At 74.1% G+C, this 54,121-nt stretch carries 57 protein-coding genes (1 of these 57 only partly in view); 24 read left to right on the top strand and 33 right to left on the bottom strand.

What is annotated here, in order from left to right; all coding sequences use genetic code 11:
* Positions 1–373: the 3' portion of a DUF6069 family protein gene (locus ACA361_RS25305; RefSeq protein WP_375015702.1), read on the top strand. Its footprint begins 20 nt before the window's first position; only the last 373 of its 393 coding nucleotides appear in the window; its start codon lies beyond the left edge, outside the window; the stop codon is at positions 371–373.
* Between the two features lie 3 nt (positions 374–376).
* Here ACA361_RS25305 and ACA361_RS25300 read toward each other — a convergent pair whose 3' ends face one another.
* Together ACA361_RS25300 and ACA361_RS25295 are read right to left on the bottom strand one after the other, a co-directional pair.
* Complete coding sequence (locus ACA361_RS25300) at positions 377–1,468, bottom strand: suppressor of fused domain protein (protein WP_375015700.1); 1,092 nt, start codon at positions 1,466–1,468, stop codon at positions 377–379.
* Between the two features lie 138 nt (positions 1,469–1,606).
* Positions 1,607–2,077 carry a MarR family winged helix-turn-helix transcriptional regulator gene (locus ACA361_RS25295; protein WP_375015698.1) on the bottom strand — a complete coding sequence of 157 codons (471 nt, stop codon included), beginning with the start codon at positions 2,075–2,077 and terminating at the stop codon, positions 1,607–1,609.
* Positions 2,078–2,185: 108 nt separating this feature from the next.
* Here ACA361_RS25295 and ACA361_RS25290 point away from each other — a divergent pair, with 108 nt between their 5' ends.
* Positions 2,186–3,325, top strand: a complete 1,140-nt coding sequence (locus ACA361_RS25290) for a GDSL-type esterase/lipase family protein (RefSeq protein ID WP_375015696.1) — start codon at positions 2,186–2,188, stop codon at positions 3,323–3,325.
* Between the two features lie 72 nt (positions 3,326–3,397).
* Here the strand turns inward: ACA361_RS25290 and ACA361_RS25285 are convergent, their stop codons facing one another.
* The gene (locus ACA361_RS25285) at positions 3,398–3,799 is read right to left on the bottom strand and encodes a hypothetical protein (RefSeq protein WP_375015694.1); all 402 of its coding nucleotides are present in this window, start codon (positions 3,797–3,799) and stop codon (positions 3,398–3,400) included.
* A gap of 182 nt (positions 3,800–3,981) precedes the next feature.
* On the opposite strand from ACA361_RS25285, the gene ACA361_RS25280 reads away from it, so the two are divergent.
* The 3 genes from ACA361_RS25280 to ACA361_RS25270 all read left to right on the top strand — a co-directional run bounded on the left by ACA361_RS25280 (position 3,982) and on the right by ACA361_RS25270 (position 6,716).
* Positions 3,982–4,368, top strand: coding sequence for a BlaI/MecI/CopY family transcriptional regulator (locus ACA361_RS25280; protein ID WP_375015692.1), 387 nt, complete (start codon positions 3,982–3,984; stop codon positions 4,366–4,368).
* Complete coding sequence (locus ACA361_RS25275; protein ID WP_375015690.1) at positions 4,365–5,282, top strand: M56 family metallopeptidase; 918 nt, start codon at positions 4,365–4,367, stop codon at positions 5,280–5,282. The genes ACA361_RS25280 and ACA361_RS25275 overlap by 4 nt, the downstream gene beginning before the upstream one ends.
* Before the next feature lie 171 nt (positions 5,283–5,453).
* Positions 5,454–6,716 carry an MFS transporter gene (locus ACA361_RS25270; protein ID WP_375015688.1) on the top strand — a complete coding sequence of 421 codons (1,263 nt, stop codon included), beginning with the start codon at positions 5,454–5,456 and terminating at the stop codon, positions 6,714–6,716.
* Here the strand turns inward: ACA361_RS25270 and ACA361_RS25265 are convergent.
* The 3 genes from ACA361_RS25265 to ACA361_RS25255 all read right to left on the bottom strand — a co-directional run bounded on the left by ACA361_RS25265 (position 6,649) and on the right by ACA361_RS25255 (position 9,262).
* A complete protein-coding gene (locus ACA361_RS25265; RefSeq protein WP_375015687.1) occupies positions 6,649–7,131 on the bottom strand; it encodes a pyridoxamine 5'-phosphate oxidase family protein in 483 nt (160 codons plus the stop codon). The two genes, ACA361_RS25270 and ACA361_RS25265, sit on opposite strands and share 68 nt — an antisense overlap.
* 56 nt (positions 7,132–7,187) lie before the next feature.
* Positions 7,188–8,690, bottom strand: coding sequence for an MFS transporter (locus ACA361_RS25260; protein ID WP_375015686.1), 1,503 nt, complete (start codon positions 8,688–8,690; stop codon positions 7,188–7,190).
* Between the two features lie 83 nt (positions 8,691–8,773).
* Complete coding sequence (locus ACA361_RS25255) at positions 8,774–9,262, bottom strand: MarR family winged helix-turn-helix transcriptional regulator (protein WP_375015685.1); 489 nt, start codon at positions 9,260–9,262, stop codon at positions 8,774–8,776.
* Between the two features lie 241 nt (positions 9,263–9,503).
* Between ACA361_RS25255 and trpS the strand changes: the two genes are divergently transcribed.
* A complete protein-coding gene (gene trpS, locus ACA361_RS25250) occupies positions 9,504–10,484 on the top strand; it encodes a tryptophan--tRNA ligase (RefSeq protein WP_375015683.1) in 981 nt (326 codons plus the stop codon).
* Positions 10,485–10,493: 9 nt separating this feature from the next.
* Here trpS and ACA361_RS25245 read toward each other — a convergent pair whose 3' ends face one another.
* From ACA361_RS25245 to ACA361_RS25230, 4 genes are all read right to left on the bottom strand, one after another.
* A complete protein-coding gene (locus ACA361_RS25245) occupies positions 10,494–11,096 on the bottom strand; it encodes a TetR/AcrR family transcriptional regulator (RefSeq protein ID WP_375015681.1) in 603 nt (200 codons plus the stop codon).
* Complete coding sequence (locus tag ACA361_RS25240) at positions 11,096–12,055, bottom strand: saccharopine dehydrogenase NADP-binding domain-containing protein (RefSeq protein WP_375015679.1); 960 nt, start codon at positions 12,053–12,055, stop codon at positions 11,096–11,098. Before ACA361_RS25240 ends, ACA361_RS25245 begins: the two co-directional genes overlap by 1 nt.
* The gene (locus ACA361_RS25235) at positions 12,031–12,852 is read right to left on the bottom strand and encodes a class I SAM-dependent methyltransferase (RefSeq protein ID WP_375015677.1); all 822 of its coding nucleotides are present in this window, start codon (positions 12,850–12,852) and stop codon (positions 12,031–12,033) included. Before ACA361_RS25235 ends, ACA361_RS25240 begins: the two co-directional genes overlap by 25 nt.
* Positions 12,853–12,982: 130 nt before the next feature.
* On the bottom strand, positions 12,983–13,324 hold the full coding sequence (locus ACA361_RS25230; RefSeq protein ID WP_375015676.1) for a hypothetical protein: 342 nt from the start codon (positions 13,322–13,324) through the stop codon (positions 12,983–12,985).
* A gap of 273 nt (positions 13,325–13,597) precedes the next feature.
* Here ACA361_RS25230 and ACA361_RS25225 point away from each other — a divergent pair, with 273 nt between their 5' ends.
* Entirely contained in the window at positions 13,598–14,695 is a 1,098-nt protein-coding gene (locus ACA361_RS25225; protein WP_375015674.1) for a winged helix DNA-binding domain-containing protein, read from the top strand.
* On the opposite strand, the gene ACA361_RS25220 is transcribed toward ACA361_RS25225, so the two are convergent.
* Positions 14,690–15,181 carry a MarR family winged helix-turn-helix transcriptional regulator gene (locus tag ACA361_RS25220; RefSeq protein WP_375015672.1) on the bottom strand — a complete coding sequence of 164 codons (492 nt, stop codon included), beginning with the start codon at positions 15,179–15,181 and terminating at the stop codon, positions 14,690–14,692. The genes ACA361_RS25225 and ACA361_RS25220 overlap by 6 nt on opposite strands.
* A 72-nt stretch (positions 15,182–15,253) precedes the next feature.
* On the opposite strand from ACA361_RS25220, the gene ACA361_RS25215 reads away from it, so the two are divergent.
* Positions 15,254–16,009 (top strand): dioxygenase, encoded by a 756-nt coding sequence (locus ACA361_RS25215; RefSeq protein WP_375015670.1) that lies wholly within the window; start codon positions 15,254–15,256, stop codon positions 16,007–16,009.
* Between the two features lie 3 nt (positions 16,010–16,012).
* Here ACA361_RS25215 and ACA361_RS25210 read toward each other — a convergent pair whose 3' ends face one another.
* The 3 genes from ACA361_RS25210 to ACA361_RS25200 form a co-directional block, all read right to left on the bottom strand.
* Complete coding sequence (locus tag ACA361_RS25210; protein WP_375015668.1) at positions 16,013–16,846, bottom strand: NAD-dependent epimerase/dehydratase family protein; 834 nt, start codon at positions 16,844–16,846, stop codon at positions 16,013–16,015.
* Positions 16,847–16,975: 129 nt separating this feature from the next.
* A complete protein-coding gene (locus tag ACA361_RS25205) occupies positions 16,976–18,475 on the bottom strand; it encodes a sensor histidine kinase (RefSeq protein ID WP_375015666.1) in 1,500 nt (499 codons plus the stop codon).
* A complete protein-coding gene (locus ACA361_RS25200; RefSeq protein ID WP_375015664.1) occupies positions 18,476–19,156 on the bottom strand; it encodes a response regulator transcription factor in 681 nt (226 codons plus the stop codon).
* Positions 19,157–19,285: 129 nt separating this feature from the next.
* Between ACA361_RS25200 and ACA361_RS25195 the strand changes: the two genes are divergently transcribed.
* Complete coding sequence (locus ACA361_RS25195) at positions 19,286–19,909, top strand: PepSY domain-containing protein (protein ID WP_375015662.1); 624 nt, start codon at positions 19,286–19,288, stop codon at positions 19,907–19,909.
* 18 nt (positions 19,910–19,927) lie between these two features.
* Entirely contained in the window at positions 19,928–20,440 is a 513-nt protein-coding gene (locus ACA361_RS25190; RefSeq protein ID WP_375015660.1) for an O-acetyl-ADP-ribose deacetylase, read from the top strand.
* Positions 20,441–20,471: 31 nt separating this feature from the next.
* On the opposite strand, the gene ACA361_RS25185 is transcribed toward ACA361_RS25190, so the two are convergent.
* The 5 genes from ACA361_RS25185 to ACA361_RS25165 form a co-directional block, all read right to left on the bottom strand.
* Complete coding sequence (locus ACA361_RS25185; protein WP_375015659.1) at positions 20,472–20,936, bottom strand: universal stress protein; 465 nt, start codon at positions 20,934–20,936, stop codon at positions 20,472–20,474.
* 72 nt (positions 20,937–21,008) lie between these two features.
* A complete protein-coding gene (locus ACA361_RS25180; protein ID WP_375015657.1) occupies positions 21,009–21,806 on the bottom strand; it encodes a TIGR03084 family metal-binding protein in 798 nt (265 codons plus the stop codon).
* Positions 21,807–21,825: 19 nt separating this feature from the next.
* On the bottom strand, positions 21,826–23,442 hold the full coding sequence (locus tag ACA361_RS25175; protein ID WP_375015655.1) for an AMP-binding protein: 1,617 nt from the start codon (positions 23,440–23,442) through the stop codon (positions 21,826–21,828).
* A gap of 76 nt (positions 23,443–23,518) precedes the next feature.
* The gene (locus ACA361_RS25170; RefSeq protein WP_375015654.1) at positions 23,519–25,288 is read right to left on the bottom strand and encodes a serine/threonine-protein kinase; all 1,770 of its coding nucleotides are present in this window, start codon (positions 25,286–25,288) and stop codon (positions 23,519–23,521) included.
* An 84-nt stretch (positions 25,289–25,372) separates the two neighbouring features.
* Entirely contained in the window at positions 25,373–27,130 is a 1,758-nt protein-coding gene (locus ACA361_RS25165; protein ID WP_375015652.1) for an alkaline phosphatase D family protein, read from the bottom strand.
* A gap of 140 nt (positions 27,131–27,270) precedes the next feature.
* On the opposite strand from ACA361_RS25165, the gene ACA361_RS25160 reads away from it, so the two are divergent.
* Positions 27,271–28,095: a class I SAM-dependent methyltransferase gene (locus ACA361_RS25160; RefSeq protein WP_375015650.1), complete on the top strand. Its 825-nt coding sequence runs from the start codon at positions 27,271–27,273 to the stop codon at positions 28,093–28,095.
* Here ACA361_RS25160 and ACA361_RS25155 read toward each other — a convergent pair.
* Positions 28,043–30,673 carry a PEP/pyruvate-binding domain-containing protein gene (locus ACA361_RS25155; RefSeq protein ID WP_375015649.1) on the bottom strand — a complete coding sequence of 877 codons (2,631 nt, stop codon included), beginning with the start codon at positions 30,671–30,673 and terminating at the stop codon, positions 28,043–28,045. The two genes, ACA361_RS25160 and ACA361_RS25155, sit on opposite strands and share 53 nt — an antisense overlap.
* 66 nt (positions 30,674–30,739) lie before the next feature.
* The gene (locus ACA361_RS25150) at positions 30,740–31,504 is read right to left on the bottom strand and encodes an SDR family NAD(P)-dependent oxidoreductase (RefSeq protein ID WP_375015647.1); all 765 of its coding nucleotides are present in this window, start codon (positions 31,502–31,504) and stop codon (positions 30,740–30,742) included.
* Positions 31,505–31,669: 165 nt separating this feature from the next.
* On the opposite strand from ACA361_RS25150, the gene mshA reads away from it, so the two are divergent.
* From mshA to ACA361_RS25135, 3 genes are read left to right on the top strand one after another with little or no spacing between them, the layout of a single operon-like run.
* A complete protein-coding gene (mshA, locus tag ACA361_RS25145) occupies positions 31,670–32,953 on the top strand; it encodes a D-inositol-3-phosphate glycosyltransferase (protein ID WP_375015645.1) in 1,284 nt (427 codons plus the stop codon).
* Positions 32,950–33,447 carry a YbjN domain-containing protein gene (locus tag ACA361_RS25140; RefSeq protein ID WP_375015644.1) on the top strand — a complete coding sequence of 166 codons (498 nt, stop codon included), beginning with the start codon at positions 32,950–32,952 and terminating at the stop codon, positions 33,445–33,447. The genes mshA and ACA361_RS25140 overlap by 4 nt, the downstream gene beginning before the upstream one ends.
* 20 nt (positions 33,448–33,467) lie before the next feature.
* A complete protein-coding gene (locus tag ACA361_RS25135) occupies positions 33,468–34,283 on the top strand; it encodes a phosphoglyceromutase (protein WP_375015642.1) in 816 nt (271 codons plus the stop codon).
* A 128-nt stretch (positions 34,284–34,411) separates the two neighbouring features.
* Here the strand turns inward: ACA361_RS25135 and phoU are convergent, their stop codons facing one another.
* The gene (gene phoU / locus ACA361_RS25130) at positions 34,412–35,074 is read right to left on the bottom strand and encodes a phosphate signaling complex protein PhoU (RefSeq protein WP_375015640.1); all 663 of its coding nucleotides are present in this window, start codon (positions 35,072–35,074) and stop codon (positions 34,412–34,414) included.
* A gap of 193 nt (positions 35,075–35,267) precedes the next feature.
* Between phoU and ACA361_RS25125 the strand changes: the two genes are divergently transcribed.
* Both ACA361_RS25125 and ACA361_RS25120 read left to right on the top strand, forming a co-directional pair.
* Positions 35,268–36,467 (top strand): sensor histidine kinase, encoded by a 1,200-nt coding sequence (locus ACA361_RS25125; RefSeq protein WP_375015639.1) that lies wholly within the window; start codon positions 35,268–35,270, stop codon positions 36,465–36,467.
* Positions 36,464–37,144 carry a winged helix-turn-helix domain-containing protein gene (locus tag ACA361_RS25120; RefSeq protein WP_375015637.1) on the top strand — a complete coding sequence of 227 codons (681 nt, stop codon included), beginning with the start codon at positions 36,464–36,466 and terminating at the stop codon, positions 37,142–37,144. Before ACA361_RS25125 ends, ACA361_RS25120 begins: the two co-directional genes overlap by 4 nt.
* A gap of 90 nt (positions 37,145–37,234) precedes the next feature.
* Here ACA361_RS25120 and ACA361_RS25115 read toward each other — a convergent pair whose 3' ends face one another.
* Both ACA361_RS25115 and ACA361_RS25110 read right to left on the bottom strand, forming a co-directional pair.
* The gene (locus tag ACA361_RS25115) at positions 37,235–38,218 is read right to left on the bottom strand and encodes a hypothetical protein (protein WP_375015635.1); all 984 of its coding nucleotides are present in this window, start codon (positions 38,216–38,218) and stop codon (positions 37,235–37,237) included.
* Positions 38,219–38,356: 138 nt separating this feature from the next.
* Positions 38,357–39,100: a hypothetical protein gene (locus ACA361_RS25110; protein WP_375015633.1), complete on the bottom strand. Its 744-nt coding sequence runs from the start codon at positions 39,098–39,100 to the stop codon at positions 38,357–38,359.
* A gap of 316 nt (positions 39,101–39,416) precedes the next feature.
* Here ACA361_RS25110 and ACA361_RS25105 point away from each other — a divergent pair, with 316 nt between their 5' ends.
* Positions 39,417–39,899 (top strand): CarD family transcriptional regulator, encoded by a 483-nt coding sequence (locus ACA361_RS25105; protein WP_366617680.1) that lies wholly within the window; start codon positions 39,417–39,419, stop codon positions 39,897–39,899.
* A 31-nt stretch (positions 39,900–39,930) separates the two neighbouring features.
* Positions 39,931–40,401, top strand: a complete 471-nt coding sequence (gene ispF, locus ACA361_RS25100; protein WP_375015631.1) for a 2-C-methyl-D-erythritol 2,4-cyclodiphosphate synthase — start codon at positions 39,931–39,933, stop codon at positions 40,399–40,401.
* 36 nt (positions 40,402–40,437) lie between these two features.
* On the opposite strand, the gene ACA361_RS25095 is transcribed toward ispF, so the two are convergent.
* Entirely contained in the window at positions 40,438–41,298 is an 861-nt protein-coding gene (locus tag ACA361_RS25095) for a hypothetical protein (protein ID WP_375015629.1), read from the bottom strand.
* 200 nt (positions 41,299–41,498) lie between these two features.
* Between ACA361_RS25095 and ACA361_RS25090 the strand changes: the two genes are divergently transcribed.
* The 4 genes from ACA361_RS25090 to rlmB are packed head-to-tail and all read left to right on the top strand — an operon-like array spanning position 41,499 to position 45,181.
* Positions 41,499–42,167, top strand: coding sequence for a DUF6585 family protein (locus ACA361_RS25090; protein ID WP_375015627.1), 669 nt, complete (start codon positions 41,499–41,501; stop codon positions 42,165–42,167).
* A gap of 9 nt (positions 42,168–42,176) precedes the next feature.
* A complete protein-coding gene (cysS, locus tag ACA361_RS25085; RefSeq protein ID WP_375015625.1) occupies positions 42,177–43,571 on the top strand; it encodes a cysteine--tRNA ligase in 1,395 nt (464 codons plus the stop codon).
* Between the two features lie 27 nt (positions 43,572–43,598).
* A complete protein-coding gene (locus ACA361_RS25080; RefSeq protein ID WP_375015623.1) occupies positions 43,599–44,228 on the top strand; it encodes a Clp protease N-terminal domain-containing protein in 630 nt (209 codons plus the stop codon).
* 38 nt (positions 44,229–44,266) lie between these two features.
* Complete coding sequence (gene rlmB, locus ACA361_RS25075; RefSeq protein ID WP_375015622.1) at positions 44,267–45,181, top strand: 23S rRNA (guanosine(2251)-2'-O)-methyltransferase RlmB; 915 nt, start codon at positions 44,267–44,269, stop codon at positions 45,179–45,181.
* A gap of 21 nt (positions 45,182–45,202) precedes the next feature.
* Here rlmB and ACA361_RS25070 read toward each other — a convergent pair whose 3' ends face one another.
* Together ACA361_RS25070 and ACA361_RS25065 are read right to left on the bottom strand one after the other, a co-directional pair.
* A complete protein-coding gene (locus tag ACA361_RS25070; RefSeq protein ID WP_375015620.1) occupies positions 45,203–45,853 on the bottom strand; it encodes a response regulator in 651 nt (216 codons plus the stop codon).
* Positions 45,850–46,818, bottom strand: coding sequence for a HAMP domain-containing sensor histidine kinase (locus ACA361_RS25065; RefSeq protein WP_375015618.1), 969 nt, complete (start codon positions 46,816–46,818; stop codon positions 45,850–45,852). The genes ACA361_RS25070 and ACA361_RS25065 overlap by 4 nt, the downstream gene beginning before the upstream one ends.
* A gap of 377 nt (positions 46,819–47,195) precedes the next feature.
* On the opposite strand from ACA361_RS25065, the gene ACA361_RS25060 reads away from it, so the two are divergent.
* Complete coding sequence (locus tag ACA361_RS25060; RefSeq protein WP_375015616.1) at positions 47,196–47,528, top strand: TraR/DksA family transcriptional regulator; 333 nt, start codon at positions 47,196–47,198, stop codon at positions 47,526–47,528.
* A gap of 103 nt (positions 47,529–47,631) precedes the next feature.
* Here ACA361_RS25060 and ACA361_RS25055 read toward each other — a convergent pair whose 3' ends face one another.
* A complete protein-coding gene (locus tag ACA361_RS25055) occupies positions 47,632–48,774 on the bottom strand; it encodes an acyl-CoA dehydrogenase family protein (protein WP_375015615.1) in 1,143 nt (380 codons plus the stop codon).
* Positions 48,775–48,882: 108 nt separating this feature from the next.
* The gene (locus tag ACA361_RS25050) at positions 48,883–49,917 is read right to left on the bottom strand and encodes an aldo/keto reductase (protein ID WP_375015613.1); all 1,035 of its coding nucleotides are present in this window, start codon (positions 49,915–49,917) and stop codon (positions 48,883–48,885) included.
* Between the two features lie 85 nt (positions 49,918–50,002).
* Between ACA361_RS25050 and ACA361_RS25045 the strand changes: the two genes are divergently transcribed.
* Positions 50,003–51,415, top strand: coding sequence for a class I adenylate-forming enzyme family protein (locus ACA361_RS25045; protein WP_375015611.1), 1,413 nt, complete (start codon positions 50,003–50,005; stop codon positions 51,413–51,415).
* Here the strand turns inward: ACA361_RS25045 and ACA361_RS25040 are convergent.
* The 4 genes from ACA361_RS25040 to ACA361_RS25025 all read right to left on the bottom strand — a co-directional run.
* A complete protein-coding gene (locus tag ACA361_RS25040) occupies positions 51,412–51,660 on the bottom strand; it encodes a hypothetical protein (RefSeq protein WP_375015609.1) in 249 nt (82 codons plus the stop codon). The genes ACA361_RS25045 and ACA361_RS25040 overlap by 4 nt on opposite strands.
* 10 nt (positions 51,661–51,670) lie before the next feature.
* Positions 51,671–52,087, bottom strand: coding sequence for a hypothetical protein (locus tag ACA361_RS25035; RefSeq protein WP_375015607.1), 417 nt, complete (start codon positions 52,085–52,087; stop codon positions 51,671–51,673).
* The gene (locus ACA361_RS25030; protein WP_375015605.1) at positions 52,081–52,734 is read right to left on the bottom strand and encodes a TetR family transcriptional regulator C-terminal domain-containing protein; all 654 of its coding nucleotides are present in this window, start codon (positions 52,732–52,734) and stop codon (positions 52,081–52,083) included. Before ACA361_RS25030 ends, ACA361_RS25035 begins: the two co-directional genes overlap by 7 nt.
* Before the next feature lie 49 nt (positions 52,735–52,783).
* Positions 52,784–54,121: MFS transporter (locus ACA361_RS25025; protein ID WP_375015603.1), on the bottom strand; the 1,338-nt coding region annotated here is incomplete at its 5' end.

Raw genomic sequence — 54,121 nt, 5'->3', positions numbered from 1 at the left:
AAGGTTCCTGACCGTGCTCATCGCGACCGCGGCGGCCCTCGCCCACTGGGCGCTGCTCGACCTGGTGGCCGGGGCCGACCTGGTCGCCCGGACCGGCGGCTCGGAGCGCCCCGTCGGCGCCGCCATGGTGGCGGCGGGGAGCCTGGCCGCCGGCCTCGCCGCGTGGGGACTGCTCGCGCTGTTGGAGCGGGTCGCCGACCGCGCCCGCCTCATCTGGACGGTCATCGCGGGCGCCGTCCTGGTCCTGTCGCTGGCGGGCCCGCTCGGCGGGGCGGTCGGCGCCGGGAACGCGGCGGCCCTCGCCGGCCTGCACCTGACGGTCGGCGCGGCCCTGATCGCCGGGCTGCCGCGCCGGGGCAGGGCCGCCTGCTGAACCTCAGCGGGCGATGTCGGTGACGGGCAGGCCGTCCGGTGCGCAGACGGAGGCGACGACGCCGTGCGTGCCGGACGCCTTCGCCTCCGCCAGCTCCTCGGCGCTGATCCCGACCGCGGCCAGGAACGTGAGCGGGCCGTGCGGGGTCTCGATCGTGCCCAGGCGCGGGTCCTCGACGAACGCCAGCGCGGTGAGCCGCCCCTCGCCGCCGATCGGGTTGATGATGTCCATCCGGTGCCCGTCGGCGAAGGAGCGCTTGTCGGAGAAGACGTACTCGCCCAGCTCCATCAGCAGCTTCAGCGACCACCCCGGCGGCTGCTCCTCCGCGCCGCGCGGCACCCGCAGCGTCAGCTCGTAGCCCAGCCCGACGCCGTCGGCCTCCCCGTCCAGGTCGCTGAAGCCGTGCGTGGTCAGGAGCCAGTGGCCGTCGGCCGGGTGCGCGGACAGCTCCTTCACCCCGGTGAGGAACGCCGCGCCGGTGCCCCAGGCCAGCGGCTCGACCCCGGGCAGCAGCTCCTCCAGCGCCCGCCGGATCGACTTGCGGGTCCCCAGGACCGGCGCGCCCGCCTCGGCCAGCGCGCCGAGCACGCCTCCCCACAGGCGCTCCTCCCCGAACGCCTCCGGATCGCGCGCCTCCAGCGTGGCGGCGAGCTTCGCGGTGTACGCGCGCGCCTCCTCGTCCGAGGCGCCCGCGAGCTCCTGCCCCCGGAGCTCGATCCGGTAGAGGAACTCCACGAAGTCGTCCAGCGTGCGGTTGACGATCTCGGCGGTCGACTCCTCGCCCTCCGCCAGGGCGAGCAGCAGCACGTACCCGCGCTTCATGTCCAGGCAGAACCGGAGCGGCTCGCCGTCGGGCGACCCGCCCAGCACCAGCAGCGGGACGTCCTCGCCCTCCGCCTGGACCGGGAGGACCGTGAACGCCTCCGGCTCGTCCACCCGCATCGAGAAGTAGAACCCCATCGACGCCGGGAGCCCCACCTCGCAGAGCGCCTCGACGTCGGCGGGACTCAGCCCGCCGGCCTCGGCGTCCGCGCGGTCGAGCCGGACGACCTCGCGCTCCCCGAAGACCCGGACAAGCTCGGCGTTCGTGGCCATGTACGACATCCCCGTTCGGTAGGTGAATCGGGTGATGGTAGTGGAGGGCCGGGCCCGGCGTTCCGGTAATGGCCGCCATGTCGAGGTAGAGACGGCTCCACCTCGAACCGGGCCCTCTGCCCCTGACGCGGCGGGGGGTCAGTCGGGGGTGCGGGCCACGGCCTCGGGGTTGGCGGCGTCGCGGATGGTGCGGAGGGCGGCGACCAGGGCGTCGAGCTGGTCGGGCGGCAGGAGGCCGGTGATCCAGCGGTCGACGACGGCGAGGTAGCCGGGCATGACCCGTTCGAGGCGCTCCAGGCCGGCGGGGGTGAGGACGGCGTAGGTCGCGCGCCGGTCGTCGGCGGAGGACTCGCGGTCGGCCAGCCCGTTGCGGGCGAGGCGGTCCATGAGGCGGGTGACGCCGCTGGTGGAGAGGCCGGTCTGGGCGGCGAGGTCCGTCATCCGCAGGCGGCGGCCGGGGGAGCGGCTCAGCCGCATCAGGGCGTTGAGGTCCAGCGCCGAGAGCCCGTGCTCCTTCAGGAGGGGGTCGACCTTGGCCGAGAGTCCGGCGCCGGCTTCCCAGAGCAGGCCGGCGGCGGTGAGGCGGGGATCGGCGAAGAGGTCGTCCATGGTGAGGACCCTACCGGGATTTGTTGTCGCCGGGATAGTTGACGTGAGGAATGATTCGGTGCATGCTTGCGTCATCAATATTCCTCGCGTCAACTTTTGGAGTGTCTCATGAACGACTCCCGAGCGTGGGTGGCCGGCTTCCGGACCGGGGTGATCAGCCCGTACGAGGAGATCAAGCTCGCCGAGCCGCGCGGGTTCGCGGGCCAGACCGTGCGCCAGGTGCTGCGGATGGCGGGCGGCGGGGAGCGGCTGCGGGTCCGGCTGAGCAACCGGTACGGGCGGGACGCGCTGCGGATCGGCGCCGCGCGCGTCGCGCTGCGCAAGGCCGGTGACGAGATCGTGCCGGAGACCGACACCGGCGTGCGGTTCTCCGGAGCGGACGAGGTGACCGTGCCGGCGGGCGGCGAGGTCGTCAGCGACCCCGTGGACATGGCCGTGGCGGCGGGGGGCGAGCTCGCGCTGAGCCTTTACCTGCCGGGCGAGACCGGCCTGGCGACGTACTCGCACCAGCCGATGGCGACGGCCTTCGTCGCGGACGGGAACCTCGCCTCGGCGGCGGCGCTGCCGGGGGCGGAGCGTGCCGCCGCGCGGTTCTACGTGACCGGGGTGGACGTGCTCGCGCCCGAGGGGACCGCGGTCGCGGTGGCGTTCGGCGACTCCTGGTTCGAGGGCGTGGGAACGACCATGGACGCCGACCGCCGGTCCGTGGACGTCCTCAACGGGCGGCTCGCCAGGGGCTGGGCCGTCAACCAGGGGATCGCCGGGAACCGGCTGCTGGAGGACGAGATCGGCGAGCACGCGCTGGCGCGCTTCGACCGGGACGTGGTGGCGGTGCCGGGTGCCACGCACGTGCTGCTGCACTTCGGCATCAACGATCTGGGGCTGCCGGGGATGGTGGGGCGGCCGCCGGCGGAGGCGGAGCGGCTGATCGAGGGGTTCGGGGAGCTGGCACGGCGGGCGCGGGCGGCGGGGCTGGCGGTCCTGGCCGCGACCATCGGGCCGTTCGCCGGGGCGATCTACCCGGGGATCAGCACCCCGGAGGGGCTGGCCGCGCGGCGGCGGGTGAACGAGTGGATCCGCGCGGGCGGGGCGTTCGACGCGGTCTTCGATGTCGCGCGGGCGGTCGAGGACCCGGAGCGGCCCGACTTCATCCGGCCGGAGTTCGACGGCGGCGACGGCATGCACCTGAACGACGCCGGTGCCCGCGCCATGGCGGAGTCGGTGGATCTCCGGGACCTCGTCCTCTGAGTCTCCGAGGACTCGGGGGAGGTCCGCGCGGGGCCGCGGCGGGCGATGGTCCGCGGCCCCGCGCGGCCCCGGTCAGCGGGACGGGTCCCCGGCGCGGGCGGCCGCGCCGGTGCCGACGCGGCGGAGGCGCCCCTCGACGTCCTTGTCGGCCTCGCGCGTGCCGGGGCCCTCGTGCGTTTCGAGGTGCCCGGCGTCGTGCTCCGAGCCCGTTCCGACGTACCGGACGCGGTGCCGGGCGTCCGCGCGGGCGTCCTCGGTGCCGGACCGGGCGTCCGGCGGCACGTCGCCGGTGTCCCCGTGCCCGCCCGTTCCCAGGTGCCGGACGTGCCGGCCGGCGTCCTGGTCGGCGTCCCGGGTGCCGGGTCCCTCGTTCGCGTCGAGCGTTCCGCGGCCGGTGCTGGCGCCGGTGCCGACGCGGGCGATGCGCTGCCGGGCGTCGGTCTCGGCGTCCGTGGTGCTGAGTCGGTGGTTCATTTCCAGGCCCCCGTTCGTCCTATTTCTGCTGCTACCCGCCCGGTGGCCGCCTCATTCTCGGAGAGCGGCACGCGGGGCGACGCTGCTCACCTGACCGGCCGTAGTACTACGGCTTGTAGTACTTGATGTTGTAGTACTACCCGGCGTGGTGATGTCGCTCCCGGTCGCATATCCTGGTCGCCGTGAAGGGTCTGGGAGAGCTTGAACGCACGGTCATGGAGGTCCTCTGGGCGAGGGAGGACGCCGGCGGCGGCGCCGCGACCGCGCGCGACGTCAGCCGCGCCCTCGCCGGTGACCGCGACCTCGCGCACACCACCGTGATGACCGTCCTCGACCGCCTCGCCAAGAAGGACTTCCTCCAGCGCGAGCGCGACGGCCGCGCGTGGCGCTACCGCCCGGTGGCCAGCCGCGAGCGGTACGTCACCGAGCTGATGCTGGGCGCGCTCGACGAGACCGGCGACCGCGGCGCCGCCCTGGTGCACTTCGTCCGGTCGGTCTCGGAGGACGAGGCCGCCGTGATCGCCAAAGCCCTCGGTGAGTTGACCTCCGTGAAGGAGCGACCCGCATGACCGGCACCGCCCTGCTCGCACTGCTCTCGATCGGGACGATCGGCGGGGCCCACCTGCTGTCCAGGGCGCGCTGGACGTGGCGCGCGCCGCGGATCGGCATCGCCCTGTGGCAGGCGCTCGGGCTCAGCTGGGGCGTGGCGACCATCGGAGCGCTGCTGGGGCTGGCGCTGCTGCCGTACCAGAAGGGCATCGTGGGCGGCATGCCCGGACTGTTCGGCGACCAGGCGGGCCGGCTCGGCACCGCGCACGTCGCCGCGCTGCTCGCCGCGATCAGCCTGGCCGCCGTGCTGCTGACCATGCTCGGGTACGCGGTCGTCCGCGTCGTGCGGGCCCGCCGCCGCCATCGCGCGCTGCTCGCGCTCGTATCGCGCAGCGACTCGGCCGTGCCCAGGGGCACGCTCGTACTCGATCACCCCGGGGCCGCCGCCTACTGCGTCCCCGGGGTCCGCTCGTCCAAGGTGGTCGTGAGCGCCGGGACGCTCGCGCTGCTCGACCCCGCCGAGCTGGCCGCGGTGCTGGCGCACGAGCGGGCGCACGCGCGCGAGCGGCACGACCTGGTGCTGCTGCCGTTCGCCTCGCTGCGCCAGGTGTTCCCGCAGATCCATCTGGTGGGGCGCTGCCTGGACGCGGTCGAGCTGCTGATCGAGATGGCCGCCGACGACCGTGCCCGCCGGCACCGGCCGCCGCGCGAGCTGGCCACCGCGCTGCTGCGGTTCGCCGCCGCCCGCCCGGCCGCCGCGCCGTCCGGCACGCTCGGCGTCGCCAACGCCGACGGCGGGCACATCCCGGTCATGGCCCGGGTCAACCGGCTGCTGGAGCCGGAGCCGGTCGGGCGTTCCGCCCGGTTCGCCGCCATGGTCGCGGTCCCCGTCATCGCCGGGGTGCCGCTGCTGCTGTACGCGCTGCCGCACTAGCCGCCGTACCGCCGCTTCAGTACGGAGCCGACGCCTGGGCCGCCTGACGGGCCCAGGCGTTTCGTGTTTCCGGGAACACCGCGGAATTCACGGCGACCGAACGTGAATAAGTTTTGTGTTCTGCCGTAGAGTGCCCTCCACGCCAGCCACCCTGAGGAGGGCCGCGTGTCGATGACCGTACGGAACCGCCGGGCACGGTTCTCGGTGAACGCCGCGTTCGCGGTCCAGGGGCTGTGCTTCGCCTCGCTCGTGACGCGCGTACCGCAGGTGCAGGACGCGCACCGCCTCAGCGACGGCGCGCTCGCGCTGGTGCTGCTGCTCGTCCCGGTGATCGCCGGGGTCGGCAGCGTGGTGGCCGGGTCGCTGTTCGCCCGCTTCGGCAGCGGGCCCGTCCTGCGGGTCGCGCAGCCCGGCGTGTGCGCCGCGATGACGCTGGTCGGCCTCACCGGCGGGAACCTGCTCCCCCTGTACGTCGCGGTCGCGCTGTTCGGGGTGTCCGTCGGCGCCGTGGACGCCGGGATGAACGCGCAGGCCGTGAGCGCCGAGCGCCGCTACGGGATGAGCCTGCTCACCGGCTTCTACGCCGTGTGGAGCGTCGCGGGGATCCTCGGCGGCCTGTGGGTGGCGCTGGCCAACAAGCTCGACCTGGGCCTGCTGCCCGGGTTCGCGGTGCCCGCCGCCCTCGGCGCGATCATCTCGCTGGCCACCGGCCCGCGGCTCTTCCGCAAGGACGAGGAGGGCACCGGGCCCAGCGCGGAGCAGCTCAAGGCCGCCGCGAAACACGTCCCCTGGCGGCCGGTGCTGATCGTCGGCATCGCCATGGGGGTCTTCTACCTCGCCGACTCCGTCGTCTCCAGCTACAGCGCCAAGTTCCTGGAGGACGAGCTGGGCGCGAGCGACTTCGCGGCGCCGCTCGGGTACGTGGCGTACCAGATCGCCATGGTCGCCAGCCGGGCCGCGGCCGACCTGGGCGTCCGCCGGTACGGCGGCGCGCTCGTCGTCCGCCTCGGCGGCATCGTGGGCCTGGCCGGCATGATCGGCGTGGTGGCCGCGCCCAACGCCGCCGCCGCGATCGCCGCGTTCGCGGTCGCCGGGCTCGGCCTCAGCGTCGTCGCGCCGGTGGCGTTCTCGGCGGCCGGCCAGGTGGACCCGACCGGGCTGGGCGTCGCGGTGGCGCGGCTGAACGTCTTCAACTACGTGGGCTTCGTGCTGGGCGCCGCGATCGCCGGGGCGCTCGCGCCGGCCGGGATGCGGCCGGTCTTCCTCGTCCCGGCGCTGCTGGTCGTGGTCGTCATCGCGCTCGCGAACGGCTTCGCGCCGCGGCCGGTGGACACCGGTGCCGCGGCGCGAGGCGGGGCGGGGCCCGCTACAGCTCCTGCATCTCCGGAGGCAGATCCAGGCCCATCCCGTACAGGCGTTCCGCCCGGAGCCTGATCACGACGCGGCCCTCCTCGACCTGCTGCTTGAGGTACGCCTCCCGTTCGGCGCCGTCCTCGAACCCCGGCGTCATGGCCAGCAGCTCCAGGCCGGCGGCGTCGCCCGGCTCGGTCGTCTCCGCCACCTCGGCCGTGCCCTCGACCACCGCGTACCTGGTGTGGTCGCGGGAGGTCACGTAGAGCGCGGCGTGCGGGTCGTTGCGGAGCTGGCGCACCTTGAGGCGGTCCCTGGTGGACGAGACGCGCACGATCCGCTCGGCGGGGTCCCACTTGTAGAGCACCGTGGACAGGTGCGGGTGGCCGCTGCGTTTGACGGCCGCGAGCGCTCCGAAGAGGTTCTCGCCCAGGAAGGCGGACACGTCCGCGTCGGTCAGGATCTCGGGGCCGGGCTGCTGCTCGCCGGTGTCCGTCATCGGATTCTCCTCGCGTTCGGTGTTCAGGCAGGTGCCAGTGGTCTTCGGGCGTCGGTTCAGGCACCGAGAGGGGTCTTGCCGGCGGGCGCCTCGGGGACGGCGGCGGCCGGGGCGAGGGGCGGGGCCGGGGTCGCGGGGCGCCGTACGACGAGGAGCGCGATCACGAACGCCGCCGCCAGCAGCCCGGCGCCGACTCCGAAGGCGAGGTTATAGCCGCCGGTCAGCGCGGCGGCCTCGGTCCGGCCCTCGTCCAGCAGGCCCGCCGTCCGGGAGGCCGCGAGCGTGGACAGCAGCGCGACGCCGAGCGCCATCCCGACCTGCTGCGTGGTGTTGAAGACGCCGGAGGCGAGCCCGGCGTCGTCGTCGCGGGCCCCCGACATGCCGAGCGAGGTCAGCGCGGGCAGGGCGAGGCCGAAGCCGGCGGCCAGGAACATCAGCGGCAGCAGCCGGGTGGCGTAGTCCGCGTCCTCCGGGATGCGGGCGAGCAGCCCCAGCAGAACGGTGAGCAGCACGATCCCGGTCAGCAGGACGGTGCGCTCGCCGAACCGGCCGATGAGCCGGGTGGAGACGCCGAGCGACACCGCGCCGATCACCACCGCCGCCGGGAGCATCGCCAGGCCGGTCTCCAGCGCGCCGTACCCGAGCACCTTCTGCATGTACAGGGCGACGATGATCTGGAACGAGAACAGCGCGGCGACCATCAGCATCTGCACCAGGTTGGCGCCGGCGACGGCGCGCGACCGCAGGATCCGCAGCGGCATCAGCGGGACGCGGGCGGTGGCCTGGCGGGCGAAGAAGGCGGCCAGCAGCGCGATCGCGACCGCGCCGAGGCCGAGCGTGCGCACCGACGTCCAGCCGTGCTCCTCGACCTTGACCATCGTGTAGATGCCGAGCATCAGCCCGGCGGTGACCAGCCCGGCACCGGCGACGTCGGCGCCGGCCGACAGGCCGAGGCCGCGGTCGGACGGCAGCGCGGGCAGTGCGACCGCCACCAGGACCAGTCCGATCGGCAGGTTGATGAAGAAGATCCAGTGCCAGTTCAGCAGGTCGGTGAGGACGCCGCCGAGCACCTGGCCGATGGAGGCCCCGGCGGCGCCGGTGAACGAGAAGATCGCGATGGCCCGGGCCCGTTCGCGGGCCTCGGTGAACAGCGTGACCAGGATCCCGAGGCCGACCGCCGAGGACATCGCGCTCCCGAGGCCCTGGAGGAAGCGGGCGGCGACCAGGACGGCCGGGTCGGTGGCGGCCCCCGCCAGCAGCGAGGCCAGCGTGAAGACCGCCGTGCCGGCGACGAACATCCGCTTGCGGCCCAGCAGGTCGCCGAGCCGGCCGGCGAGCAGCAGCAGGCTGCCGAACGCGATCAGGTAGGCGTTGACGACCCAGCTGAGGCCGGCGGGGGAGAAGCCGAGGTCCTGCTGGATGGCGGGCATCGCCACGGTGACGATGCTGCCGTCCAGGATGACCATCAGGGTCCCGGTGGCGAGCACGCCCAGCGCGAGCCGGCGCGAGCGTGCGGGCGAATCCGGTGAAGAGGGTGAAGAGGGGGAAGAGGTCTGCATGGTCGCTCCCGTGCGTTCAGTGACAACAGGAGAGACGGTAGCAGATAGTTTTGTTGCAGACTATCTGTCGCGGATTTATTTGTTCAGCGGCTGCGCTGGCGGGCCCGCCGGACCGGGGTCGGGCACTCCACCGGCTCGGCCAGCAGCCCGCCGGCCAGCCGGTTCAGGGCGCGCACGAACACCGCCCGCTCGTCCTCGGGCAGCGCCCCCAGCACCTCCTCGTGCACCCGGTCGACGATCCGCGTGCTCCGCGCGGCGATCTCGGCACCGGACTCGGTCACCGCGATGATCCGCGCGCGGCGGTCCTTGCTGGACGGGCGGCGCTCGGCGTACCCGGCCGCCTCCAGCGCGTCCACGGTCACGACCATGGTCGTCTTGTCCATGCCGCCGATCTCGGCGAGCTGGATCTGGGTGCGCTCCTCCTCCAGGGCGTGCTCCAGCACGCAGTGCATGCGCGCGGTCAGCCCGATCTCGGCGAGCGCCGCGCTCATCCGGGTGCGGAGGACGTGGCTGGTGTGGTCGAGCAGGAAGGACAGGTCCGGCTCGGTGCGGGTGGGAGTGACGGTGGCCATGCCCCCAGCCTACAACTTTCGTCCGTTAACGGATTATCTATCGCTTTCCCTTCTTCGCGCTCTCCGCCGTTCGGTATCCTGACCGGCATGCAGCGACACGCGTACCTCGGCTGGTGGCCGTCCTAGGACGGCCACTCATCCCGCGTACCACCAGGGCCGTCCCTCCGGGCGGCCCTTCTCGTTGCACCGCGCAGAACGGCACCGCCTGGACGGGCGCCCTCCCCACCTTGAGGAGAGCACCTTGCCCAGCACGAAGACCAGCACGATCCTCACCGGCGACCGCCCCACCGGACCCCTGCACCTGGGGCACTACTTCGGCACCCTCGCCAACCGCGTCCGGCTCCAGCGCGAGGGCGGCGACCTGTTCGTCCTGGTCGCCGACTACCAGGTCCTCACCGACCGGGACGTCGCCGACCGCCTCCCCGAGCACGTCGAGGGACTCGTCGCCGACTACCTGTCCGTCGGCATCGACCCCGACCGCGCCACGATCTTCCGGCACTCCGCCGTGCCCGCGCTCAACCAGCTCATGCTGCCGTTCCTGTCCCTCGTCTCGGTCGGCGAGCTGCGCCGCAACCCCACGGTGAAGGACGAGATCAGCGTGTCCGGGCAGGCGACCGTCAGCGGGCTGATGTTCACCTACCCCGTCCACCAGGCGGCCGACATCCTCTTCTGCAAGGCCGACCTCGTCCCCGTCGGCCGCGACCAACTGCCGCACCAGGAGATCGCCCGGCTGGTCGCGCGCCGCTTCAACGAGCGGTACGGGCCCGTGTTCCCCGTACCGGACGCCCTGCTCTCGGACGCGCCGCTCCTCCTCGGCACCGACGGCCGGAAGATGAGCAAGAGCCGCGGCAACGCCATCGCCCTCTCGGCCGGCCCGGACGAGGTCGCCCGGCTGGTCAAGCGCGCGAAGACCGACGCCGAGCGGGAGATCACCTACGAGCCCGAGACCCGCCCCGAGGTGTCCAACCTGGTGCGGATCGCGGCCCTCTGCCAGGACCGCGACCCGCACGCGGTGGCCGCCGAGATCGGCTCCGGCGGCGCCGCCGCGCTCAAGAAGACCGTCGTCGACTCGGTGAACGAGTTCCTGCGCCCCATCCGCGCCCGCCGCGCCGGGCTCGACCGCGGCGAGCTGCGCCGCGTCCTGGACCGGGGCAACGAGCGCGCCAACGAGGTCGCCGGCCGCACGCTCGCGGAGGTCCGCGCCGCCATGGCCATGGGGTGAGGGCCGCGGCTAGGGGCTGAGGCCGTCCAGCAGGGTGGCGACCAGGCCGTCCACGTCGGGCTCCGGCGGCGACCCGCCGAACAGCAGCGCCAGCACGGCCTCGTGGCACACCCCGACGATCATCGAGGCGGCCGGCTCCACCCGCGCACCGGGCGCGATCCGGCCCAGCTCCCGTTCCGCCGCCAGGTAGCCGAGCAGGCGGTCGCGCCAGTCCTCGCCCGGCTCGCCGGCGTCCGCGAACCGGGCGAGGACCTCCGGCCGGCCGATCAGCCCCGCCATCGCCGGCAGGATCCCCTTGTGCATGGCCAGCCCGTACCGGATGTGGGTGCGCAGGTTCTCCGCCACCGTGCCGGCGCCCGGCTCCGGCAGCGCGACCAGGCCCCGCTCCACCGTCCGCACGTGCGCCTTGAGCGCGTGCGCGAGTAGTTCCTCCTTGTCGGCGAAGTGGTTGTACAGCACCCCGTCGGCGACCCCCGCCTCCCGCGCGATCGCGCGCACGGTCAGGCCCGCCGTGCCGCGCTCGGAGATCAGGCGCTCGGCGGTGGCGATCAGGTGCTCGCGCAGGCTGCGTTCCCCGCCGTCGCGCAGCACCGCGGCTCGTCTCGGTGACATCACCCCGCATCGTATTCGCCGAACGCGAACCCGTAGGAGGCCAGCTCGCGCAGGAACCGCGCCGGCTCCACCACCTCGTCGAGATGGTGGACGCCCGGCGGCATCCCGGCCAGCTCCCGTACCGCCAGCGCCGCCGCCAGCCCCGACGCCCGGCTCTGCCGCCTCCCCGCGAACGACGCCGCCCCCCGGTCCGAGGAGACCGTCACCGCGAAGCCCTCGCCTCCGGCATGGACCCTGCTCAGCACGGCCAGCACGAGCGCGCGGCCGCGCGGGTGCCGTACCAGGTGCGACACCGGCCCGGTGAGCAGCCCGGTCAGCGCCCGCGAGTCCAGGCACAGGCCCGTCCGCACCCGCTCGAAGCCGCCCGTGCGCGGCAGCGTGTGCTGGTCGGAGAACGGGAACCCGCGCACCGCCCGCCGGCCGTACGGCTCCGGGAAACGCATCGTCCACCCCGGGCCGACCTCGGCCAGCGCGTCCAGCGTCCACTCGACCGCCGCGACCCCGTGCCGCTCACCGGAACCGAGCAGCACCCCGATGTCGGCCCGGCTCCCGCCGCACAGCCGCGCCAGCAGGTTCGTCACGCCCGGGGCGAGGCCCACGCTCAGCACGCCCGTCGCGGCCCCGGCGTCCAGCGCCTCGATCTCGCGGACGACCCCGTACGACGCCGTCACGTCGACGTAGTGGACGCCGCGCTCGAAGCAGGCCCGCGCCACCCGCGCGTTCCCCTGGTCGACGCACATCACCACGGCGTCCGCGCCCGCCAGGGCCTCGTCCAGGTCGCCGCGCAGATCCACCCGCATCGGGACGGCGCCCGGCACGCCCCGCGCCTTTGCGAGATCCCGTCCGGCCACGACCACCTCGGGGACCCGCTCCCGCAGCGCCTCCGCGGCCTCCCGGCCGACGGCCCCGTACCCGCCGAGGACCACGACCCGCCTCAGCGCCGTGCGGTGACCAGCCACGCCGTCCCCCTCGCCCGTACGGCACCGTCCCGCTCCAGCGGCCGCAGCCCCTCGGCCAGCGCCTCGCGCGCCAGCGCCGCCTTCTCCGGCCCGGCCAGCCGCAGGTGGTACTCGACCGGCCCCCAGCCGCCGAGGAACCCGGCCGCGTCCGCGAGGTCGCGCCCCCAGACCTGCTCGGCCTCCACCCACGTGCACTCGACCCCGCGGAACCCGGCCGCGGTCAGCACCTCCTCGATCCGCTCCGGGTCGGAGAACGACGTGGGCCCGGTGCCCTCGGGCCCGGTCACCGGCGGCAGGACCTCGTCCATCTTCGCGAACACCGCCCCGAGATCCGTCCCGGCGAGCCGGGTCAGGCACGCGAAGCTCAGCCGCCCGCCGTCCGCGAGCGCCCGGTGGACGTTCGAGAACGCCGCCACCGGATCCTCGAAGAACATCACCCCGAACCGGCTGAGGGCCACGTCGAACTCGCCCTCCCGGAACGGATGCACCTGCACGTCCCCCTGCCGGAAGTCGACGTTCGCGACCCCCTCCGCCGCGGCCCGCTCCCGCGCCCGGCCCAGCATCGGCGCCGAGAGATCGACCCCCACCGCCTCCCGCCCGAGCCCCGCCGCGAGCCGCGTCAACTGCCCGTTCCCGCACCCGATGTCGAGCACCCGGTCCTTGGCGCCGATCCCCGCGCCATCGAGCACGAACCCGTTGAAGCCGCTGTTGACGGCGTCGTACCGCTCGAAGTGCTCGGCCCAGTGCCGCCCCTCGTACCCGTTCCAGGCATCCACCTGTCCCTGATTCACGCCCACGCCCATCTCCCTTCAACGTCATGAACACGTGTTCATGAACATATGTTCATACTGAGGCGTGCCGATGCGTCCGTCAAGTGCTCGTGAGGGTGAGGGGTGGACCGGGTTGCGGGCCCCGGTCCGTGACACGTCAGAGTTGGATGAGGTTGCAGCCGGGTACCCAGCCGACGACACCGGTCGCGAGGTTGCGGCCGTAGTGCCACCAGTCGGTGGAGTGGGTCTCGCACTGGTACTCGGCGTGCTGCTCGACGCGGTCGGTGCGCCACCCCTGGCCGGGATAGCCCCTTCCGGTCTGCGTGGAGCCGGCGCGCGGCTCGGCCCAGATGATGACGCCGGCGTAGGCGAAGTCGTGCCCGCCCTGGCCGGGCGGCGGGCCCGCCGCGGCCTGCGCGGCGGTGGCGGTGGCGCCGGCCGTCAGTGCGGTCGCCATTGCGACGGCGGCGAGGCAGCGGAGGTGGGATGAGCGTCGCATGATCGTCCTTTCGTGGCCTCCCCAGTGGCGGCGCCGCCGGGAATAGTTACAGTGTGGAGCCGGTTCCATGCTCTGCGTAACCGTCTGGAGGTGGAGGTTCCGTACTCCGGACGGAGGAGGGCCTGCTCGTGCGCCGGGCCCAGGACCGCGGCGGCCAGGCCGCGGCCGGCGAACAGGCCGAAGTCCACGGCGCTCATGTCCGGCATGGTCCGTTTCTCCTGGCGTGCGGGAAAGGCGATGATGGGACGGTGATCAACGTGCGGCGGAGTCGCCATGACGGCTGAGGTCCTCGGAAAGAGGGCGCTCAACCGCGCCCTTCTCGAACGGCAGCTGCTGCTGAGGCGGCACGCGATGCCCGCCCTGGACGCGATCGAGCATCTGGTGGGCATGCAGGCGCAGGCGCCGAACCCGCCGTACGTGGGGCTGTGGAGCCGGCTGGAGGGCTTCGGGTTCGAGGAGCTGGCGGACCTGGTGCGAGAGCGGCGCGCGCTGCGGATGGTGCTGATGCGCGGCACGCTCCACCTGGTCAGCGCGCGCGACGCGGTGGCGATCCGCCCGCTGACGCAGCCGGTCCTCGACCGGTACGTGGCGGGCCCGCAGGGCGCGGGGCCGGCCGGGGTCGACCTGGCGGCCGTCCGGGACGTGGCGCGGGCGTTCTTCGAGGAGGAGCCGCGCACGGACAAGGAACTGCGCGCCCACCTGGCCGGGAGGTGGCCGGACGGGGACGCCGCGCTGCTGGCCTGGGCGGTGCGCGCCGGGTTGCCGCTGGTGCAGGTGCCGCCGCGCGGCGTCTGGGGCCGGAGCGGCGTCGCCCGGCACACGACGCTGCGGACGTGGCTGGGCCGGGACCTGGACGCCGCGCCGTCGATCGAGGACCTGGTACGCCGGTACCTGGCGGCGTTCGGGCCGGCGACCGTCCAGGACGTGCAGCACTGGTCGGGCCTGACGCGCCTCGGCGAGGTCGTCGAGCGGCTCGGCGGCGGGCTCGCCGCGTTCGCCGACGAGAACGGCCGGACGCTGTACGACCTGCCGGACGCCCCGCGCCCCGACCCGGAGACGCCGGCGCCCGTCCGGTACGTCCCGGAGTTCGACAACCTGACGCTGTCGCACGCCGACCGGGCGCGCATTGTGACCGAGGAGGACCGCAAGCGGATCTTCACGGTGAACGGGATCATCCGCGCGACCGTCCTCGTCGATGGCTTCGTGCGGGGCATGTGGAAGATGGAGCACAGGCGCGAGGCGGCGACGCTCGGCGTGGACCTGTTCGCGCCGGTGACCGGGGCGGAGCGCGCCGCCCTGGCGGAGGAGGGCGAGCGGCTGCTGGCGGCGGCCTATCCGGAGGCGTCCCGGGAGGTCGTCATCCGGTCATGAGGACGGCCCGAAGATGTCGGGCCCGCGGCCGTCGGGGTCGAGGTTGCCGAGCAGGGTGCGGAGCGTCTCGCGGAGCCGGAGCGCCTGCTCGCGGGTGAGCGGGTCGAACAGGTGGCGGCGGACCTCCTCGACGTGCCCGGGGGCGGCCTCGGCCAGCACGTCGAAGCCCTTGTCGGTCAGCTCCGCGATCGTGGTGCGGCGGTCGTCCGGCGGCTTGGTCCGCCGTACCCAGCCGGACTCCTCCAGCCGGGCGACGGCGTGCGAGAGGCGGCTGGGGGAGGAGCGGACCTCGGCGGCCAGCGCGGTCATCGTCATCGCGCGGCCCGGCGCCTCCGACAGCATGGCCAGGATCATGTAGTACGTGTGCGGCATGCCCGAATCGCGCTGGAGCTGGCGGTCCAGCGCCTCGTTCAGCAGCCGGGAGGTCCACAGGAACGCGCGCCAGGTCTGCTGCTCGTCCTCGTCCAGCCAGCGGGGCTCGCTCATGGAGACAGTCTAGTCAATATTTGAACACTCAAGTATGATTGGCAGTTGAGAGTTCAACTATTGGAGGCCCCGATGAGCCGCATGCCCGTGCTCTACCTCAGCCACGGCGCCCCGCCGCTGGCCGACGACCCCGAGTGGACCGCGGAGCTGGCGCGCTGGTCGGCGGAACTCCCCAGGCCGGAGGCCGTCCTCATGGTGTCGGCGCACTGGGAGGAGGCGCCGGTCAGCATCGGCGCGACCCGTACCGTGCCGCTCGTCTACGACTTCTGGGGTTTCGAACAGCGCTACTACGACGTCCGGTACGAGGCCCCCGGCGCGCCCGGACTGGCCGCCGACCTGCGCGGGCTCGTCCCGGGACTGCACCAGGACGAGGAGCGCGGGCTCGACCACGGCGCGTACGTCCCGCTCGTGGAGATGTACCCGGACGCCGACGTCCCCGTCCTGCAGCTGTCGATGCCCACCCTGGACCCCGCGCGGCTGTACGAGCTGGGACGCCGCCTCGCCCCGCTCCGCGACCAGGGCGTGCTCGTCGTCGGCAGCGGCTTCACCACCCACAACCTGCGCGAGATGCGGCCGGGCCCCGGCGCCCCGCCGCCGGCCTGGTCGGCGGAGTTCGACGACTGGACCGACCGCGCCGTCCGCTCCGGGGACACCGACGCGCTGCTCGACTTCCGCGCCAAGGCGCCCGCCGCGCGCATCGCGCACCCGCGCACCGAGCACTTCGCGCCGCTGTTCGTGGCGCTCGGCGCCGCCGGCGAGGGCGAGCGCCGCTCGGTCATCGACGGCTACTGGTACGGCCTGTCGAAGCGGTCCTTCCAGTTCTCCTGAGTCTCAGTCCATGTCGGCGAAGCCGGTCCGCCACGACGGGACCGTCGGCTTCCAGCCGAGGCTGAGGGCCTTGGCGTTGGATACCGGGCGGCCGGTCGCGGCGGCGTGCCGCGCCGTGCCCGGAAGGGGCGCGCCCAGCGCCGCGCTGTAGACCGGCAGCCAGTCGGCGGTGGTCGCGGGCTCGTCGTCGACGATGTTGACCGCGCCGGCCGGCCACTCCAGCGCCGCCAGCGCCGCGGCCGCCGCGTCGTCGGCGTGCACGAACGACGTCCACGCGGGCGAGGGCCGCAGGTTGCCGGCGCGCACCCGCTGCGCGATCGCGCCGTCCGGGGCGTACCAGGTGCCGGGGCCGTAGAGCGCTCCATAGCGCAGCACGACGCCGTGCGGCATCGTCGCGACCGCCTCCTCCAGCGCCAGCACGCCCTTGGACGGCGGCAGCGCCGGGTCGAGCGGGTCGTTCTCCACCGCGGGGCGCTCGCCGGGCACGTACAGCCAGGCGATGCTCTGCGCGATCATCTGCTCGACGCCCGCCTCGCGGGCCGCCTTCACCAGGTTGCGGGTGCCGACGATCCGCAGGTGCGAATTGGCGTCGAAGTCCTCGTCGGCGAGGTCGGTCAGCTGGTGGATGATCGCGTCCGGGCGCTCGGCGAGTACCGCCTCGCGCACCGCCCCGGCGTCCAGGACGTCGAGGACGACGGGCGCGGCGCCCAGATCGGACAGCGACTCGGCGCGCTCCGGGCGGCGGGTGGTGCCGGCGACCTCGTGGCCCGCCTGGACGAGCATCGGGACCAGCCGGCGTCCCACGACACCGGTCGCGCCGGCGACGAGAATCTTCAAGGGGGGTACCTCCACGATATGCGCACCATTGTGGTCGTCCCGGTGGCAGCTTAGGCAGACTCCCGCCCCAGGTCACACCGGGACCAGTGTTCCGCCATCCACCCGTGGATTCCAATGGAGCACGGACGGTCACGTATTTTCGGTCCGCCGGGAATCCGTGGCCCCGCGGACGGGCAGCCGCACCTCGAACAGCGCTCCCCCTGCCGGGGCCTCACCCACCGCGAGCGTACCGCCTTGCGCCTTCACCAGGTCACGGGCGATGGCCAGGCCCAGTCCGGCGCCGCCCTCGTCGCGCGCGCGGGCGTCGTCGAGCCGGACGAAACGCTCGAAGATCCGCTCCCTTTCGGCGGCCGGTACCCCCGGCCCGTCGTCCGCGACCGTCAGGACCGCTTCACCCCCGCGCTCGCGGAGTGTGACGAGAACAACAGTGTCTGCATGCCGCCGCGCGTTGTCCAGAAGGTTGCCGAGCACGCGTTCGATCCGCCCGCGCGGTCCGGCGACAAGTGGTGATGCGTCCACATCTGTACGGAACGTGACCCTGCCGCCCCCGTCACCGCCCTTGCCCTCGCCGCCGCGTTCGCCGCCGGCCGCCGCCTCGCGCCGCGCCGTCTCGTCCCGGACCAGATCGGCCAGCTCGACCGGGGACGCCTCCGGCGGCCGGTCGCCCGCGTCCAGCCGGGCCAGCAGCAGCAGATCGGCGGCCAGGTGCTGGAGCCGGACCACGTCGTCCACGGCCCCGTCCAGATCCAGCAGCTCGGGATGCGCGGCGGCGACCTCCAGCTGCGTGCGCAGCGAGGCGATCGGGCTGCGCAGCTCGTGCGAGGCGTCCGCGACGAACCCGCGCTGCCGCGCCACCGACTCCTCCAGCGCCGCCAGCGTCGCGTTCGTCGTCGCCGCGAGCCCCGCCACCTCGTCCCGCGAGCCCGGCACCGGGACGCGGCGGGTCAGATCGCCGGACGAGGTGATCGCCGCCAGCTCCGCCCGGATCGCCTCCACCGGCCGCAGCGCCCGCCGCGTGACCAGCCACGTCACGCCCGCGACGACGACCAGCAGGACCGGCAGCCCGACCAGCATCGCCCGCACCACCGTGCCGACTGCCTGCCGGGTCGTGGCCAGGCTCGTCCCCGCGTACACGGCGAACGTCTCGCCGTCCGGCGTGGACGCCCGCACGACCGCGAACCGGTAGTCGCCGCGCCCGCCCTCGACCGTCGCCGTGCCCGTCACGAACTCCGCGTCCGTGGACACCTGCCCGCTCGGCGGCGGCCCGCCGTCGTCATCGTCGTCGTCCTCGCCGTCCTCGCTCTCCCCGGCCGGGGCCGCGCCCCGCGGGGCCGGCCGCACGGTGAAGCCGCCGACCGAGCGCAGGTCGTCGTCGGCCGCCCGGACCCGGCCCGCCGCGTCCACGACCTGCACCGGGTGCTCGTCGGCGTCCGGCAGGTCCAGCCGCGCGGGCGCGGTGCCGCCCGCGATCTGCGCGGCGATCTCGCGCGCCGTCACCTCGGCCTGGAGGTCGGTCCGCCCGGCCAGATCGGAGCGCAGCAGCAGCACCACGGCCAGCCCGATCGCGACGAGCGCGCCCGCGACGACCGCCGTCGCGCCGAGGGTCGTCCTGGCCCGTACGGAGCGCACTCAGCCCCCTCCCGCGTCCAGCCGGTAGCCGGCGCCCCGCACCGTCTGGATGGAGCGCCGCCCGAACGGGGCGTCCAGCTTGCGGCGCAGCGCGCTCACGTACACCTCGACGATGTTGGGGTCGCCGTCGTACGCGAAGTCCCAGACGTGCTCCATGATCTGCGTCTTGGACACCACCTGCCCCGCGTTGACCGCCAGATGCTCCAGCACCGCGAACTCCTTGGCGGTCAGCTCGACCTCCACGTCGCCGCGCAGCGCCCGCCGGGACGCCGGATCGACGGTCAGGTCGCCCACCGTGATCGCCGGTGCGCCGCCGGCCCGCTCGCGCCGGCGCAGCAGCGCCCGGACCCTGGCCAGCAGCACGACGTACGAGAACGGCTTGGTCAGGTAGTCGTCGGCGCCGGTGTCGAGGCCCTCGGCCTCGTCGTACTCGCCGTCCTTGGCGGTCAGCATCAGGATCGGCGTCTCCACCCCGGCCGCGCGCAGCTCGGCGCACACCCGGTACCCGTTCATCCCGGGCAGCATGATGTCCAGCACGACGAGGTCGAACGGGTGGTCCAGCGCGCGCCGCAGCCCGGTGAGGCCGTCGTGCGCGACCTCGACCGCGAACCCCTCGGCGGCCAGGCCGCCGGCCAGCGACGTGGCCAGGCGTCTCTCGTCCTCGACGATCAGCAGGCGCATGCGCCCAGCCTGCCAAACCGCACCTGAAGAAGGCTTCAGGTGGCTTCAGGTTCGCCTCAGGATCGTCCGGCACCGTGGTGTCCGTCGGCGGGAGGGACCGAGACGCCCGCCGTACCACGGGAGGAAACGATGAAGAAGATCCTTGTCACCGTCGCCGCCGCGAGCGTCCTGGCCGCCGGGGGCGCCGCGACCGCCCTGGCCGCCGAGGACGACGGCGAGCGCGGCGACCGCCGCGTCACCGACGTCAAGATCACCGCCGAGCAGGCGGCCGCGGCCGCGCTCAAGGCCGTCCCCGGCGGCCGGATCGAGTCGATCGAGCTGGACGACGACGACGCCGGCAAGCGGACCTGGGACGTCGACGTCCTCTCCGGCAACACCTTCCGCGACGAGGTCGTTGACGCCAACACCGGCACCGTGGCGACCAACCGGCAGGACGACGACCGCGACGACCGGGACGGCTCCGACGACCGGGACGACGCCCGCCGCCTGAACGCCGCCAAGATCGACGCCGTCCAGGCCGCCCGCACCGCCCTCCGGACCGCCAAGGGCACCGTCACCTCGGTCGACCTGGACGACGACGGCAGGTCCTGGGAGGTCGAGCTGACCGGCGCCGACGGCACCGAGCGCGACCTCAGGATCGACACCGCCACCGGCAAGGTCACCGCCAACACGGCCGACGCCGACGACGACAACGACGACCAGAGCGACGACGCCGACGACGACGACCGGGACGGCGAGGGCGACGACGACTGAGGCCCTAGGCTCGGTGCCATGCGCATCACCCTCGTTCAGGGCGACATCACCCGGCAGAGCGTCGACGCGGTGGTGAACGCCGCCAACTCCTCCCTCCTCGGCGGGGGAGGGGTCGACGGCGCGATCCACCGGGCGGGCGGGCCGGAGATCCTGGACGAGTGCCGCAAACTGCGCGCGTCCCACTACGGCGGCGGGCTGCCGACCGGTCAGGCGGTGGCGACGACGGCGGGGCGGCTGCCGGCGCGGTGGGTGATCCACACGGTCGGGCCGGTCTACTCGGCGTCCGAGGACCGGTCCGGCAAGCTGGCGTCCTGCTACCGGGAGGCGCTGCGGGTCGCCGACGAGCTGGGGGCGGCGTCGGTGGCGTTCCCCGCGGTGTCGGCCGGCGTCTACGGGTGGCCGGTGGACGACGCGGCGCGGATCGCGGTCGGGACGGTACGCGCCACCCCCACGAAGGTGGCCGAGGCGCGCTTCGTGCTGTTCGGCGAGGACGTGTACGCGGCGTTCGAGCGGGCCGCGGCGGCGGCCTGACCCCGTGCGGCCGGCCTGCTCGGCCGGTCCGCTAACCCGTCCGGTCCGCCGGCGGGACGATCAGCGTGGGCCGCCCCGCGTGGTGCAGGACGCGGTCGGACACGCTGCCGAGCAGCACCGACTTCACCCGGGACAGCCCGCGCGAGCCGACGACGATCAGGGCCGCGTCCAGCTCGGCGGCATGGTCCACGATCGTGGACCAGACGGGCCCGGTGCCGCGGCCGGCGACGGGGCGCGCGCCGGGCAGGCCGGCGGCGGCCGCGAGTTCGGCGCCCTCCTGGGCGACGCGCTCGGCCTGCCGCTCCTCCTCCCACTGCTCGTCGTGCTGCTGGACGGGGACGGGTCCGCCGGCGGCGAGCGGCGCCCAGGCCAGCTGGCTGAGGAGCGGCTCCCAGACCGTGAGGACGACGGTGGGCTCGGGCCGCAGCCGCGCGCCGGTGTAGGCGATGGCGGCCCGGGCGTCGTCGGACCCGTCGAACGCGATGAGGTAGGTCATGCCCCTGGCATGTCCGGGATCATCCGGTTCGAACGCCCGCCCCGGCAAACAGTGGTCAACCTCTCGCCGCCGTCACCCGGCGGGGGCGCGGCCGGGGCCGGAGGGACCGGCGAACGCCTGGGCGACGTCCAGCCAGCGGTCGGCGTCCGGGCCGTCCGCGACGACGGCCAGGTCGGCGCGGTGGCGGCGCTGGGTGGCCAGGAGGCAGAAGTCCAGCGCGGGCCCGGTGACCGTCTGGTCCGCGTCCTCGGGCCCCCACGTCCACTCCTCGCCGGACGGGCCGGTGAGCGCCACCCGGAACTGGGCCGCGGGCGGCTCCAGGCCGCGGTTGCGGTACGCGAAGTCGCGGGCCCGCACGCCGATGTGCGCGACATGGCGGAGCCGCGCGGTCGGCTCCCGCGCGGCGCCGAGCGCGTCGGCGACGTCCTGGCCGTGGGCCCACGTCTCCATCAGGCGGGCGGTCGCCATCGACGCGGCGCTCATCGGCGGGCCGAACCACGGGAGGCGGGTGCCCGCGGGGACCGCCGCGAGCGCCTCCACCATCTCGCGGCGGCTCGTACGCCAGCGTTCCAGCAGGCCGGCGGGCGCCTCCCTGGCGCCCTCGGCCGCGCCCTCGTCGACCAGGCGGTCGCCCTTCTCCAGGGCGAGGGCGAGGACTCGGGCGAACGCGCCGGGGTCGGTGGCGGCCACGACGGCCTGCCGGTCGGTCCAGGCGAGGTGGGCGATCTGGTGCGCGACCGTCCAGCCCTCGGCGGGCGTCGGCACGGTCCAGTCGGCGAGCGGCGCGACCAGGGCGTCGAGCGCGTCGCCCTCGGCGGCCAGGTCGGCGAGCAGGGCGGCGAGGGTGGGCGGCTTGATGGCGTCCGGCATCCGGTCACTATCTCCCGTGTCAGGCGGCCGTGACCAGCGCGCGGGCGGCGGCGTAGTCGGCCTTGCCGTTGGGCAGCCGCAGCGAGCCGTCCGTGCGCACGAACGCCTTGGGGATCTTGTAGCGGGCCAGCCGCTCCGCGCACGCGGCGCGCAGATCCTCGTCGGAGGGCGCCGCGGCCGGGCCCAGCACCGCCACGATCTCGGTGCCCCAGCGCTCGCTGGGGCGGCCGAGGACCAGCGCGTCCGTCACCCCGGGGACGGCCCGCAGGACGGCCTCGACCTCCTCGGCGAACACCTTCTCGCCGCCGGTGTTGATGGTGGTCGACTCGCGGCCGTGCACCTCGACGGTGCCGTCCGCGAGCAGCTTCGCGCGGTCGCCGGGGACGACCATCCGCACGCCGTCCAGGGTGATGAACGTGGCGGTCGTCCGCTCGCGGTCGTTCAGGTAGCCGAGCGGGATGGAGCCGCCCTTGGCCAGCCAGCCCATCTCGTCCTCGCCGGGCTCCAGCCGGCGGGTGCGGTCCGCGCTGAGGACGGCCGAGTCGGGCTGCGGCACGAACGGGCCGGTGTCGTTCCCGCGCCGGGTGACCGAGAACCCCGACTCGGAGGAGCCGAGGACGTCCACGATGCCGCGCGCGTTCGGCATCCCGGCGAGCAGCCGGGCGGCGACGCCGGGGTCGATGGCCGCGGCCGAGTTGACCATCGAGCGCATCGCGGACAGGTCGTACGCGCCGCGCTCGACGGCGTCCGCGAGCGGGCGGGCGAACGCGTCCCCGACCAGCGGCATCCGGGTGGCGCGCTCGCGGGCGGCGGTGGCCAGCAGGTCGTCGGCGTCCAGCCCGTCGCCGCGGGCCGGGAGGATCACGCAGGCGCCGCCGAGCCAGCCGCCGAGCGCCGACCAGGTGCCCGCGCCGTGCATCATCGGCGGGCCGACCAGCACCCGCGCGTCCGACCGCACGGCCCGCGCGACCGCCGTCTCCAGATCGGTGATCGGCCGGTGCTCGCGGTCGCGGAGGCCGAGCGGGCCGAGCATCAGGTCGCCGATCCGCCACAGCACGCCCTTGGGCAGGCCGGTCGTGCCGCCGGTGTAGAGGATGTGCAGGTCGCCCGCGTCGGGGACGACGCCGTCCAGCGGTTCGGGGGAGGCGGCGGCCAGCGCCTTCTCGTAGTCGAGCGCGCCGGGCAGCAGGTCGTTGCCGGAGTCGTCGGCGACCTGGATGAGCAGCGGCGCCGGGTCGAGCCGTTCGGCGACGCGCCCGATCGTCCCGGCGAACGTCGCGTGGAAGAGGATCGCGCGCGGTCGGGCGTCCCCGAAGATCTGCGCCAGCTCGTCGTCCACGTACCGGTAGTTGACGTTGAACGGCGCCACCCGCGCCTTGTGCGCGCCCAGCAGCCCCTCCAGGTATTCAGGGCAGTTGTGCAGGTAGAGCGCCAGATGGTCGTGCGGGGACTCCCACGGCTCGGCCGCCGCGTCCCGGACGCCCAGGCCGTGCTCGTGCAGGACGCGGGCCAGCCGGCGGGTGCGGTCGGTGACGTCGCGCCAGGTGAGCCTGCGGTCGCGCCAGATGAGGCACTCGCGGTCCGGGACGGCCGCCGCGACGGCCTCGTGCAGGGTCGCCAGGTCGAGCTGGGGCATGCTCTCCTCCGGGTGTGGGGCACCTGGGGATCAAGGTAACCGAACGCTGACCGAATCCGGTTCAGTGGGGTCGCGGTCAGGCCACCCGCGCGCACAGGTTGCCGCCGCGGAAGTCCCACGTACGGGACCCGGACGGGCAGTCGCCGCCAGTGATCGCGGTGACCCGCATGATGTAGTCGAACTTCTTCGGCACGGTGCTCTTGCCGCACCCCCACGAGGTCATCAGGCCGTGGTTGTTGACCGAGATCCGCCCCTCGTTCTCGCTCTTCATGGCCAGGAAGCACTCGCCGACGCGCAGCCGCCGCTCCACGCACAGGTAGATCCGTTCACCGCGGATGTGGCTCCACCGCGACTCCGCGTCCAGCGGCTCGGGATCGCAGTCGCCCATCTCGTCCCCCACCCGCGTGACCCGCAGGTACGCGTCCGACCGGTCGCAGTCGACCGCGTTCGGCATGCTCCTGCTCCACTCGGTGGCGTCGTAGGGGTCCTTGTACGCGTCCAGGCAGTCGCCCGCCGAGATGTCCTCGAACGCCTCGCGCGTGGGGTCGGGCGTCGGCGTGCGCCGCGTGAGGCCGCCGCCCGAGTCACCGGCACCGTCCCGGTCGCCGATCCCGGACGTCCGGGACGAGGTCGTCCGGGGCGAGCCGGACCCGGACGAGTTCGCCTTCTCCCGCTCGTTGACGAACCAGACGCCGGCGATGAGCAGCAGGACGCCCACCACGACGGCCACGCCGGCGTTCGTGTCGGACTGCGACGGCTTGGCGGCGGGCGGCTTGGGAGCCGGAGCCTTGGGCGGCGGCGGCGGGGGCGGCGGCGCCTTCTTCGCCTTCGGCTTCGGTCTCGCCGCGCCCTGCGAACCGGAGGACTTCGGCTTGGAGGACGACTTCGGCTTGGACGGCTTGGGTTTCGGAGGCTTCTCCCGGGTGGCCTTCGCCGCGGCGGTGTACGCCTCCGTCTCCAGCACCCGGGTGGCGATCATCGTGTCCACGTCCGGCGGCAGCGGCGGCCCCTCGCCCCCGCCGCCGCCCTCGGCGAGCGCGGAGCAGCGGTCGAGGAACTCGTCCAGGCCGGGCCGCTCGCCCGGGTCCTTCGACAGGCCCGCCGCGATCAGTGGATGCAGCGACGCCGGTACGCCGGTCAGGTCCGGTTCCTCGTTGACGACGCGGTAGCCGAGCGCCTCGATCGGCCCCTCGCCGAACGGGCCGCGGCCGGTGACGGCGTAGGCCAGCACGGAGGCCAGGCAGAACACGTCGGCGGCCGGGCCGACCTCGCGGCCCCGGAACTGCTCGGGGGACATGAACCCGGGCGTTCCGGCCACGCTGGTCCGGGTGGTCTGCGAGGTGCCGTCCAGCGCGCGGGCGATGCCGAAGTCGATGATGCGCGGCCCGTCCCCGGCGAGCAGCACGTTGCCGGGCTTGAGGTCGCGGTGGACGACGCCGCTCCCGTGGATCGCCGCGAGTCCCTCGGCCAGGCCCGCGCCGAGCGCGGCGACCGACCGCTCGGGCAGCGCGCCGTGGGCGTCGACGGCCTGCTGGAGCGATGGCCCGGCGATGTACTCGGTCACCAGCCACGGCGGGTCGGCGGCGGTGTCGGCGTCCACGACCTGGGCGGTGTGGAAGCCGCCGACGCGGCGCGCCGCCGCGACCTCCTTCTCGAACCGCCCCGCGAACCGCGGGTCCTCGGCGAGATGCGGGTGGATGACCTTGACGGCGACCGGCCGGCCGCCCTTCGAGCGGCCGAGGTAGACCCGGCCCATCCCGCCGGCGCCGAGCCGCGCCAGCAGCCGGTACGCGCCGATCCTCGCGGGATCCCCCGCCCGGAGCGGCTTCAGTTCCTCAGTGGACACCCCGCACGCCCTCCCGCGCCCGCGCCGCACCCTTGATCAAAATCGAACCTTTTCACAGGGCGGGGCGGAAGGACAGTGAAGAATTCAACGCCCGGCGTTGTGCAGTCGCCGCGTCCCGCGGTCGACCGTGGACAGGCTCGGGCGGCCCTCGCCGAGCCGGAACGTGCGCAGCGTGAGGAGCTCCGGCGTCTCGGGCGTGCGGATCGACCGGACCGCCTTCATCGTCGCCGTGATCCCGGCCGGTGCGACGTCCATGACCACGTAGCCGTGCGCCGCCGAGTTGAAGTAGGCGAGGTGCGGGTTGCTGCCGCGCAGCGCCCACGTCAGCTCCGTCTCCGGCGGGACGATCAGCCCGCCCTGCCCGAGCGTCGCCATCTCGACGAAGTTGGACGAGGTCACCGAGCCGCCCAGCAGCGCCACTCCTACCGGGTCCTGGGACGGGTCGTCGAAGTCGGGCCGCAGGTAGCCGGCGCCGAACGAGTGCAGGTCGCCGGTGATCGTGACGAGGTTGGCGACGTCCCGGAACGCGGTCAGCAGCCGGGTCCGCTCGGCCGGGAAGCCGTCCCACTGGTCCAGGTTCATGAAGACGGAGAGGCGCCCGTCCGAGGCGGCCCGCTTCCGGGCGGCGTCCATCTGCGGGAACAGGCTCCCGAGGTAGATGTCCAGCAGCTTGAACTGCATCAGCATCACCTCGTTGCCCCACACCTTCCAGGTGGCGGTGGAGGAGGTGATCTGGTCGGTGAACCAGTCGCGCTGCCGCGCGCCCAGCATCGTCCGGGCCGGGCTCAGCCGCTCCGGGCAGCCGCCCGTGGCGTACTTGTCGAGCAGGCCGAGGCCGCACGGAGGCCGGCTGCGGTACGTGCGCTCGTCGGTCAGCACCAGGTCCATCAGGCCGCCGAAGTTCAGCGTCCGGTAGATGGTGAGGGCGCCGGTCGGGCCGCCGGACGGATCGAACCGGGCGCCCGCCGTCGAGTACTCCGACCAGGCGCGCACCGAGGCCAGCTTGCGGTCGGGCGCGTGGTTGGCGGCCTCGTCCTCGGAGTCGGTGTCGTACGCGCCGTACGAGTCGTTCGCGAACTCGTGGTCGTCCCAGATCTGGATCATCGCGAACCGCTCGTGCAGCCGCTGGAGGTCCGGATCGGTCCGGTACGTCTTGTAGAGCGCCCGGTACTGCTCCAGCGTCTCGGCGCGGGTCGCGCCGCCCGGCAGCGCGATCTCGCGGACCTGCGCGCCCTGGAAGCTGGAGTCGTGCGTCGTCTCGTAGATGTAGTCGCCGAGGTGGACGACGAAGTCGAGGTCCTCTTCCGCGAGGTGCCGCAGGGCCGTGTAGTGGCCGTTGGTGTAGTCCTGGCAGGAGATGTAGGCGAACCGCAGCCCGGGCAGCGCGGTGCCCGGGGCGGGCAGCGTGCGGAAGCGGCCGGTACGGCTGGCCGTGCCGCCGACGATGAAGCGGTAGTGGTACATCGTCCACGGCTTCAGCGCCCGCGCCGCGATCCGCACCTTCACCGTGTGGTCGCGCCCGGCCGCGGCGGTCGTCACGCCGCGCACCAGCGGGGTCCCGAACGACCCGTCGGCCGCGATCTCGTACGCGACGCGCCCGCCGGCCGCGCCCGCCGCGTCCGGCGCGACCCGCGTCCACAGCACGGCGCCGTCGGGGGACGGGTCGCCGGACGCGACGCTCTGCGGGAACACCTCGGCCGCCCGGCGCGCGCCGCGCAGCTCGAACAGCCGGGCCACCTCGCGCGGCGCCCCGGCCGAGGCCGGCACCGCCTCGCCGACCGACCATGTCGCGGCGGCGGCGAACGACAGGCCGAGGAACGAGCGGCGGGACACCTGCGGCACGGGGACCTCCGGGGGGAGAGGCGGGAGGGGCGGGGATCATGTCCGGCGCAACCCTGACGGTGAAGGACGATCAGCCGGTTAGCAACAGGTGTCCGCCCCTCGACGGTGACCGGAAGCGGCAACCACGGGAGAATCGCGGGGTGGTCCGTACGCAGAAGCCCCAGGGAGAGGTGACCCGGGGCACCACCGCCCCCAACCGGCTCCGGAGGGTCGACCGCTGGATCGCCGCGACGCAGGCGGGGCCGCTGCGTTCGCGGGCACGGCCGCTGGCGGTCGACCTCGGGTACGGGGCGTCGCCGGTGACGACGGTCGAGCTCTACACCCGGCTCCGCGCGGTCGCGCCGCGCCTGGAGGTCGTCGGGATCGAGATCGAGCCGGACCGCGTCGCCGCCGGGCAGGCGATCATGGCCGGGCACGAGGGGCTGTCGTTCCGGCGCGGCGGCTTCGAGCTGCCGGTCGACCGGCCGCCGGTGCTGGTGCGGGCGTTCAACGTGCTGCGCCAGTACGACGAGGCCGCCGCCTGGCGGGCCTGGGACGGCCTGTGCGGGCGGCTCGCCCCCGGTGGCGTCCTGGTCGAGGGCACCTGCGACGAGATCGGCCGCCGCGCCGTCTGGGTGGCGCTGCGCGACGGCGCCCCGCGGACGATCACGTTCGCGGCCCGGCTCGCGTCCCTCGGCAGGCCCTCCGACCTGGCCGAACGGCTGCCGAAGACGCTCATCCACCGCAACGTCCCCGGCGAGCGCGTGCACGCGCTGCTCGCCGACTTCGACCGCTGCTGGGCGACCGCGGCCCCGCAGTCGGTGTTCGGGCCGCGGGCGCGCTGGATCGAGGCGGTCGCGCTGCTGTCCCGCACCCACCCGGTGATCGCGCGGCCGCCGTACGGGGGGCGGCACCGCTGGCGGCTCGGCGAGGTCACCCTTCCGTGGTCAGCAGTGGCTCCCGCGAGCCCTCCTCCGCCGGGCTGAGCAGCTCCACCTCGCCGCGCCCGCCGTCCACCCGGATCCGGTCCCCGGTGCGCAGCCGGGTGGTGGCGTTCCCGCAGCCCACGACCGCCGGGAGGCCCAGCTCGCGGGCGGCGACCACGCCCGGCGACAGCGGCGCGCCGATGTCGGTGACCAGCGCGGCGGCGCGCGGGAACAGCGGCGTCCAGCCGACGCCCGCCGCGGGCGCCACCAGGATCTCGCCGGCGGCCAGCGTCCATGCCTGCTCGGGCCGCTCGACGACCCGTACCGTCCCCTCCACGATCCCGGCGGTCGCGCCGGTGCCGTGCAGCGGCTCCTCGGTCAGCCCGGCCAGCGGCTCCTCGGCGTCGTGGTAGTCCATCCGGCGGCCGCGGCCCCCGGCCCACGTCACCGGGTCGAACCGGCCGCGGATCACCGCCGGGTACGGCGCCAGCGCCCGGTAGCGCTCGTACGTGCGGCGCCGCGCCGGCACGTTCTCCAGCGGCCGGGCGTCGCCGTCCAGCAGCGCGAGGATCTCGTCGATCGTCAAGTGGTAGAGGTCGTCGCCGTGCCCGGTCAGCTCCCCGGCCCGCACCACGAACGCGCGCAGCGCCCAGAAGATCCGCATGACCTCCGAGCGCGCCGACTCCTGGTCGTGCACCGCCTGCGCCCACCGGCCGATCCGCCGCCGCGCCCACGCCATCCGGTGCGGGTGGTAGCGGCGGAACCGCTTCCAGGCCGCGCGGCTCACCTCGCGCTGCGCCGCCATCAGCTCGACCGCGTCCCAGCCCGAGCCCGGCGCGGGCAGCTGCTCCTCGATCCAGCCCGGGTCCTCGGCCGGGCGCGGCACCGCGATCTCGAACTCGTGCGGCCCGCGATGCCCCCACCGGCGCAGGTAGCCGTCCATGGACAGCTCGCCGCGGGCCACCCGCGACAGCCCCAGCACCGGCCCGAGCACCGCCAGTGCGGGCGCGCCCGGCCTGCTCAGCCCGGTCATCATCGCGTTCGCGTCGGGACCGCCCGCGAGCCGTTCCAGGTCGGCGCGGAGCGCGGCGGACGACGTCGCGCCCTCCCGCCCGGCCGCCTCCAGCAGATGGCAGGCGTCCAGGAAGAACGGCAGCAGGTCGTGGCCCCACAGGCGGAGCAGCCCGGCCGCGTCCGTCTCGTCCCCGATCCGCGCGCGCAGCGCCTCGCAGCGGGCCGGCGCCGCCGCGAGGAAGTCCGGCAGCCGGGCCCGGCCGCCGCGGGCCAGGCGGGACGCCCGCGCCGGCTCCGGCAGCAGCTTCCGGACGGTCCCGGCCGCGCCGAGCGAGGCCCGCGGGATCCGGACGCCCGCCGGAAGCCGCCCGTACTCCTCCTCGATCGCCTCGTCGCCCGCCCCCAGGGCCGCGATCCGGCTGAGATCGGTGTAGAGGAGGCCGCCGATGTTGCCGTACGCGCGGTGCCCCGGCAGCGCCGACGCCGCCCGCGACGCGCGCGCGAACAGCCGGACCAGCGACCAGGTGCACGGCGTCATCACGTCCGGGACGGCCTCGCCCGGGCCGCCCCGCGTCCACAGGTGGTCGACGTCGAGGGTGTCGTTCCAGACCTCCGTGCCGCCGCCCACGGCCTCGGAGAGGTCACCGGCGGCGCTCTCCTCGGCGGGGCACGCCTGGAGGACGTACGGGTGCCCCTCGTGCAGCGCCCACTCGACGTCCATCGGCATGCCGCACAGGGCCTCGATCCGCTCGCCCATCCGGCCCAGCTCCGCGGCCTGCCCGTCGTCCAGCACGGGCACCTCGCGCCACCGCCGCGGCACGTCCCGCTCGCGGACGCCGTGGTCGCGGGGATCGTCGGAGGCGACCGCCATGACCGGCTTGTCGGCCACCCGCCGTCCCACCACCCGGCCGGTGCCCTTCTCCACGACCATCGAGTCCGGCGTGACCCGGCCCGCCGCGACCGGCTCGCTCAGCCCCCATGTCGCGTTCACAAGGATCCGGCCCCTGCCGCCGCTGACCGGCGCGGCCGTCGACATCGTCCCGGCCGCGTCGGCGGGCACCATCGTCTGCACGACCACGCCCAGCGCCGCCTCGCCCTGGTCGACGCCGTTGCGGGCCCGGTACTCGATCGCCCGCGCGCTCCACAGCGACGCCCAGCAGCGCCGTACGGCCGCCAGCAGCGCCGCCTCCCCGCGCACGCCCAGCACCGCGTCGTGCCGCCCCGCGAACGGCGGGCCGGCCGTCCCCGGCGGCTCCCCGGCCACCGGCGAGGGCCGCACCGCCACCGGATGGTCGCGGTCGCCCAGCCCGGCGTACGACCAGCGCACCGGCCCGGCGATCTCCGTCGGGAGGTCCGCCCGCTCGAACAGCTCCGCGATCCGCCGCGCCGCCGCCTCCGCCGTCACCGGCAGGTCGGGATCGACCCGGGCCGCCATCGCGAGGATCGCGCCGCGCAGCCCGGCCCGTTCCACGAACTCGCGGTACGCCTCGGCCGTCACGTGGAAGCCCGCCGGGACCGGCAGCCCGGCCGCTCCCAGGCGCGCCAGCGCCGCGCCCTTGGCGCCCACCACCGGCGGCTCGGCCGCCGCGTCGTCGAGCGGCAGTACGAAGGTCCGCTGGGTCATCTCGTGCTCCGTCCCCCGTGTCCTCCCAGGTCGCATACCCGGGAACGGGGCGATGATCCGTACGGGCTACCCCGGCGTGCGGTGCAGCTTGTAGGGGGCGGCCTGCACCCGCGGCTGGACGTCGATCCGGTCGATGTTGACGTGCGGGGGACGGGTGACGGCCCAGGCCACGCAGTCGGCGACGTCCTCGGCCACCAGCGGCTCCGGCACGCCCTCGTACGGCTTGGCGGCCTTCTCCTCGTCGCCGCGGAACCGCACCAGCGAGAACTCCGCCGTCTTCACCAGCCCCGGCGCGATCTCGGTGATCCGGACCGGCTCGGCCACCAGCTCCAGCCGCATGACCTCGTTCACCGCGTACGCGGCGTGCTTGGCGGCGTTGTAGCCGGCGCCGCCCTCGTACGGGACGTGCCCGGCCAGCGAGGTGATGTTGACGATGTGCCCGTCGCCACTTTCGATCATTTTGGGCAGCAGCGCCTTGGTGACCCGCAGCAGGCCCAGCACGTTGCTGTCGTACATCGCCTGCCAGTCGGCCGGGTCCGCGGCGGCCACCGGCTCCAGGCCGAGCGCGCCGCCGGCGTTGTTGACCAGCACGTGGCAGCCGGGGACCGCGGCCGCCAGCGCGTCCACCGACGCCTGGTCCGTCACGTCCAGCGTCAGCGGAACGATCTTGCCGGCGCCCGGGACGTCCTCGGCGATCTCCTTGGCGAGGGCGTCCAGCCGGTCCCGCCGCCGGGCGGCCAGGACGACGTTGAACCCCTCGGCGGCCAGCCGCCGGGCCGTCGCCGCCCCGATCCCGCTGCTGGCTCCTGTCACTACGGCCGTTTTGCGCATGGGAGAAGTCTCCCAGGACACGCGGCCGGCCAGCGGTGACGTCGATCACCGGGGGCCGGTGCACGGCCGGCTTCCACGGCACGGGAAGGTAAATGCCCGGTACATCCCCGTAAAGGGGGAACACCCACGGCAATGGATAGGTTGCACCAACGGAGGTGGTGTCGGGTGTCGCGTCGTATCAACCGGGTCGCGACGATCAGCGTTCACACGTCCCCGCTGGACCAGCCGGGAACCGGCGACGCGGGCGGGATGAACGTCTACATCGTCGAGGTGGCCAGGCGATTGGCGGCGCGCGGCATCGAGGTCGACATCTTCACCCGGGCCACCTCGCGGGCGCTGCCGCCCGTCACCGAGCTCGCCCCGGGCGTCCTCGTCCGCAACATCGTGTCCGGGCCGTTCGAGGAGCTGGAGAAGACGGCGCTGCCCCGGTACATGTGCGGCTTCACCTCGGGCGTGCTGCGCGCCGAGGCGTCCTACGACCCCGGGCACTACGACCTCATCCACACCCACTACTGGCTGTCCGGGCAGGCCGGCTGGGCCGCCAAGCAGCGCTGGGGCGTGCCGCTGGTGCACTCCATGCACACCATGGCCAAGGTCAAGAACGCCGCGCTAGCGGAGGGCGACACGCCCGAGCCGCACGAGCGCGTCGTCGGTGAGGAGCAGGTGGTGGCCTCGTCCGACCAGCTCGTCGCCAACACCGCCAAGGAGTACCGCGAGCTGATCGACCTGTACGGCGCCGACCCCGCGCGGGTCGCGACCGTCTACCCGGGCGTCGACCTCGACCTCTTCCGCCCCGAACCGCCGACCGCCGCCGGTACGGCCCGCGACCGCCTCCGCCTGCCGCGCGACGCGTACGTGCTGCTCTTCGTCGGCCGCATCCAGCCGCTCAAGGCCCCCGACGTGCTGCTGCGCGCCGCCGCCCGGATGCTGGCGGACGACCCCGCGCTGCGCCGCCGGCTGGTCGTCGCCGTCGTCGGCGGGCCCAGCGGCAGCGCCCGCTGCCGCCCCGAGGGGCTCCAGTCGCTGGCCGCCGAGCTCGGCATCAGCGACGTCGTACGGTTCGAGCCGCCCGCGCCCCAGGAGGAGCTGGCCGACTGGTACCGCGCCGCCGACGTCACCGTCGTCCCCTCGCACAGCGAGTCGTTCGGGCTGGTGGCCGTGGAGTCGCAGGCGTGCGGCACCCCGGTCGTCGCGGCCGCCGTCGGCGGGCTGTGCACGGCCGTGAAGCACGGCGAGTCCGGCATCCTGATCGACGGGCACGACCCCGCCGACTACGCCGCCGTGCTGCGCCGCCTGGACGCCGCCCCCGGCCACCGCGACCGGCTCGCCCGCCGCGCCGTCCGACACGCCACCGGCTTCGGCTGGGACGCCACCGTGGACCGCCTCCTGGAGGTGTATACCGGTGCCCAGTCCACCCTGGCCCCGATTCCCGCAGAGGTGATCGTTTGACTCCGGCAAGCGTGATCGAGGAGACGCTCAAGGGCGCGGAGCTGGAGTACGAGCGGCCGCGGCCCGGCGCGTTCTTCGTCAAGCTCCCCGGCCGGCACAAGCTCGCCACCATGACCTGGCTGATCGTCGGCGACCACAGCCTGCACGTCGAGGCGTTCTTCTGCCGCCGCCCGGACGAGAACCACGCCGACTTCTACCGCTTCCTGCTGGAGCGCAACGGCCGGATGTACGGGGTGGGCTTCGCGCTCGACGAGGTCGGCGACGTCTACCTGGTCGGCCGGGTGCCGCTGGAGTCGGTCAGCCCCGAGGAGATCGACCGGCTGCTCGGCTGCGTGCTCACCTACTCCGACGAGAACTTCGACAAGGCCCTGGAGCGCGGCTTCAAGTCGTCCATCCAGCGCGAGTGGGACTGGCGGGTCAAGCGCGGCGAGAGCCTGGCCAACCTCCAGGCGTTCGCGTCCTTCGCCGACCCGGCGAATCGTTCCGAAAGCTGACGCCCGATAAGCTCTGCGGCATGGCGACCTTGGTACTGCTGCGGCATGGCGAAAGTGTGTGGAACGCCGAAGGGCTCTTCACCGGCTGGGTCGACGTCGACCTGTCCACGAAGGGCGAGGGCGAGGCGACGCGGGGCGGCGACCTGCTGCTCGACGCCGACATCACCCCGGACGTCGTGCACACCTCGCTGCTGAAGCGGGCCATCCGCACCGCCAACATCGCGCTGGACGTGGCCGACCTCCTGTGGATCCCGGTGCGCCGCTCCTGGCGGCTCAACGAGCGCCACTACGGCGCGCTCCAGGGCAAGAACAAGGCCCAGACGCGTGAGAAGTACGGCGAAGAGCAGTTCATGACCTGGCGGCGCTCGTACGACACCCCGCCCCCGCCGATCAAGGACGACGACCCGCTGTCCCAGGTCAACGACCTGCGCTACGCGAGCCTGCCGTCCGAGCTGATCCCGCGCACCGAGTGCCTGGCCGACGTGATCGACCGGATGCTGCCGTACTGGTACGACTCGGTCGTCCCCGACCTGGCCGCCGGCCGCACCGTGCTGGTCGCCGCGCACGGCAACTCGCTGCGCGCCATGGTCAAGCACCTGGACGACGTCTCCGACGAGGACATCGTCGGGCTCAACATCCCGACCGGGATCCCGCTGGTGTACGAGCTGGACGACGACTTCGCCCCGCTCAAGCGCGGCGGCGAGTACCTCGACCCGGCCGCCGCCAAGGCCGCCATCGAGGCCGTCAAGAACCAGGGCGGCGGCGGTGCGGCTGCCGCCAAGGGCAAGGACGGCAAGGACGGGGCCAAGACCGGCCGCGGCCGCCGCAAGAAGTAGCGCGCCCGCCTGAGGCGCGGCGCCTGCCCGAGGCACGGAGCGGCTCCTGCGAAAGACCGCTCCGTGCCCGCAGGTGTTTGCGTTGACCGAGCGTACAGCAGCGCCTCCGCGCTGCCAGGGGAGGCCGGCTAGGTGAGGTCGACGATCTCCTCGGGCCGCTGCCCGGTCACCAGGTAGACCACGTCCTCGGCCACGTGCACGGCGTGGTCGGCGAAGCGCTCGAAGTAGCGCCCGGCCAGCGTGATGTCCACCGCCGGCTCGACGCCGTGCTTCCACTTCGGCGACAGCAGGATGTCGAACAGCCTGCGGTGCAGCCGGTCCATCGCGTCGTCGTCGGCGTCCAGCTCCAGGCCCATCTCGACGTCCTGGGACGCGATCACGCTGCCCGTCTTGGCGATCATGCGTTCCGCGATCTGCCCCATCTCCAGCACCGTGGCCTGGAGCTCCGGCGGCACCGCCGACTCGGGGTGCCGGCGCCGCGCGGTCTTGGCGATGTGCACCGCGAGGTCGCCCATCCGCTCCAGGTCGCCGCTCATCCGCAGCGAGGTGATCAGCGTCCGCAGGTCGCCGGCCACCGGCTGCTGCCGCGCCATCAGGTCGAACACGGTCTGCTCGATCCGCGCGTCGATCTTGTTGACGTTCTCGTCGGCGCTGATGACCTCTTCGGACAGCCGCAGGTCGGCGTCCAGCAGCGCGGTCACCGCTCGCGCCATCGCGGACCTGACCAGCCGCGTCATCTCCACAAGGTCGTCGGAGAGGGCGTCGAGCTCCTCGTGGTAAGCGTCACGCAATTCGGATCCCCAGGGGTCGTCGTCTTGTGCAGACGGATGTGGCAGGCGGGCATGACGGACGCACTCGCCCACGCCACAGCCTGCCGCAAGGCCATGAACCGACCCGGATAAAGAGGTGAACTTTGGGCGAACGCGCCCACGTTCCTCCGTCCCGTCGTGCAGGAACGCCCTGACCTCCGCTTACGATCGCAGCGTGGAGGTCGAGTTGGTCGCGGCCCTGACGGGCCTTGCCGGGCTCGCGATCGGGCTCGCGACGGGATTGGCGGTGCGCGTGAGCGAGCGAGCCCAGCGGGTACAGGTTCCGGCGCCGCCGCAGAACGCGCTGCCGCCCGGTGTGGCGTCGGTGCTCAGCGTGCTGCGCTCGTCCGCCGTCGTCGTGGACGGCGAGGACCGGGTGCTGCGCTCCAGTTCCGCCGCCCGCGCGTTCGGCATGGTCAGCGGCGACCGGCTGGTCGTGGACGAGCTGGTCGCGATGGCGCGGCTGGTCCGCCGCGACGGCGAGATCCGGGAGACCGAGATCCAGGTCGGCCCGTCCCGCGGCCGCCGCGCCGACGGCCGCTGGTTCCAGGTGCGGGTGGCGCCGCTCGGCTCGCACGGCCTGGTGCTGGTGCTCGCCGAGGACCTCACCGACATGCGCCGGGTCGAGGCGATCCGGCGCGACTTCGTGGCCAACGTGAGCCACGAGCTCAAGACCCCGGTCGGCGCGCTGTCGCTGCTGGCCGAGACCGTGGAGGGCGCCGCCGACGATCCCGAGGCCGTACGCCGCTTCTCCGGCCGGATGCAGAACGAGGCCGTCCGGCTCACCAACCTCGTCCAGGACCTGATGACGCTGTCCCGGATCCAGGGCGACGAACCGCTTCCCGAGCTGCACCCGGTGTCCCTGGACGAACTGATCGTCGAGGCCATCGACCGCTCCCAGACCAAGGCGTCCGCCAAGGACATCGAGATCACCGGCGGCGGCCAGCACGGCCTGAAGGTGCGGGCCGACGACGAGCTGCTCGTCAACGCCATCCGCAACCTCATCGACAACGCCGTCGCCTACAGCCCCGAGAACACCCGGGTGGTCGTCGCCACCCGGCGCTGCGAGGACCAGCACGTCGAGATCACCGTGACCGACCAGGGCATCGGCATCCCCGAGAGCGAACTGGAACGGATCTTCGAGCGCTTCTACCGCGTCGACCCGGCCAGGTCCCGCCAGACCGGCGGCACCGGGCTCGGGCTGGCCATCGTCAAACACGTGACGACCAAACACGGCGGCGAGGTGACCGTCTGGAGCAAGGAGGGATCGGGATCCACGTTCACGATCAGGCTCCCCCTCCTCGATCCGGTGCGCCCGCCCGTGCCCGCCGCCGTACGAGAAAACAGAGATAACGGCCGGGAGGCGAAACCGTGACCCGAGTGCTCGTCGTGGAAGACGAGGAGTCGTTCAGCGACGCACTGTCGTACAACCTGCGCAAGGAGGGCTTCGAGGTCGCCGTGGCGGCCACCGGGCCCGACGCGCTGGACATCTTCGAGCGGAACGGTGCGGACCTGGTGCTCCTGGACCTCATGCTGCCCGGCCTGCCGGGCACCGAGGTCTGCCGCGAGCTGCGCGCCCGCTCCAGCGTTCCGGTCATCATGCTCACCGCCAAGGACAGCGAGGTCGACAAGGTGGTGGGCCTGGAGCTCGGCGCCGACGACTACGTCACCAAGCCGTTCTCCACCCGCGAGCTGATCGCCCGGATGCGCGCGGTGCTGCGCCGCCAGGGCGAGGTGGAGGAGCTGGCTCCGGCGATCCTGGAGGCCGGGCCGGTGCGGATGGACGTCGAGCGGCACGTGGTGAGCGTGTCCGGCGACGCCGTGCAGCTGCCCCTCAAGGAGTTCGAGCTGCTGGAGGTGCTGCTGCGCAACGCCGGCCGGGTGCTGACCCGGATGCAGCTGATCGACCGTGTCTGGGGCGCCGACTACGTGGGCGACACCAAGACGCTGGACGTCCACATCAAGCGGCTGCGCGCCAAGATCGAGGCGACCCCCTCCGCGCCGCGCTACATCGTCACCGTCCGCGGGCTGGGCTACAAGTTCGAGCCCTGATCGGGGGACGGCGCACAGACGGCGCACATGGAGGACGCGGCCCGTACGGAGGATTCCGTACGGGCCGCGTCGCCGTTCAGGTGCGGAGGATCAGTGGCCGCCGCCGCCCGCGGCGGGCGCCTCGGACGTGGAGGTGGCCGGCGTCGGGCTCTGCGACGGGGCCTGCGAGCCGCCGTGGCCGCCTTCCGGAGTCGAGCCGTGGCCGCCCTCGGCCGGGGCCGGGCTGCTCGGGGCGGCGGACGCGCCGGGCGCCGGGACGCCCTGCGTGACCGCGACGTACTCGGAGTACTCGTTCTGCTGCGGGACGACCGGGACCGAGAGCTCGATCGAGCCGGCCTTCTCGAACTGGAGCCGGACGCGGAGCGTCTCGCCGCCGAGCAGCTGGCGCTTGAGGCCGGTCAGCACGACCGTGGGGGCGTTGCCCTCGGGGTCGGCGTCGGTGGCCGCGGTGGGGCGCGTGGTGGCGGCGCCGGGCGGCGGGGTCGCGGTCGGGGACTCGCTCGCCGGCGGCGAGGTCTCACCGGTCGGCTGCCCGGACTCGGTGGTGCCGGGGCTCGGGGACCCGGTGGACCCGGGCCGTCCCGACTCGGTCGCGCCGGGCCGCCCGGACTCGCCGGTCTCCGGCTTCTTGGTCTTGGTGGCGCCGGCGGACGGGCTCGGCGTGGCCGCGGCGGCCTGGCCGGTCAGCGTGACCGGGCTGCCCTCACCGGTCGGCTGGGCGGCCGGCAGCGCGATGGCGCTCCCGGTGATCTTCGCCTGGGCGAAGTCCGCGGAGCTCACGCTCACGAGGCGGTCCGCCCGCCCCTTCACCTGGTTGATGAGCGTGGCGTACAGCGGGACGGACGCGCCCGCGGGCAGCATCTTGTCCGGTTGCGGGCCCAGCAGGAACATGTTGCGGATGTCGACCTGCGAAGTCGCGGCGCCCTTGGGGACCGAGGCGTTCACGCCTTCGGTCAGCTGGGTGGGCGCGGCGGTCTGAGGGTTGGCGCCGGCGCCGCAGCCGGAGATCACCGGCGCGATGGCGACTGCACCCGCGATGGCGAGTGCGACCACTCGACGGCTGTTTCGGATCACGGCGTCGATCTCCTCGCGAAAGGGCTGTGATGGCTGTCAGGTTGGCGAGATACGCCAGGGGAAGCCTAGCGATGCCCGACCGATGACCCCGCCCCGGGGGTGGGATCGGTGTGGCGCGCCGCCGGTTTCCCGGCCGCCCTAACGCAGCGACCTGATCTTGTCGGTCAGCTCGCGGCCCGGCCGCGGCTCGGACACCACGTGCGCCACCACCCCGTCCGGCTGGACGAGGACCGCGGTCAGCGCGCCGGTGCCGTACGTGCTCGCGAGGACGCCCTTGGCGTCGTCGACGACCAGCGGCGTGCCGGCGTGCACCGTGCCGGCCAGCGTCCTCAGGTCGCGCAGCGCGTCCTCGGCGGGGGCGGGGGAGGCGCCGCGGCGGTCGGCGGCCAGCCAGAAGTTCAGCTGGTTCGCCTTGGCGTCGCCCGCCAGATCGTCCACGACGGCCTCGCAGCGGCAGCCGGCCGGCACGATGCCGATCACGGCGGGGCGCATCTCGCGCAGCGGCATCGTCGTGCGCTCCTTGCCGAGCCGGACGACGGTGCCGTCCGGGAGGTAGCCGCCGACGCGGCCGGGGCCGGCCGAGGGGTGCGGGGCGAGCAGGGCGGCGGTGGGACGGGGCGCGGGCCGCGGCCCGAACACGGTCATCAGGGCGCCGCTGACCAGGGCGACGAGCAGCGCGCCCGCGATGATGGGGACGGCCACCCCGTAACGGCCGAACGGGCGCAGGACGCGGCGGGTGCGCTCGCGGCGCCGGCGGCGCCGCTCCTCCCGGTGGTAGGCGAGGACGTCGCGGTCGAGTTCGCGCGCGTCGTCGGGCACCACGACGTCGACCCGGGGCAGCCCGTAGTCGTCGGGCTCGGGGTCGCCGCCGTCCGGCCTCACGCCGCACCTCCCTCCGGCTCCGTGCCGTTTCCCCTTCCGCTCCCAGGGGCTCCCGTTCATCCCCTTCCGGGCGCTTCGTACCCGCGCGGCCCGGCTTGCTCACCTTCCAGTATGAGCCGCTTCGGCCGCTCTGGAAGGGGGTCCGCGCAAGGTCTCGAAGAGCGCTCGCGGACCCTCGAACAAGTCCGGAATGCACCGTTCATTGGCTTTGTCAAGACCCCAATTAGGGGGTTGACCTGCGGAAATGTCTTTAAGGCCGGTGCGGTCACCGCCGGGCGCGTGGTACCCTGGTAGTAGCGGAAGGGGTACTTGTCACATGACTTTCCAGGTCGGCGACACCGTCGTCTACCCCCACCACGGGGCTGCTCGGATCGAGGCCATCGAGACTCGCACCATCAAGGGTGAGGAACGGACCTACCTGGTCCTGAAGGTCGACAAGGGCGACCTGACGGTGCAGGTTCCAGTGGAGAACGTCGAGGACGTGGGCGTTCGCGACGTCGTCGGCCAGGAAGGCTTGGAGAAGGTGTTCGAGGTGCTGCGCGCACCTTACACCGAAGAGCCGACCAACTGGTCGCGGCGCTACAAGGCGAACCTCGAGAAGCTCGCCTCCGGCGACGTGAACAAGGTCGCCGAGGTCGTGCGCGACCTGTGGCGGCGCGACAAGGAGCGCGGCCTGTCCGCCGGCGAGAAGCGGATGCTGGCCAAGGCGCGCCAGATCCTCGTCAGCGAGCTCGCGCTGGCGGAGAAGACCAACGAGGACAAGGCCGAGGCCCTCCTCGACGAGATCCTGACCGGCTGACCGGGCCGAATTGACCGAGCGGCTTCCGCGGGTGGGCGTCGGAACCGACGTCCACCCGTTCGGTGGCGAGGATCGTCCGCTGTGGGTCGCCGGCCTGCACTGGCCCGATGAGGGACCGGGGCTGGCCGGCCACTCCGACGGCGACGTCGCCGCCCACGCGGCCTGCGACGCCCTCCTGTCGGCGTGCGGCCTGGGCGATCTGGGCGCGGTCTTCGGCACGGCCGACCCGCGCTGGTCCGGCGCGGCCGGCACCGTCCTGCTCGCCGAGACGGCCCGGCTGGTCGCCGAGTCCGGCCACGCCATCGGCAACGTGGCGATCCAGGTGATCGGCAACCGGCCCAAGATCGGAAAGCGCCGGGCCGAGGCCGAGAAGGTCCTGAGCGAGGCCCTCGGCGGCGCCGCCGTCAGCGTCTCCGCCACCACCACCGACGGGCTGGGCCTCACCGGCCGCGGCGAGGGCCTGGCCGCCATCGCCAACGCGCTCGTGGTCCCCACTCTCTGACACCGGTTCACTCTCTCTGACGCCCATTCACCCCGGTCAGTCCGCCGGCGGCGTGGGCGAGCTGCGCAGCGAGCCGGACGGCGGGTCCGGGTCCTTGTCCCAGTCCCAGATCGGCAGGTCGTCCGAGGTGTCGATGCCTTCGGGATCGGTGTCCAGCGTGTCGCCCGCGTCGGGGTCCTCGGCCCGGTCGGCGGCCAGGTCCTCCGCGTCGTCGTCCGGCGCCTCGCGCGCCTCGGGCACGGGCGGCATGACCATGTCCGGCCGGGTCGTCCTCGCCGCGCGCGCCACCTCGACGTCCGAGGCGCCCAGCGCGAGGGGCGGCGGCCCGGGCCTGCCCTGGGCGGCCGGGATCACGGTGACCGTTCCGCCGGCCTCGGGATCGGCCGCGGCCCGCTCGGCGGGGGCGGGCGCGGCGGGCTCCTGGGCCGCGGCGGCGGGAGCGGCCGGCGCGGTACGGGGCCGGCGGAGGTGGGCGAACATGCGCAGCCAGAGCCAGACCGCGACGATCAGCATGACGTGCGGCGCCACCGCGACCCCGGCCCGGACCGGATCGCGCGGCAGCGACCCGAAGCCCCACAGCGCGTGCTGGACGGAGATCGCGGCCGTCCCGGCGACCAGCGCCAGCAGCAGCGCGCCGCGCAGCCAGCGGGACCACCAGCGGGCGCGGCGGGCGACGACCAGCGACAGCACCGTGATGACCACGAGCGCGTCCGCCATGACCGGGTACGCGGGCGCCCAGCGCTCGCTCGCCCGGCCCGCCACCGCGAAGTCGCGCAGCACGTCGAACGTCAGCGCGAACGCCGCGCCCGCCAGAACGATCACCGCCAGCCCGGCGGCCACCGCCGGAAGGGTGCGGGACAGGCGCTTGGCGCGCGGGGCGGGGGACTCGGCAGGCATGCGTGCTCCGGGGGCGCGGAAGGGGGCGACGGGGGTTCCACGGGGGAGATTAGCCAGCCGGAAGGTCGGTTTCCTCTACCTTCGCGGGGTGGCGCCGGATCGGGTCGCGATCCGGCGCCCGAACCGGCCGCGTGCGGGCCGCGAAACGCGCTAGCGTCATACGAATTTCGTCTACCAAAGAGGCGGGTCGTCGTAGTTCCATGTCCTTCCTCCCTTCGTTTCCCCCTTCGATCCTGGAACGGGCGTCCGACCGCAAGCTCGGCGAGCCGGTACGGGCGTTCGAGTCGCGCGGCGGCCTCCGGCGCGCCGCCGCGGGCCTGCTCGCGCGGCGGCGCGGCGGCGGGTGCCGGGCCGCCTACCTGTTCACGGGCGGGCTCGTACTCGACGAGGGCGGCGGGCGCGGGGCCGCGCACCGCTGGGACGAGCTGGTGTCGGTGACCGCCTCGGGCGTCCGGCACGCCGGGCGCGACCGCACCGTCTACCGGTTCGCGGTCACGGCCGCGGACGGCGGCCGGATCGTGCTCGGCGACGAGCTGGCGGACGTGCGGGAGCTCGGCGAGACCGTCACGGCGGAGGTCGTCCAGCGGGTCCTCCACGGCTACCTGGAACGCGTCGAGGCGGGGGAACCGGTGCGGATCGGCCCGTTCGAGGTGGGGCCGGACGGCGTCCGCCGGGAGGACGAGCTGGTCCCGTGGCCCGCCGTGGACGAGGTCGACATCGACAACGGGATGGTCACCGTCCGGACGCGCGACGGCGTCCGGACGCTCACCGCGATCGCGTCCCAGGTGCCCAACGCGGTCGCGCTCGTGACGCTGTGCCGGAATCTCGCGGGCGGCAATGGCGCCCCCCTGCGGGGGCGCATCCAATAACCTGATCCCGTGAGCCTGCGCCTTTACGACACCGGTACCCGTACGATCCGCACGTTCGAGCCCCTGGAAGAGGGCCGCGTGGGGATGTACGTGTGCGGTGCGACGCCGCAGGCCGCGCCCCACATCGGCCACCTCCGCTCGGGCGTCATCTACGACGTGCTGCTGCGCTGGCTGCGCCGGTCCGGGTACGAGGTGACCTTCGCCCGCAACGTGACCGACATCGACGACAAGATCCTCGCGGTGGCGCGGGAGCGCGGCGTGCCGTGGTTCGCGGTGGCGGAGGGCAACCAGCGGGTCTTCACCTCCGGGTACGACCTGCTCGGCTGCCTGCCGCCGACGATCGAGCCGCGCGCGACCGGGCACGTTCCGGAGATGATCGTGCTGATGCGGCGGCTGATCGAGCGGGGGCACGCGTACGCGTCCGACGGCGACGTGTACTTCGACGTCCGGTCGTGGGCGGAGGAGTACGGCTCGCTGTCCAACCAGCGCCTGGAGAACATGCGCTCGCAGGGCGAGCCGCCGGAGGCCCGCAAGCGCGACCCGCTCGACTTCGCGCTCTGGAAGGGCGCCAAGCCCGGCGAGCCGACCTGGGAGACGCCGTGGGGCGCGGGGCGCCCCGGCTGGCATCTGGAGTGCTCGGCGATGGCGACCAAGTACCTGGGCGCCACGTTCGACATCCACGGCGGCGGGATGGACCTGATCTTCCCGCACCACGAGAACGAGATCGCCCAGTCCCGCGCGGCCGGCGACGGCTTCGCGCGCTACTGGCTGCACAACGGGCTGCTGACGGTCGACGGCGAGAAGATGAGCAAGTCGGTCGGCAACGTCGTGCTGCTGCCCGACCTGCTCGGCAAGGCCCGGCCCGCCGAGGTCCGCTACTACCTGGCCGCCGCGCACTACCGGTCGCTGATGGACTACACCGACGCGGCCCTCGGCGAGGCGGTGTCGGCGTACCAGCGGATCGAGGGCTTCGCGACCCGCGCCGCCGAGGTCGTCGGGGCGGGCGCCGAGGCCGCGGAGCCGCCGGAGGCGTTCACCGCGGCGATGGACGACGACCTGGGCGTCCCGCAGGCCCTCGCCGTCCTGCACGAGGCCGTGCGGGAGGGCAACAACGCCCTGGCGTCCGGCGACCACGACGCCGTGCGCGAGCGGCTGGCGTCCGTCCGGGCGATGACCGGCGCGCTCGGCCTGGACCCGCTTTCGGAGCAGTGGTCGCGGGCCGGCGAGGACGACCTGCGCCCGGTCGTGGACGCGCTCGTCGCGGTGGCGCTGGAGCAGCGGCAGGCCGCCCGCGCCCGCAAGGACTACGCCGCCGCCGACGCGATCCGCGACGGGCTGGCCGAGGCCGGGATCCTGGTCGAGGACACCCCGCACGGCCCGCGCTGGGAGCTCAAGCGCGGCTGACCCCGACCTCCGTGAGGTGATCACGCGATGTTCGAACGGTTCACCGACCGCGCCCGGCACGCCGTCGTCCTCGCGCAGGAGGAGTCGCGGCTGCTGGGCCACGACTACATCGGGACCGAGCATCTGCTGCTCGGCCTGATCCGCGAGGACGGCGGCCAGGAGGCGGGCGAGGTCACCGCGGCGCTGGCGCCGCTGGGCATCGATCTCGCCGCCGTCCGCGCCAAGATCGAGGAGGTCGTCGGGGAGGGCGCGGGCGGTGGTGAGAGCGAGCGCGTGCCGTTCACGCCGCGCGCCAAGGTGGTGCTGGAGCTGGGCCTGCGCGAGGCGCAGCGCCTCGGCCACGAGGGCATCGACGCCGGTCACCTCATGCTGGGCCTGCTGCGCGAGGGCAAGGGGCTCGCGGCCCGGGTCCTGCGGGATCTCGGCGCGGACCTGGACGAGCTGGCGCGGGCGGTGGTGGGCGCGCTCGGCGGGCAGGGCCCGGCGCTGCCGGTGGAGGCGCGGCAGACGCCGCTGCCGGGCCGGACCCGCGACATCGGGCCCCGGCTGGACGCCTTCGCGGGTCGGCTGGAGGCGATCGAGGAGCGGCTGGACCGCATCGAGCGGTCGATCGACCGGCTCGCCGAGCGGCTCGATCCACCGGCCGGCGGTGCGTGAGGGGCGTTCCACTCCCGCGCGGCGCCTAAAATCGGAGGATGCCCAAGCGTAAGGGGAAGGGTCCCACTCCCAAAGCCGAGGACCGCCACTGGCACGGCAAGCGGCAGCGCGCCCGCGCCGTCAAGAGCGCCAAGCGGACCGGGACCCCGACCCTGGGTCCCGGTGGCCGGCCCAAGCAGCCCGGCGAGCCGGCGCGGCAGAGCCGCCCGGCGGGCGCGCGCCGCGCCACCGGCGAGACGCCCGAGCTGGTCACCGGCCGCAACCCGGTCGTCGAGGCGCTGCGGGCCGGCGTCCCGGGCACCGCGCTGTACGTGACGTCCGGCACCGACGAGCGCGTCCGCGAGTCCATCCAGCTCGCCGCCGACCGCAACGTCCCGCTGCTGGAGACCGGCAAGAACGAGCTCGACCGGCTCACCGACGGCGCCGTCCACCAGGGCATCGCGCTCCAGGTCCGCCCGTACCGCTACGCCCACCCCGACGATCTTCTCAAGGGTACGTCGCCACTGATCGTCGCCGTGGACGGGATCACCGACCCGCGCAACCTCGGCGCGATCGTGCGGTCGGCCGCCGCGTTCGGCGCGAGCGGCGTCGTGGTGCCGGAGCGGCGCGCCGCCGGGGTGACCGCCGGGGCCTGGAAGGCGTCGGCCGGGACGCTGGCGTCGCTGCCGGTGGCCCAGGCGACCAACCTCGTCCGGCAGCTCAAGGCGTACCAGAAGGCCGGCTGCTTCGTCGCCGGACTCGACGCGCGCGGCGGTGTCACGGTCGGCGATCTGGAGGTCGCGTCCGGGCCGTTCGTGCTGGTCGTGGGCTCGGAGGGCAAGGGGCTCGGGCGGCTGGTCGCCGACACCTGCGACATGCTCGTCACGATCCCGATGCCGGGGAAGGCCGAGTCCCTCAACGCCGGGGTGGCCGCCGGGATCGCGCTGTACGAGATCTCCCGCCTGCGGGCCTGACCCGCTCGCCCCGTCCGGTGCTCAGGGCTCGATCAGGCCGGTGCGGATGGCGTAGCGGGTCAGTTCGAGCCGGTCCTTCAGGCCGAGCTTGGTCAGGATGTTCGCGCGGTGCCGCTCCACCGTCTTGACGCTGATGAAGAGCGTGTCGCCGATCTCCCGCGAGGTGTGCCCCTCGGCGACCAGCTTGAGCACCTCCTCCTCGCGCGGCGTCAGCACCGTCTCCGGCGCGCCGCCCTGCCTGGCCTGGTCCAGGTACGAGCGGATCAGCGCGGTCACCGCCCCCGGGTACAGGAACGGCTCGCCGCGCATCGCCGCCCGGCACGCGTCGATCAGGTCCCGGTCGGCGAGCGACTTGAGCACGTACCCGGCCGCGCCCGCCTTGAGCGCCTCGAAGAAGTACTGCTCGTTGTCGTGCATCGTCAGGATCAGGATGCGCAGCTCCGGGAGCGTCCTGGCCAGCTCCCGGGCGGCCTGGAGGCCCGTCAGCCGCGGCATGGCGACGTCCAGCACCGCCAGGTCGGGACGGAACTCGCGGGCCAGCTCCACCGCCTCCGCGCCGTCCCCGGCCTCCGCCACCACCCGGAGGTCGGGCTCGCTGTCGAGGATCAGCCGGACGCCGCGCCGTACCAGCGCGTGGTCGTCGGCCAGCAGGATCCGGATCGGCTCGGTCATGCGTCTCCCTGCTCTGTCGTCCGGACGCGCAGGGTGACCTCGGTGCCCTGCCCCGGCTCGGAACGGATCGTGAGGCCGGCGCCGATCAGCAGCGCCCGCTCGCGCATGCCCCGGATTCCGGCGCCCTCGTGCTCGCCGCCCGTACCCCGCCCGTTGTCGCGTACGCGCAGCGTCACGCCGCCGCCGGCCGCGCCGCCGGGGTCCGGGTCCACGGACAGCTCCAGCACGGCCTCGGTGGCGCCGGAGTGCCGCGCGACGTTCGTCAGGCTCTCCTGGGCGATGCGGTAGATCACCAGCTCGGCCTGCGGGCTCAGCGGCGGAAGGCCGGGATCGAGCTCGCGGCGGACGGCGAGCCCCTCGAACTGGTTGGTCAGCGACGCCAGCGCGCTCATCAGCCCGAGATCCTCCAGCACTCCGGGGCGCAGCCGGTGCGCGATCGTGCGGACCTCGTCCAGGCTGTCCCGGGTGACCTCCTGGACCTGGCGCAGGTCCGCGCGCAGCGACTCAGGCGCCCGGTCGGTCAGCCGCTTGATGTCCAGCAGCACCGCGGTGAGGCTCTGCCCGATCTCGTCGTGCAGCTCCTGCGCGATGCGGCGGCGCTCGTCCTCCTGCGCCGACAGCGCGCGGGCGTTGCTGAGGCCGCGCTCGGCCTCCAGCCGCGCCAGCATCTGGTTGAACGTGGCGATCAGCGCGGCGATCTCGCCGCTGCCGGTCACCGGCAGCCGCTGGCCGGGCCGCAGCAGGTCGATCGTGCCCATCAGCTGGGTCAGCCGGTCCAGCGGCGCCAGCCCCCAGCGCAGCAGCGCCGCGTTCGCCGCCAGCATCGTGGTCGTCCCGGCGACCAGCACCACCGCCTCGGTCAGCCGCACCGGCGCCGACACCGTCCACGGGCCGATCATCAGCAGGACGGTGGCCACCACGCCCATCAGGGCGTTCAGCCAGAACACCCGCCAGAACAGTCTCATCGCCCCGCCGCGCTCCTCGTCCCCCGCGGTTCCCCGCGGTTCCCCGCGGTTCCCCGCGGTTCCCTACGGTCCCCCGCACCTCCGCGGGGCCGGTCCGTCCGCGCCCCCGCGGCTTCACCGTAGGCGACGCGACACCCTGACCAGGCGTCCTACATGGCTCCCCCCACGGGAAATGGGTGTCGCCACCGATGGTGGGATCCGGCGCCATGGCCGATGGTTGAGGTTGGGAGCCGTCCATCCGGACGGCTCTCCCTTCGCGCCGATCCGCAAGCGACGTCCCCGCCTCGCGGGGGACGGCGAGCGGCGCGACGGCCCCGGCCCCTACGCCCTGGGGGGCCGGGGCTCTTTTAGTCATGCCCGAGAAAGGGGTGTGTCGAATGACCGCCGAAGCCGAGCACGCAGTTCCGAACGAGGCCGCCCAGGAGGCGCTGCGGCGCCTGCGGGAGGACCGGGGGACCCGCGCCGAGCAGCTGGCCGACCTGGAGCGGTCGGTGGAGCACCTGCCGCCGGCCGAGGTCGAGGAGTCCGCCCACACCCGCATGGACAACCTGCGGGAGATCCTGAAAGAGATCGACGGCGCCCTCCAGCGCGTCGCGGACGGCACCTACGGGCGCTGCGAGCGCTGCGCGAAGGACATCCCGCCGGGCCGGCTGGAGATCCTCCCGCACGCCCGGTTCTGCGTCGCCTGCCAGCAGCGGAACGCGCGCTGACCCGCCCCCCTGGACCGGGATCCCCTTTCCTGCCCGTGCGGGGGATCCCGAGCCGCCGGGCCCGGCCGAACCCACGGGCCCGGCGGCGCTCCCCGCCCGCCCCTCAGCGGGACAGGTGACGGGAGATCACCAGCCGCTGGATCTGGTTGGTGCCCTCGAAGATCTGCATGACCTTGGCCTCGCGCATGTACCGCTCGGCGGGGAAGTCGCGGGTGTAGCCGGCGCCGCCGAGCACCTGGACGCCGTCCGTGGTGACCTTCATGGCGTTGTCGGTCGCGACCAGCTTGGCGATGGACGCCTCCCGGCCGTACGGGCGGCCCGCGTCCTTGAGCCGGGCGGCGGCCAGGTACGTCGCGCGGGCCGACTCCACCGCCGCGGCCATGTCGGCCAGCACGAACGCCAGCCCCTGATGGTCGATGATCGCCTTGCCGAACGCCTCGCGCTCCTTCGCGTACGCCACCGCCGTGTCCAGCGCCCGCTGGGCCAGGCCGGTCGCGACCGCCGCGATGCCCAGCCGGCCGGCGTCCAGCCCGGCCAGCGCGATCGACAGGCCCTGGCCCTCCTGGCCGATCAGGTTCCCGGCCGGGATCCGCGCGTCCTCCAGCCGGACGGTCGCGGTCGTCGAGCCCATCAGGCCCATCTTGTCCTCGGGCCTGTCGAACTCCAGCCCGGGCGTCCCGGCGGGGACGTGGAAGCAGGAGATGCCGCGGGCGCCGTCGTCGGACGTGCGCGCCATGACCGTGTAGAAGTCGGCCTTGCCGCCGTGCGTCGTCCACGCCTTGGCGCCGTTCAGGACGTAGGAGTCGCCGTCCTTCACCGCCCTGGCGCGCATCGCCGCCGGGTCGGAGCCCGCGTGCGCCTCCGACAGGCAGTACGCGCCGAGCCGCTCGCCCGACAGCATGTCCGGCAGCCACGCGGCGCGCTGCTCGTCCGTGCCGTACCGGAACAGCGGGAAGCAGGACAGCGCGTGCACGCTGACGCCCACGCCGACGCTCGCCCATGCCGCGCCGATCTCCTCCAGGGCCTGGAGGTAGACCTCGTACGGCTGGGCGCCGCCGCCGTACTCCTCCGGGTACGGCAGCGACAGCAGCCCGGCCCGGCCGAGCGTGGTGAACACCTCGCGCGGGAACGTTCCGGTGCGCTCGGCGTCGTCGACGCGCGGCGCCAGCTCCTTGCCCGCGATCTCGCGGGTGAGCGCCACGAGATCCTCGGCCTCGGGCGTGGGCAGGTGCCGGGTGGCGGGCATGCGGGACTCCTTTCGCCGCCTCGCAGGATAGCCCCGCCACCTTCGTCGGCTCGTGGCGTGCCGGCCCCGCGCCGCCTCCGGGAGAGCCGGACACGCCACGAGCCGGCGTCAGCGGCGGCGGTTCTCCGGGCGGCGGAACGGGTTGCCGCTCATGTGGTCGATGCCGGGAAGGTCGGTGCCGGGCGGGACGACCTCGTCGATCGCGTCCAGCGCGGCCGTGCCGAGCGTGACGTCGGCGGCGGCGAGCAGGCCGTCCAGCTGCTCCATCGTCTTCGGCCCGATGATCGTCGAGGTGATCGCCGGGTGCGCGTCGACGAAGCCCAGCGCCAGCTCGGTCATCGAGAGGCCCGCCTCATCCGCGATCTTGGCCAGCCGCTCCACGGCGTCGTACCGGGCCGGGGTGCTCGGGTCCTCCTCCAGGCTCCCGCCGCGCCGGGCGTAGACGCCGTCCTTGCTGTAGCGCGACCCGCCCGGCGCCCCCTGGTCGCGCCGGTACTTGCCGGTGAGCCAGCCGCCGGCCAGCGGGCTCCACGGGATCACGGCCATCCCGTGCCGGGCGCACGCGGGCAGCACGGCCTCCTCGATCGACCGCGCGAAGATCGAGTACTGCGGCTGCTCGCAGACGAACCGCTCGCTCCCGCGCCGCCGCGCCGCCCACTGCGCCTCCACGATCCAGTCGGCCGGGTAGCTGGACGACCCCAGGTACAGCACCTTGCCCTGCCGTACGAGATCGGTCAGCGCGCCGAGCGTCTCCTCCGGATCGGTGCCCCAGTCGTGCCGGTGGATCTGGAACAGGTCGATGCGGTCGGTGCCCAGCCGGCGCAGGCTGTCCTCCACCGCCCGGACGATCCAGCGCCGCGACCCGCCCCTGGCGTTGCGGTCCTCGCGCATCGGGTTGAAGAACTTGGTCGCCAGCACCACGTCGTCCCGGCGGTCCCTGATGGCCTTCCCGACGATCTCCTCGCTCTCGCCCCGCGAGTAGATGTCGGCGGTGTCGATGAAGTTGATCCCGCCGTCCAGCGCCCGGTTGATGATCCGCGCGCACTCCTCATGATCGGGATTGCCCAGCCGCCCGAACATCATCGAGCCCAGGCACTGCGTGCTGACCTCGACACCCGTACCGGCGAGCTTGCGATACCGCATCCGTGCTCCCTTGTCTGCTGGACCTACGCTTGGAGGGCGAAAGAGCCTGAAACGACCCTAGGCGAACGCTCACGAGGGGACCCCCTTGCCCGACTCGACCTCCCGCCCCTGGCTCCGGCACTACAGCCCCGGACGGCCCGCGTCGCTCGTCCAGGAGCACCGGACGATGCCGGACCTCTTCCGCGCCACCGCCGACGCGGCCCCCTGGCGGACGGCGCTGCACTACTTCGACGGCGCGCTGACGTACGCCCAGCTGGACGAACGCTCCGATGCCCTCGCGGCCGCCCTCGCCGAGCGCGGTTTCGCCCGCGGGGACGCCCTCGCGCTCTATACCCGGAACGACCCCGCGTTCGTGGTCGGCCTCCTCGCCGCCTGGAAGGCCGGCGGCAAGGCCGTCATGGTCGACCCGATGAGCAGGGCCCGCGAGCTGGCGTACCTGCTCACCGACTCCGGCGCGGCCGCCCTGCTCTGCCTGGACACCCTGTACGGGGTCGCCCGCGAGGTCCTCCCGGACACGTCGGTGACCACGACGATCACCTACTCGGCGCTGGACGGCCAGGCCCGCGACGACCCCCGGCTCTTCGCCGGCCTGGAACGCGCCACTCCCGAGGGCGCCCTGGACCTGGAGGACCTCGTCGCGGAGTACCGGGGCCGCGAGCCCGGCCCCGCCGACATCTCCGGCGACGACGTGGCGGTCCTCGCGTACACCTCGGGGACGACCGGGAAACCCAAGGGCGCCATGAACACCCACGCGGGCATGGCGTTCAACTGCCAGACCTACCGCGAGTGGGCGGCGCTGACCGAATCCGACCGGATCCTCGCCCTCGCGCCCCTCTTCCACATCACCGGCCTGATCGGCCACGTCGGCGCGGCGCTCCTCACCGGCTGCCCGCTGATCCTCGCCCACCGCTTCGAGCCGGCCGTGACGCTGGACGCCGTCCGCGAGCACCGGCCCACGTTCACGGTCGGCGCGATCACCGCGTTCACCGCCCTCACCGCGGCCGGCGCGAAGGAGGACTTCGCCTCGTTCCGGGCCGTGTACTCCGGCGGCGCGCCGATCGCCCCGGCCGTCCACGAGCGGATCCTGAACGACACCGGCGTCGACGTCCACAACATCTACGGCCTCACCGAGACGAACTCGCCGACGCACGCCGTGCCGCTGGGCCGCCGCGCCCCCGTCGACCCGGAGACCGGCGCGCTGTCCATCGGCGTCCCCGTCTTCGACACCACCGCCCGCGTCGTGGACGACGCGGGCGGCGAGGTCCGTCCCGGCACGATCGGTGAGCTGGTCGTCGCCGGGCCACAGGTCGTCCCCGGCTACTGGAACCGCGACGCCCTGCCCGGCGGCGAGCTGCACACGGGCGACGTCGGCTTCATGGACCACGAGGGCTGGTTCTACGTCGTCGGCCGCAAGAAGGACATGATCAACGCCGCCGGGTCCCCGGACGCCCTTCCCGAGACCGCCGGCGGCAAGATCCTCCGCCGCGACCTCCGCTAGAACTGGAGGTCGGTGATCTCGTCCGGGGTGCTCCCGCAGTCGCCGGTCGAGGACGACATGACGTGGATGCTGCAGGCGCTGCCCAGGACGTTCGCCGTGACCGGGACGGCGGTGCCGGACACGTCGTCCCGGGTCTCCACCTCCTCGGCGACGGGGAGGACTCCGGCGTCGGCGGGAGCGGTGAGCGCGCCGAGCCCGGCGAAGAAGGCGGCGGTGAGGACGGCGAGGCGGGGGGTACGTGACATGGTCGCTAACTTAGCGTGCCGAATAGGATCCGGTACGTGATTCGCCCTGCTGGCGGCCGAGGAATTCGGTCGCCCGGCGCCATGTGCCGGGAAGGTCCGGGTCGTCCGCGGTCCAGGTGGTCGAACGCACGGTCCCGCGGTCCCGGAACTCGCGCACGATCTCCACGTGCACGGGCAGCCGGACGAAGTCCCGCATCGCCTGGCGGCTCTCCCACAGGGACACCGAGCCGCACCTGCGCCGCAGGGGCTCCGCCCAGAGCCAGTGGCCCACGGCGCCGTCCAGGGACGGCCACAGCCGGGACAGCCGCCTGCCCGCCCGGTGGATGCGCGGGAGGTCCAGGACATGGTCGCAGGTGAACGCTGTGACGCTGACGAGCACGGGCCCGCCGGTGCCGGCCGGGCCGGGCGTCCAGGAACTTCTCAGCACGGCGGATCCTCCGGAAGGGCGGCGGGATCGGTGGCCAGGGCGCGCAGCCGGTCCAGGACGGCCCGGCGGGCCCGGGGGTAGGTGACCTCGGGCCCGACCAGCCGCGCGTGGACGACCGCCGACTCGCCCAGCGCGTCGATCTCGTACGCGAGCTGCCCGGTGTCCAGGTGATCGGGCAGCTCGCCGAGGGCGACCGCCTCCTCGAGGAGGGAGCGGACGAACGCGAGCCAGTCGCGGAGCGACTCGGCCAGCCGGGCGCGCACGGCGCCGGGCCGGTCGTCGAACTCGGTCTGGGCGGCGAGGAAGAAGCACCCGCCGCTCAGCGTGCCGTCCGCGTAGAAGGCCAGCCGCGCGTCATGGAGCGCGAGCACCCTGCGCAGGCCCGGCGGGGTGCGCAGGGCGGGCTCCATGACGCGGGCCGTCCACTGGCGGCGGGCCCGGCCGATCGCGTCGAGCTGCAGCCGTTCCTTGTCCTTCCAGTGGGCGAACAGGCCGGACTTGCTCATGCCCAGATGCTCGGCCAGGCGGCCGAACGTCAGGCCCTCCAGCCCGTGTACCGACGCCAGTGCCACGGCGGAGTCCAGGACCGCCTCACGCGTGCGGCGGCCCCGCTCCAGGCGGCCGTCCTCGTGCCCGTCGCTCTCCATGGCACCGACCGTACACTAAAAGACCGATCGGTCGGTCGTATGGTTTCGGTCAACCGGTCCCTTCCTCGGGGACGGCGGGTACGGCGACGCGCCAGGCGACCACGGCCGCGGCGGCGAGCCCCGCCAGGGCCAGCAGGCTGCTGGCCTGGAACGGGCCGGGGCCGTCCAGGGCGGGCGCGAAGCCGACGCCGACGTACAGGGTGACCCCGGCGGAGCCGCCGAGCTGGTCGGCGGCGCGCTGGACGCCCGCCGCGACGCCCGCGTCGGCCTCGGTGACCGCGGACACCGCGGCGTACTGGAGGCCGACGATCCCGAACCCCATGCCGGCGGCGATGAGCAGCATCGCCGGGATCATCGCCGGGGCACCGGCCTGCGCGTGCGCGGCCAGGGCGATGGCGGCCATGGCCAGCGCCGTGAAACCGATGCCGGCCAGGGCGCACGCCCGCGCGCCCCAGCGGCCCAGCAGCCGCGGGACGAGCACCGAGGCCCCGATGAGCGCCACGGCCAGGGGCAGCATCGTCAGGCCCGCGCGCAGCGGGCTCAGCTCCAGCCGGTCCTGCAGGTAGTACGTGAACAGCAGGAACGAGGTGGACAGGGCCGCGCTCAGCAGCGCGGTGGCCAGGTTGGCCAGGACCCGCGGCCGGCTGCGCAGGAGCCGCAGCGGGACCAGCGGGTCGGCCGCGCGCCGCTCCACCGCGACGAACCCGGCCGCGGCGAGCGCCGCGCCCGCCAGCGCCGCGGCCGGAAGCCACGCCGGCGACCCGTCCTCGCCCGCCTGGACGACCCCGAAGGCGAGCAGCAGCGGCGCCGCCGTCAGCAGCAGCGCCCCGGGCAGGTCCAGCGGGGTGCGCGCGGCCGGCGGGTCGGCCGGGACCAGCGCGACCACCGCGCCGAGCACGACCAGGATGAACGGGACCGCCACCAGGAAGATCCACCGCCAGCCGAGCAGCTCGGTGATGGCGCCGGACAGCACGAAGCCCAGGACCAGCCCGCAGCTGGCCACCGCCGCCCAGACGCTCAGCGCCCGCGTCCGGCGCGGCCCCTCGGGGAACATCAGCACGATCACGGCCATCGCGGCCGGCAGCGCCAGGGCCTCCCCGGCCCCTTGCAGGAGCCTGGCCGCGACCAGCAGCGGGAACGCCGGCGCCAGCCCGGCCAGCAGGGACGCGGCCCCGAAGAGGGCCGTGCCGGACAGCAGGACGCGGCGCCGGCCGGCCACGTCGCCGAGCCGGCCGCCGAACATCAGCAGCCCGCCGCCGGTGATGGTGTAGCCGACGATCACCCAGGTCAGCTGCCGGCCGGTCCTGGGCTTCGTGCTGTCCGGCGCCATCACCGAGCTGCTCGGCTGGCGGTGGATCTTCCTGGTGGCGGTCCCGTTCATCCTGGT

This window comes from Actinomadura sp. 21ATH (assembly GCF_041951345.1).
GTDB lineage: Bacteria > Actinomycetota > Actinomycetes > Streptosporangiales > Streptosporangiaceae > Spirillospora.
The sequence above is the reverse complement of the archived record's forward strand: the minus strand, read 5'-3'. Positions and strand labels throughout refer to the sequence as shown.

Excerpts from the sequence above, each read along its gene's own strand:
- ACA361_RS25300 (WP_375015700.1), bottom strand. The coding sequence starts at position 1,468 with ATGGCCACGAACGCCGAGCTTGTCCGGGTCTTCGGGGAGCGCGAGGTC.
- ACA361_RS25295 (WP_375015698.1), bottom strand. The coding sequence starts at position 2,077 with ATGGACGACCTCTTCGCCGATCCCCGCCTCACCGCCGCCGGCCTGCTC.
- ACA361_RS25290 (WP_375015696.1), top strand. The coding sequence starts at position 2,186 with ATGAACGACTCCCGAGCGTGGGTGGCCGGCTTCCGGACCGGGGTGATC.
- ACA361_RS25285 (WP_375015694.1), bottom strand. The coding sequence starts at position 3,799 with ATGAACCACCGACTCAGCACCACGGACGCCGAGACCGACGCCCGGCAG.
- ACA361_RS25275 (WP_375015690.1), top strand. The coding sequence starts at position 4,365 with ATGACCGGCACCGCCCTGCTCGCACTGCTCTCGATCGGGACGATCGGC.
- ACA361_RS25270 (WP_375015688.1), top strand. The coding sequence starts at position 5,454 with ATGACCGTACGGAACCGCCGGGCACGGTTCTCGGTGAACGCCGCGTTC.
- ACA361_RS25265 (WP_375015687.1), bottom strand. The coding sequence starts at position 7,131 with ATGACGGACACCGGCGAGCAGCAGCCCGGCCCCGAGATCCTGACCGAC.
- ACA361_RS25260 (WP_375015686.1), bottom strand. The coding sequence starts at position 8,690 with ATGCAGACCTCTTCCCCCTCTTCACCCTCTTCACCGGATTCGCCCGCA.
- ACA361_RS25255 (WP_375015685.1), bottom strand. The coding sequence starts at position 9,262 with ATGGCCACCGTCACTCCCACCCGCACCGAGCCGGACCTGTCCTTCCTG.
- ACA361_RS25245 (WP_375015681.1), bottom strand. The coding sequence starts at position 11,096 with ATGTCACCGAGACGAGCCGCGGTGCTGCGCGACGGCGGGGAACGCAGC.
- ACA361_RS25230 (WP_375015676.1), bottom strand. The coding sequence starts at position 13,324 with ATGCGACGCTCATCCCACCTCCGCTGCCTCGCCGCCGTCGCAATGGCG.
- ACA361_RS25225 (WP_375015674.1), top strand. The coding sequence starts at position 13,598 with ATGACGGCTGAGGTCCTCGGAAAGAGGGCGCTCAACCGCGCCCTTCTC.
- ACA361_RS25220 (WP_375015672.1), bottom strand. The coding sequence starts at position 15,181 with ATGAGCGAGCCCCGCTGGCTGGACGAGGACGAGCAGCAGACCTGGCGC.
- ACA361_RS25215 (WP_375015670.1), top strand. The coding sequence starts at position 15,254 with ATGAGCCGCATGCCCGTGCTCTACCTCAGCCACGGCGCCCCGCCGCTG.
- ACA361_RS25200 (WP_375015664.1), bottom strand. The coding sequence starts at position 19,156 with ATGCGCCTGCTGATCGTCGAGGACGAGAGACGCCTGGCCACGTCGCTG.
- ACA361_RS25195 (WP_375015662.1), top strand. The coding sequence starts at position 19,286 with ATGAAGAAGATCCTTGTCACCGTCGCCGCCGCGAGCGTCCTGGCCGCC.
- ACA361_RS25190 (WP_375015660.1), top strand. The coding sequence starts at position 19,928 with ATGCGCATCACCCTCGTTCAGGGCGACATCACCCGGCAGAGCGTCGAC.
- ACA361_RS25185 (WP_375015659.1), bottom strand. The coding sequence starts at position 20,936 with ATGACCTACCTCATCGCGTTCGACGGGTCCGACGACGCCCGGGCCGCC.
- ACA361_RS25180 (WP_375015657.1), bottom strand. The coding sequence starts at position 21,806 with ATGCCGGACGCCATCAAGCCGCCCACCCTCGCCGCCCTGCTCGCCGAC.
- ACA361_RS25175 (WP_375015655.1), bottom strand. The coding sequence starts at position 23,442 with ATGCCCCAGCTCGACCTGGCGACCCTGCACGAGGCCGTCGCGGCGGCC.
- ACA361_RS25155 (WP_375015649.1), bottom strand. The coding sequence starts at position 30,673 with ATGACCCAGCGGACCTTCGTACTGCCGCTCGACGACGCGGCGGCCGAG.
- ACA361_RS25150 (WP_375015647.1), bottom strand. The coding sequence starts at position 31,504 with ATGCGCAAAACGGCCGTAGTGACAGGAGCCAGCAGCGGGATCGGGGCG.
- ACA361_RS25135 (WP_375015642.1), top strand. The coding sequence starts at position 33,468 with ATGGCGACCTTGGTACTGCTGCGGCATGGCGAAAGTGTGTGGAACGCC.
- ACA361_RS25105 (WP_366617680.1), top strand. The coding sequence starts at position 39,417 with ATGACTTTCCAGGTCGGCGACACCGTCGTCTACCCCCACCACGGGGCT.
- ACA361_RS25095 (WP_375015629.1), bottom strand. The coding sequence starts at position 41,298 with ATGCCTGCCGAGTCCCCCGCCCCGCGCGCCAAGCGCCTGTCCCGCACC.
- ACA361_RS25090 (WP_375015627.1), top strand. The coding sequence starts at position 41,499 with ATGTCCTTCCTCCCTTCGTTTCCCCCTTCGATCCTGGAACGGGCGTCC.
- ACA361_RS25080 (WP_375015623.1), top strand. The coding sequence starts at position 43,599 with ATGTTCGAACGGTTCACCGACCGCGCCCGGCACGCCGTCGTCCTCGCG.
- rlmB (WP_375015622.1), top strand. The coding sequence starts at position 44,267 with ATGCCCAAGCGTAAGGGGAAGGGTCCCACTCCCAAAGCCGAGGACCGC.
- ACA361_RS25070 (WP_375015620.1), bottom strand. The coding sequence starts at position 45,853 with ATGACCGAGCCGATCCGGATCCTGCTGGCCGACGACCACGCGCTGGTA.
- ACA361_RS25065 (WP_375015618.1), bottom strand. The coding sequence starts at position 46,818 with ATGAGACTGTTCTGGCGGGTGTTCTGGCTGAACGCCCTGATGGGCGTG.
- ACA361_RS25060 (WP_375015616.1), top strand. The coding sequence starts at position 47,196 with ATGACCGCCGAAGCCGAGCACGCAGTTCCGAACGAGGCCGCCCAGGAG.
- ACA361_RS25055 (WP_375015615.1), bottom strand. The coding sequence starts at position 48,774 with ATGCCCGCCACCCGGCACCTGCCCACGCCCGAGGCCGAGGATCTCGTG.
- ACA361_RS25050 (WP_375015613.1), bottom strand. The coding sequence starts at position 49,917 with ATGCGGTATCGCAAGCTCGCCGGTACGGGTGTCGAGGTCAGCACGCAG.
- ACA361_RS25040 (WP_375015609.1), bottom strand. The coding sequence starts at position 51,660 with ATGTCACGTACCCCCCGCCTCGCCGTCCTCACCGCCGCCTTCTTCGCC.
- ACA361_RS25030 (WP_375015605.1), bottom strand. The coding sequence starts at position 52,734 with ATGGAGAGCGACGGGCACGAGGACGGCCGCCTGGAGCGGGGCCGCCGC.